The organism is Bradyrhizobium betae (genome assembly GCF_008932115.1).
Taxonomy (GTDB): domain Bacteria; phylum Pseudomonadota; class Alphaproteobacteria; order Rhizobiales; family Xanthobacteraceae; genus Bradyrhizobium; species Bradyrhizobium betae.
Genome location: NZ_CP044543.1, coordinates 4,290,190 through 4,344,876 on the forward strand (window position 1 = coordinate 4,290,190; position 54,687 = coordinate 4,344,876).

Genomic DNA, 54,687 nt, shown 5'->3' on the forward strand with positions numbered 1-54,687 from the left:
GGTGCGCTCGGCGGCATGCTTGGCCGCCGCCATCGTGCCGCGGTCGAACGGCTGCATCTCGAAGGCGCCGAGCGGTCCGTTCCAGACCAGCGTGGCCGCATCGTCGATGGCGGCATGGACCCGCGCGATCGACTGCGGGCCGACGTCGAGGATCATGCCGTCGGCCGGGATCGAATCGAGGCCGTAGGCGTGCGACGGCGCGTTGGCGGCGAAGTGGTAGGCGACGGTGGCATCGACCGGCAGGATGATCGCGCAATTGGCGGCTTCGGCCTTTTCCATGATGCGCAGCGCGGTGGGCGCCAGATCCTTCTCGGCCAGCGATTTGCCGATGCCGACGCCCTGGGCGTGCAGGAAGGTGTTGGCCATGCCGCCGCCGATCACGAGCGCGTCGACCTTGGTGACGAGGTTCTCCAAAAGGTCGATCTTGGTCGAGACCTTGGCGCCGCCGATGATGGCGATGACCGGTTTGGTCGGCGAGCCCAGCGCCTTCTCCAGCGCGACGAGCTCGGCCTGCATGGTGCGACCGGCATAGGCCGGCAGCTTGTGGCCGAGGCCTTCGGTCGAGGCGTGGGCGCGGTGCGCCGCCGAGAAGGCGTCGTTGACCCAGATGTCGCCGAGTTTTGCCAGCTCCGCGACGAAGGCGGGATCGTTCTTCTCTTCCTCTTTGTGGAAGCGGGTGTTTTCCAGGCAGAGGATGTCGCCGTCCTTCAGCGCCGCCACGGCCTTGGCCGCGGGCTCGCCGATGCAGTCATCGGCGAAGCCGACCGGCTTCTTCACGACCTTCGCCAGCGCCTCGGCGACGGGCTTGAGCGACTCCTTGGCATCGCGTCCCTTCGGCCGGCCGAAATGCGCGAGCAGGATGACCTTGCCGCCCTTGTCCGAGATTTCGGTGATGGTCGGCGCGACGCGCTCGAGCCGGGTCGCGTCGCTGACGCGTCCGTTCTCCATGGGCACGTTGAGATCGACGCGCAGCAGCACGCGCTTGCCCTTCACGTCGACGTCGTCGAGGGTGTGGAATTTGTTGGTCATTGGATGGCCCTTGTCCCGGGCGCACTGCGGCGCGCAGTGCCGCTGTGCAGAACCGAGACCCATGTTGCAGCGAGTCCCGCGGTTAAGTGGGTCCCGGCTCTGCGACGCAGCGTTTTACGCTGCACCGCGTCCGGGACACGAGAGCGAGCTCAGATCACCTTCGAGATCGCAACGGCGGTGTCGGCCATGCGGTTCGAGAAGCCCCACTCGTTGTCGTACCAGGACATCACGCGCACCAGCGTGCCGTTCTGCACCTTGGTCTGGTCCTCGTGGAAGGTCGAGGAGTGCGGGTCGTGGTTGAAGTCGATCGAGACGTTCGGCGCACTGGTGTAGCCGAGGATGCCCTTGAGCTGCTGCTCGGAGGCGCGCTTCATCGCGGCGTTGATTTCCTTGGCATCGGTGGCGCGCTTGGCGATGATCTTGAGATCGATCACCGAGACGTTCGGGGTCGGCACGCGGATCGCGACGCCGTCGAGCTTGCCCTTCAGCTCGGGCAGCACGAGGCCGATCGCTTTGGCCGCACCGGTCGAGGTCGGGATCATCGACATCGCCGCCGCACGGCCGCGATAGAGATCCTTGTGCATGGTGTCGAGCGTCGGCTGGTCGCCGGTATAGGCGTGGATCGTGGTCATGAAGCCGGTCTCGATGCCGACGAGGTCGTTCAGCACCTTGGCGACCGGCGCCAGGCAGTTGGTGGTGCAGGAGCCGTTTGAGATGACCAGGTGATCCCTGGTCAGCGTCTCGTGGTTGACGCCGTAGACGATGGTGGCGTCGGCGCCGTCGGCGGGCGCGGAGACCAGCACGCGCTTGGCGCCGGCCGTCAGATGCGCGGAGGCCTTGTCCTTCGAGGTGAAGATGCCGGTGCACTCCATCGCGATGTCGACGCCGAGATCCTTCCAGGGCAGCTTCGAGGGATCGCGCTCGGCGGTCACCTTGATCTTGCTACCGCCGAGGCTGATGGTGTCGCCATCGACGGTCACGGTGCCGGGGAAACGGCCATGGACGCTGTCGAAGCGGAGCAGATGGGCGTTGGTCTCGACCGGGCCGAGGTCGTTGATACCGACGACCTCGATGTCCTTGCGGCCGGACTCGGCGATAGCCCGCAGGATGTTACGGCCGATGCGGCCAAAACCGTTGATTCCGACGCGGACTGCCATGTTTCGTCTCCTTATGACCGTTCAATGACGGGTTCAATAACGCCTAGTCTTCCCGCACAACGCGCCATACGCGCCTGCGAAGGTTTTTTAGGGGCGGACGCCCGGTTCGGCCGGGCGGTGCTTGATCATATGAGAGATTACGTAGTCCTTTTTTTTGGCAAGCTCAACTCTCAGGAAACGCGTTTCAGCACAGCGTTAACTGCAGCCTCGGCGGTAATCCCGAAGTGCTTGTAGAGGTCCTTCGCCGGCGCGCTGGCGCCGAAGGAATGCATGCCGATAAATTCGCCATCCTGGCCGATCACGGCGTCCCAGCCCCAGCGCACGGCCGCCTCGATCGCGACCTTCACCGGCGCGTTGCCGATGATGGCCGCGCGCTTGGCCTCTGGTTGCGCTAACAACAGCTCGAGCGAGGGCACCGAGACCACCCGCGACGGGATGCCGCGCTCGGCGAGCTGCTTCTGGGCGGCGACCGCGATCTCGACTTCGGAGCCGGAGGCGAACAGCGTCGCCTTGGCTTCGCCTTGGGCTGCCACCAGCTCGTAGGCGCCGGCCGCGCAGGCAACGTCGTTCGGCGCATTGGTGCGCAACTGCGGCAGGTTCTGCCGCGTCAGCGCCAGCACGGTCGGACCGTCGATACGGTTGAGCGCGAGCTCCCAGCACTCGGCGACCTCGATGGAATCGCAGGGGCGGAACACGCGCATGTTCGGGATGGCGCGAAGCGCCGCGAGATGCTCGACCGGCTGGTGGGTCGGGCCGTCCTCGCCAAGACCGATGGAATCGTGCGTCATCACGTAGACGACGCCGGCGCCCATCAGCGCGGCAAGGCGCATCGCGGGACGCGCATAGTCGGTGAACACCAGGAAGGTCGCGCCGTTCGGCGCAAAGCCGCCGTGCAGGAAGATGCCGTTCATGGCCGCGGCCATGCCGTGCTCGCGGATGCCGTAATGGATGAAGCGGCCCTTCGGCGTCTTGGCGGAGAAGGCGGTCGCCGACTTCGCCTTGTTGTTGTTGGAGCCGGTGAGGTCGGCCGAGCCGGCGAGGAATTCCATCGGCATCGCGCCGGCGATGACTTCGATCACGGCTTCGGAGGATTTGCGGGTTGCCGCATTCATCGGCTTTTCCAGCAATTCCTTCTTGTAGGCGCGGACCGCCTTCGCCAGCGAGGCCGGACGCTCATGGCGCAGGCGGCGTTCGAACTCGGCGCGCTTGCGGCTGCCGAGCTCGCCGAGCCGTGCCTCCCATTCCAGGCGGGCCGCAGCACCACGGCTGCCGGCCGCGCGCCAGGCCTTCAGCACGTCATCCGGCACCGAGAACGGCTCGAGCGAAATGCCGAGATTTTCCTTGGCGGCCTTGAGCTCGTCGGCGCCGAGCGCCTCGCCATGCGCCTTCGAGGTGCCGGCCTTGTGCGGCGCGCCGAAGCCGATGGTGGTGCGGCAGGCGATCAGCGTCGGCTTGTTGGATTTCTTGGCGCGGGTGATGGCGGCGGCGATCGCGGCCTGGTCGTGGCCGTCGATCTTTTCGGCGGCCCAGCCGGCGGATTTGAAGCGCTTCACCTGGTCGACGGAATCGGCGATCGAGGTCGGACCGTCGATCGAGATGCCGTTGTCGTCGTAGAGCACGATCAGCTTGTTGAGCTTCCAGTGCCCGGCCATCGCGATCGCTTCCTGCGACACGCCTTCCATCAGGTCGCCGTCGGAGGCGAGCACGTAGGTATGGTGGTCGACGATCTTCTTGCTGAACTCGGCGGCGAGCATCTTCTCGGCGAGCGCCATGCCGACCGCGGTCGAGATGCCCTGGCCGAGCGGACCGGTGGTGGTCTCGATGCCCTTGGTGTGGAAGTTCTCGGGATGGCCCGGCGTCAGCGCGCCGAGCTGGCGGAACTGCTTGATCTGGTCCAGCGTCATCGCGGCGTTGCCGGTCAAGTAGAGCAGCGAATAGAGCAGCATCGAGCCGTGGCCGGCGGACAGCACGAAGCGGTCGCGGTCGGGCCAGTCCGTCGCAGCGGCGTCGAATTTCAGGAATTGCGTGAACAGCACCGTGGCAATGTCGGCAGCGCCCATCGGCAGGCCGGGATGGCCCGACTTCGCCTTCTCGACGGCGTCCATCGAAAGGCCACGGATCGCGTTGGCCATGCGGTTGTGATCGACTTGCGTCATGTCTGAAATCCGTCTGAAATGAGGCGCTTGGCGGCGGTGCGGGCCGCATGGGAGGAGCCTGGCGGCCACGAGAGGTCGGGCTGAAATAGCACCTCGGTTCCGGGAGTCCAAGGCAATCAAACGTCGGTTTGGCCGTAAAAGTTGCTTAGCAGTGCATAGTTTCGCGGCGGCGTTGCGCTCCGCTAGCTTGCCACGTAAATTTCTGCTTCTAACCGCTTGCCGAACCGAGTCTTTTGCCGGACGGCAAGCTCCAAGGTAAACGCCTCCGGATAGGCCACAGGTTCCGCCGCTGACTGCATGAACGATCGCGTGTCCAACAGCTCTGCCATGACGGAGTCCTCCGCCGTCGAGATCGAGATCGCGACCCGCAGGCTCACGGCGGCGCTCGACGCGCTCGAAAGCGCGGTGGAGCGGCGACGTGATGCCGATCGCGACGAGAACGAGCTTGCGGCGCGGATCCAGGCGCTGGGCGCGGATCGCTCGCGGCTGGCCGACGAGCTCGACGGCGCGCTGGTGAAGGCGCGCAAGCTCGAGCGCACCAACCGCGAGATCTCCGACCGGCTGGATTCGGCAATCGTCACGATACGTTCGGTGCTCGATACCGGAGAGGATGGATGAGCCACATCAACGTCACCATCAACGGCCGGCAATACCGCATGGCCTGCGAGGAGGGCCAGGAGGTGCGGCTGCTCAAGCTCGCCGAGAGCCTGGAGACGCGGATTCAGTCGCTGCGCGGAAAATTCGGCGAGATCGGCGACGCGCGCCTCACCGTGATGGCCGCGCTGACTGTCTGCGACGAACTGGTCGATTCCGGCAACCGCATCCGCACCATGGAGCAGGAGCTGACCGAGCTCAGGGATTTCCGCAACGCCGCCGTCGAGCGCGCCCGGTTGACCCAGACAGCCGTGGTGAACGCGCTGAACGCCGCTGCCGAGCGGATCGAGAAGTCGACCCAGGTCCTGAACCGGACCGTCGGAGGCGGCATCGCGATCGGGTAGCGTCCATCCTCCCCCTCCAGGGGAGGGTAAGACCCGTGAATGCCGCGCGAAGGCGGCCCCCGCTCGCCGGGCTGGCGATTCGTCAGCATCGTTGTTACATTGCGAAGGCGAGGCTGCGACGCGCGTCAGGAGCCATATATCCCCGGGGCCTTATCGATCCTTTAGGGAACTGTCCCTGGCCGGGCCCGTGGGCCCGGACATATGGTGCCCACCTACTTTCGTAGGGAACTCCGGGATCGAGTGCTTCAACGGCGTACGCGGCTTCGCACTCGGGCTTTCTGGAAATACGTTCTCGTCTAATTGCGTCCACGACAACCGGCGGTCCATTTTACTCTCGGTGTCATGCCCCGCGCAGGCGGGGCATCCAGTACGCCGCGGCGTCGAGGTTCAAGCACGGGCGTCTCTGGAATACTGGATCACCCGCCCCGGTGCGCAAGGGCGCACAAGGCGGGTGATGACGGCAGACAGCTTCTGCCTCGGGACCAACGCGCATGCCGAACTCCAAAGCCGAACTCCGCGCCAAAGCCCTGGCGGCGCGCGACGCGCTGAGCGAGAAGAAGCGCACCACTGCCGCCGCAAAGCTCGCCAAGCGCGGGCTGCCGTTCAAGCTGCTGCCGGGCAGCGTCGTCTCCGGCTATTCGCCGATCCGCAACGAGATCGATCCGATGCCGCTGCTGAAGCGGCTCGCGGAAGAGGGCGCGACGCTGGCGCTGCCTTGCGTCACCGCGCGCGGCCAGTCGCTGGTGTTCCGCATCTTCCATCCGAACGACCGGCTGATGATGGGCCCGCTCGGCATTCCCGAGCCGTCGCCGGCAGCAAGCGAAGTCATCCCCGACATCATGCTGACGCCGCTCGCGGCGTTCGATCGTCTCGGCCATCGCATCGGCTATGGCGCCGGGCATTACGATTTCACCTTCGCCCATTTGCGCAAGACCAAGCAGATCGTCGGCATCGGGCTTGCTTTTGCAGCGCAAGAGATCGAGGCCGTTCCGGCACTGGCCCACGACGTGGCGCTGGATTATGTGCTAACGGAATCGGACGTATTCGATTTCCGGAGTTCTGAAGTTGCGCATTCTCTTCGTGGGTGATGTCGTCGGCCGCGCCGGGCGCGATGCCATCGCCGAATATCTGCCCGGCCTGGTCAAGGACTGGTCGCTCGATCTGGTCGTCGTCAACGGCGAGAATTCCGCCGGCGGCTTCGGCATCACCGAGACGATCTACAACGAATTCATCGAAGCCGGCGCCGACGCGGTGACGCTCGGCAATCATTCCTGGGACCAGCGCGAGGCGCTGGTGTTCATCGAGCGCGCCGAGCGCCTGGTGCGTCCCGCCAACTATCCGCGCGGCACGCCCGGCCGCGGCGCGGCCCTGGTCGAAACCAAGAACGGCAAGCATGCGCTCGTCGTCAACGCTTTGGGCCGCGTCTTCATGACCCCGTTCGACGATCCCTTCGCCGCGCTGGAGCGCGAGCTGGGGGCCTGTCCGCTCGGCGTTGCCGCCGATGCCATCGTCGTCGACTTCCATTGCGAGGCGAGCAGCGAGAAGCAGGGCATCGGCTTCTTCTGCGACGGCCGCGCCAGCCTCGTCGTCGGCACCCACACCCATGTGCCGACCGCCGACCACCAGATCCTGTCAGGCGGCACCGCCTACATGACCGATGCCGGCATGACAGGCGATTACGACTCCATCATCGGCATGCAGAAGGAAGAGCCGCTGCGCAGGTTTACGTCGGGGATTCCGTCGGGCCGTTTCGAGCCGGCGGCGGGCCCGGCGACGCTCAGCGGCGTCGCGGTGGAGACGGACGACGCGACGGGACTCGCGCTGCGGGTTGCGCCCGTGCGCGTGGGCGGCAGGTTGGAGCCGACGACGCCGAAATTCTGGCTGAGCTAGCGCGCCAAGTACAGCAGTCTCGAAACGCTCTTGGGCTTTTTCTTAGGATGATCTTGATCAGGTTTCTTCGGCATGGTCGCAATACCCGGAAAGCACAGGTTCGAAAACACTCACCGACTTCACTCTCGCATCAACACCATATGCGTTACGTTGTCCGCCGTAGCAATCTCTGCCCACTACCTTTGGTTTGGCGAAGCCAAGTTCCCTCCGGGAAAGGGTGGTGATCTCTATTGTCGTCGTGTTCCCGCAGCGCTGCGATATCCAATCTCTGGGGCGCTTGAAATGGCATTAGCGGATCAGGTGCCGCTATCGATAGATATAGAGTTCATTGCCCTTACAGATACTGCGCAGCTAAAGCCCGGCCCTGAAGTTCCAGCGCGAGAAACGAAAGATGGGTTGGCAAGCATCTATATCTCGATTCTCGCGCCAATCTTCGTTCAGTTCTTTGAGAGCTACAACGATTGGCTCTATCAAAAGCACAAGCATCCGGACAACTGGCCTGAAGTATGGCGGTTTGGGCGCATCGTTCGAAACGCCATCGCACATGGTGGAAAGATAGACGTTAGACAAAAAGAGGCGCCCGCCAGTTGGCGGGGGCTGTCGTATTCGGCAGCGGACAACGGAAGAGACATCGTCAGCCGCGTCGGAGATCTCGCTACTGGTGACGTATTCACCCTCATGATCGAGATGAGCGAGGAGCTTGATAATCAGGGTTGCTTAGCCTGAAACACCGCCCGGTAGATTGTAGCAAGCCCTCGTGCATCAATCTCGCCATCACTCCGCCGTCTGCCCCCGCAACTCCGCCACATCCTTCGCCGTCAGCTTCGATCCCTTCGCCCCAAACCGCGCCGTGACGTAGTTCGCTACCGCCGCGATCTCGTCGTCGGTATACGCCTTGCCGAACGCCGGCATCGACAACGCACCGTCCGGCGTATGCCGCTTGGTGCCTGACAGCACGATCTGCGCGACGTTGGTGGCGGCGGGGTCGTTGACGGCCCAGGTGCCGGTCAGCGTTGCCATCGGCGACACCGGGCTCTCGCCGCTCCAGCCGTGGCAGCTGGCGCAGGCGCTGGCGAACACCTGCTTGCCGCGGGCATCGGCCGTCACACCCTCCTTGTGAGAGGCCGGCGCGACCGGCGCCGTGGTGGCGGGCAGGTCGGGCGAGGGCTGCGGCGGCACGCTGCGCAAATACGCAACGATGCTGCTGATGTCCTCGGGGGCGAACTGGCTGAAGCTGTGGTCGACGGCTTCACCCATTGGACCCGAGGCCGAGCCGTGTCCGGGTGCGTGGCCGAGCGACAGATACGAGATCAGATCCTCGTCGCGCCAGTTGCCGAGGCCGGTTGCCTTGTCGGAGGAGATGTTGAAGGCGCGCCAGCCGGCCGTGATGGCACCCGCGAACTTCTTGCGGTTGTCCAGCGCGAAGCCGAGATTGCGCGGGGTGTGGCACTCGCCGCAATGCGCCAGCGCTTCCGCCAGATACGCCCCGCGATTCCATTCCGGGCTCTTCGAAGTATCCGGCGCAAAGCGCGTGTCGGGATTGAACACGGCCGACCAGACGATCATCGCCCAGCGCTGGTTGAACGGGAACGACAGCGTATTCTCTGGCGCCCTGGCGCGCACGGCCGGCAGGCTGAACAGATAGGCCTTCACCGCCAGCGCGTCGTCGTCGGTCATGAAGGTGTAGGACGTGTACGGCATCGCCGGATACAGCCGCGCGCCGTCACGGCGCTTGCCGTGCTGGACCGCGTTCAGGAAATCCTGGTCGCTGTAATTGCCGATGCCGGTGTCCTTGTCCGGCGTGATGTTGGTCGAATAGAGCGTGCCGAACGGCAGCTTGAAGGCGAGCCCGCCGGAATAGTCCTTCTCGCCGGGCTTGGTGTGGCAGACCATGCAGTCCGCCGCCTTGGCGAGATACTCGCCGCGCTCGACGATGTCAGCTTTCTCCAGCTTGGCGGGCACGCCGGTGGGCTTGCCCGCGCGGTAATCGGCCAGCGCCACCTTCGTGCCGCCGGAAAAGTCGAGCGGGCCGGGCCCGCGGATGATCCAGACGCCAAGCGCCACGGCGACGATGGCGATCACGATCAGGCTTCCGAGGATACGCATCTTGCCGCTCATGCCTTTTTCCCCGCAGCCAGCAGTTTCCGATCGATCGGCAGGCGCCGCAGCGCCACGCCGGTTGCAGCGTAGATCGCGTTGCGCAGCGCCGGCGGTCCGGCGGTCGTGCCGGTCTCGCCGATTCCGCCGGGTGCCTCGCCGCTCCTGACGAGGTGAACCTCGATCTTCGGCGTCTGGTTGATCCGCAGCATCCGGTAGTCATTGAAGTTGGATTGCTGGACGCGCCCTTTCTCGATGGTGATCTCGCCATAGAGCGCGGCGGTCAGGCCGAAGATCAGCCCGCCCTCGACCTGGGCCACGATCGTGTCAGGGTTGACGGCGATGCCGGTATCCACCACCGAGGTCGCACGGCGGAGATTGATCTCGCCCTGCTCGTCGACCTCCGCTTCCACGACGGTGGCGATGAAGCTCCCGAACGACGGCTGCAGGCACACCCCGCGTCCGACGCGTGCCGGCAGGGGGTGACCCCAATTGGCTTTCTCAGCCGCGATATTGAGAACGGTGAGGAAGCGCGGCTGATTGGCCAGCATGCCCCGGCGAAACTCGACCGGGTCCTTGCCCGCCTTGCGCGCCAGTTCGTCGATGAAGCATTCGACCGCAAACACGTTGTTGTTCGGACCGACCCCGCGCCAGAACCCCGTTGGTATCGCCGGCGGTTCGGCCCTGACATATTCGACGTGGACATTCGGGATGTCGTAGGGCACGTCGGTGGCGCTGTCGATCGCGTCGATATCGATGCCCTTCTGGAACGCCGGCGGCAGCCAGCGCGCGATGATCGCGGCGCCCGCGATCTTGTATTTCCAGCTGGCGATCTTGCCGCCCGACAAGGTCGCCGCGATCGTGTCGCGATAGACCGGTCGATAGACATCGTGCTGGATGTCCTCCTCGCGGGTCCACACCACCTTGACCGGCCCGTCCACCTGCTTGGCGATGCGAACCGCCGTGACCACCATGTCGGGCTCGAGCTTGCGGCCGAAGCCGCCACCGAGCAGATGCTGGTTGACGGTCACCTTCTCGACCGGAAGTCCGGCCGCCTTCGCCGCCTCCGATTGTACGCGCGCCATGATCTGCGTGCCGGTCCAGATCTCGCAGGAATCGGGCTTGCAATGCACCATGGCGTTCAACGGTTCCATCGTTGCGTGGGCGAGAAACGGCAGCTCGAACGACGCCTCATATTTTTCGCCGGCCGCGAGGCCCTTGGCGATGTCGCCGGTGGACTTGGCGACCACGCCGTCCTTTGCGCTGGCAGCGCGCAGATCGTCCCAGATCGCTTTCGAATTGATCTTCGCGTTCGGTCCCTCGTTCCACGCGATGTCGAGCGCATCCAGGCCCTTCTTCGCCGCCCACATGTGATCGCCGACAACCGCGACGAGATCGTCGAGCACGACGATCTGCCGCACGCCCGGAATTGTCTTCGCAGCGCGGTCATCGACCTTGCCGACCTTGCCGCCGAACACCGGGCACTGCGCCAGCGTCGCGAACTTCATGTTCGGCACGATGGCGTCGATGCCGTAGACGGCCTTGCCGTTGACCTTGTCGGGGGTGTCGAGCCGCTTGAACGGCTGGCCGATGTAAACGAAATCCTTGGGGTCCTTGAGTGCGGGGGTCTTGGGCGGCGTCTGGCTGCTTGCGGCCGCCGCCAGCGCGCCATAGGCGAGCGTCCGGCCGCTGTTCTTGTGCGTCACCACACCCTTGGATGTCGTGCAACTGGCGGGATCGACATTCCATTGCGCGGCCGCGGCCTGCACCAGCATGGCGCGCGCGCTGGCGCCGGCCTCGCGCAGCGGCTTCCAGAACGCCCGCACCGATGTGGAGCCGCCGGTCGCCTGGATGATGAAGATCGGATTGCCGTACAGCTTCTCGTTGGCAGGCGCGTGCAGCAGCTGGACTTTCGACCAGTCGGCGTCGAGCTCTTCCGCCAGGATCATCGAGACCGCGGTGTAGATTCCCTGTCCCATCTCGACTTGCGGCATCACCAGCGTGGTCACGCCTTCTCCGTCGATCCGGATGAACGCGTTGGGCGCGAACTTGCCGTCGGTCTTGTCTTCCGGCTGCACCGGCTCGTTGATTGCGGCGCGCAGCGGCAGGTGAAAGGCGAGCAGGAATCCGGTGGTGAGGCCACCGGTCAGCAGCGTGCGGCGGGAGACATTGTCGATTGCATTCATGGCTGATCTCACGACTGCTTGCCGTTGGCGGCGTGCTTGATGGCCTCGCGGATGCGGACATAGGTGCCGCAGCGGCAGATGTTGCCGGCCATTGCGGCGTCGATGTCGGAATCGTCAGGGTTGGGCGTTGCCGCCAGCAGCGCGGCCGCCGACATGATCTGGCCGGGCTGGCAGTAACCGCACTGGACCACTTCGGCTTCTAACCAGGCCTTCTGCACCTTCGCGCCCGCGGGCGTGGTGCCGATATGCTCGATGGTGGTGATGGCGCGGTTCGCGACCGCACTCACCGGCAGCACGCAGGAGCGCACCGCCTTGCCATCGACATGCACCGTGCAGGCGCCGCATTGCGCGATGCCGCAGCCGAACTTGGTGCCGGTCATTCCGAGGATGTCGCGCAGCACCCACAGCAGCGGCATGTCGGGTGGCGCGTCGAAAGTCTTCTGTTCGCCGTTGACGGTGAGTGTCGTTGCCATATGCATCCCCTTGCTCGACGATCGCTTACGGCGACCGGGTCGGCGAATTCGCGCGACCATAATCATACCGATGCGAAACGATGAAGCATCGAATTTCCTGGCAATGCATATTTGCGCGGCCGCGACGTCAGGCCATGACGTTCACGAATTTGTGCGGCGATCGCTGCGGGAAATTTGGGCTAATTGATATGATAATCGTCATTTTTTGACGCGTTTTCGCCGCGCGCGCCGTCGATCGCCGCAGATGATCGTGCGAATACGCAAAACCATGCGATGACGAAAGTCGTGCGATTGGGAAAGTCAGGCGGCGGCGCGTCCACATTGTTGTGCCCTCTCCCCTTGTGGGAGAGGGCGGCGACGCCGGCAGACACGAGCGCGTTGGGGTGAGGGGTTCTCTCCGCCACACGTCTCTCGCAGTTAAGCTAGCGGATAGATACCCCTCATCCGGCGCTTCGCGCCACCTTCTCCCACAAGGGGAGAAGGAAGTGGAGGAATCGTGGGGTGGGCAAAGGCGCACTTGCGCCGTGCCCACGTCTTTGCATCAAGTAGGCAAAGACGTGGGCACACTTCCGCCTTCGCTCTTCGAGCTACGGCGGACAAGTTGCTTTGCCCACCCTACGGCACTGCGCCGTGAGTATGTCAGGTGACCGCGCCCCGCGCCGCGATCGGCCAAAGCGCCTCCACGCGGGCATCCGGCGTATTGAAGCCGCGCACGCCGACATACCAGTCGTAGAGATTGACGGTCGGGTCGCAATGACCCGGGATGAGCGTCACCTTGTCGCCAATCGCCAGTCGTGACGAAGCGCTGTCGAAGTCGAGCAGGCCGTGCTCGTCAGAGGGCCGATGATAGCGCAGGTCGGGACGGCCCAGCACGACCGGAAATCCGCTGTCGTTCGACAGGGCCTTGTGGCCTGCATCGATGACCGCGCGTTCGCCGGAGCCGGTGCTCATCACGGTCGCGATCACGAACAGCGCATGCTCGAACGGGTTGGCATTGCGCGTCCCATCGGCGACGTTTTTCGCGTAGTCGGCGTCCATGAAAATATAGGAGCCGGCCTGCAATTCGTTCCAGACGCCGCTCGCGCCTTCGAGTTCGAACGTCCCGGTTCCCGCACCTCCAATCGTCCGGCATTGAAAGCCCGCTTCCTTGAGGACGCGAAGTGTCTCCATGGTCGCGTTCGCGGCACCGGTGATGGCGGTGCGCCGCTCCTCCGGCGTGCGCAAGTGCTGGGCGGAGCCGTGGTAGGCCTGTAACCCGCCGAACGACAAGAAGCGTGAACCCGCCACCTGCCGCGCCAGGCCGGCTGCGGCTGGCCCCGGCCTGACGCCGCAGCGATCCGCGCCGACGTCGACCTCGACCAGGACTTCGATTTGCGCGCCGGCCCGTTCCGCGGCGAGCGCCAGTTGCTCAAGGACGATCGAATCGTCGACGCAAACGCTGATGCGCGCGTGGCGCGCGAGGGATGCGAGCCGTTCCAGCTTCCGCGGGCCAACAACCTCATTGCTGACGAGGACGTCACTCACCCCGCCCGCCACCAGGCTTTCGGCCTCGGCAACCTTCTGGCAACACATGCCAACCGCGCCGCGCGCGATCTGCTTGGCCGCGATGATCGGCGACTTATGGGTCTTTGCATGCGGACGCAACCGAACGCCGAGCTTGCCGACCGCTGCCGCCATCGTGTCGAGATTGCGCTCGAAGGCGTCGAGGTCGATGATCAGCGCCGGTGTATCGATCTCGGAAAGCGGCGCGCCGATTTGGGTGGGTGGAAGGGACATCGAAAACCAGCTGATTGTGTTCGGGCTCGCGCCCCGAATGTGCGGCGGCCATTGTTATGGCAATAGCGGCCGCCGCACCAGTGCTGGCGGCTTCGACGCCCAGCAGGCACGGGATCGGGCTCGTAAATCATTTGTCTTGAATGGTGCTGCAAAGATCGACGAGCAACGCGAGAAGGGCTCGGGCCAGGACCCGTCGCTGATGTGCTCCGGGGCAGACGCAGGACTCGCGCGGTGAGCGGTCCCTCTCCGGCAAGTGTGATTTCGGAATATTGGCATTCTATCGCTGTTTTGCCCGACGGGTCAAGGGTTCATCAGGCGCCTTGCGTGCGATGAGGCCCAAGCCATTGATTCCCCGCGCACCGCCTACTGTGCATGGGGTTGTTTTTGAATTTTTGATGTGAGGGCCGTCGCCGCTGCTGTCAGCTCTGCCGGAACCCCATCCGGAACGCGCCCCAGTGCTTGCCGCGGACCATGATCGGCGAAGACAGGTCCTTCATCAGCACGAACTGTCCGCCGCCCATGTCGCGGCGATAGGTCTGCAGCAGGAAAGGCTTGGTGTTGGCCGCGACCTTCTTCACCGCGCGATCGGTGAACAGGCGGCGGTTGCGGCAATTGGCGTTGTTCCAGACCGGGTCCTTGCCCTGTGGCAGGCGGTAGTTCGGATTGTGGGTCGGCAGATAGCCGCTCCTCGCCCAGGCGACGCAGAACACGATGCGCGGATCCGACTTCTGGATCGGGTCCTGGATTGACGGCAGCACGCGGTCGGTGAACGCGACATAGTTGCTGAGATATTGCTTGGGATCGGTGCCCGCGATCTCGCGATAGTTCTCGTCCATGAGCTGATCGAGCGTGATCTCGCCGCGATCGATCGCGGCCTCGAACTCCGCCGAGATGCGCCTGGCGGTGTCGACGACGATTCGGATCAGGGGAGCATCCGACGTCTCCACGCCGCTGTCGGCGATCAATGCGATCAGGCTCTCGGACGTGTCGAGCAGTTTCGTCACCCGCTGGTCGGCGCTCCTGAGATCGTGCGAGGACAGCTCGACACCCCTGGCGAGCTCGTTGAGCTCGCCGATGACGGTGTCGCAATGGCCGAGATTGGAAGTCGCCGCGCGCGTGACGCTGTCGATCTCCGCTTCCACGGAGGCAAAGCCCTGCTGGACCCGCGAGATGATGCCGGAGATCTGTTGGGCCCCTTCGCCGGCGGTCTTGGCGCGCTGCGAAGCGTCGCTGCTCTCGCCGATCAGGCCTTCGATCTGGCCGTCGAGATCGCGCACGGTGTCGGAGATCTGGAGCGTGGCCTGGCGGGTGGCCTCCGCGAGATTCTTCACTTCGCTCGCGACCACCGCGAAGCCGCGGCCGGCACTGCCGGCGCGCGCGGCTTCGATGGTGGCATTCAGGGCGAGCAGATTGGTCTGCTTGGCGATCGCCTCGATCGAGCCGGACACTTTCGCGACCTGCGCCAGCGCCGAGCCGACGGCGCCGAGGCGCGCCTCGATCCGCTCCACGGCCGCGACGAGTTCGGAGATGTGGCTGACCGCGGCATCGACGGCGCCGCGCGACTGCGCGATCTCGCCGACCGCGGCCGATGTGGTCGATTGCACCGCTTGCGACGCATTGGCGATGTCGTGGTTGGCCGCGACCATGGTCTCGGCCGTCTTCTGAAGATGGTGGAACCGCTCCGACTGGTTGGCGACGCGGCTTGCGACTTCCTGGACGTTGCCGGCGATGTCAGCGAGTTCCACGCCGAGGCCGCCGATGCGGTCGGCGAGCTGGTCGATCAGCCGCTCTGCGAGCGTCCGGTTCGATCCAGTGTCCATGACGGCAAGCTGGGCGAGGGACATTTACGGGCTTCCTCCAGTCGGAGCCGTTCGCCGGCTCTCTGCGGCATTCCCATTCCAACTCTATTCCAGAATCTGATTCGCGTCCGGCGTCTTGCCTGAGCGTGCACTACAGTTTGTAGGCCGTCCTGAAACCGCCCCAGTGCCGTCCCTGGACGCGGATCGGAACGTCGATCTCGCGCATCATCACCGTATTCCCGTTCCCCATGTCGCGCGCATAGCTTTGGACCAGGTACGAGCGCAGATTCTGCGCGGCAGCGAGCCCCGCCGGATCGTTGAAGATGCGGCGATTGCGACAGTTGGCGGTGTTCCAGGCGGCGTCGCCCGGCCGCTGCGGAAGCGAATAGATCTTGTTGTGTACCGGCAGGAAGCCGTTGCGGTCGACCATGGCGCAGAACGCCATGCGCGGGTCCTTGGCGAGGAAAGCTTCCTGGAACGGCGGCAGCGCGCGGTCGGCCCAGTCCAGATATCGGGTGCGGTATTGCTGCGGATTGGTGCCGGCGATCTCCGCATAATCGGTGTCGAACAGATCGTCGATCTTGACCTCGCCGCGTGCAACGGCCTGCTCGCAAATCCGGGTCAGTGCGGTGCCCGCTTCCATGGCGCGGGTGACGAACTCGGTGTTCTCCTCGTGGATCGACCAGAGCCGGTCTTCGATCTTCTCAGCTAGCGCGGCATCGGGGCTGACGAAATGCGCGCGCGCGCCGGCCTTGGATTGCTCGGTCACGCGCAGGCGGCAGACGCCGACGTCTTCGAGGCTCCCCTCGATGATTGTCTGAGGCGCAAGCCGGCTCGCATCGGTTCCGCCGATCAGCACGCCGTCCATTGCAATCTCATAGACCGGCATCACGCCGCGCGCGGTTTCGAACTTGAGATGGCAGGGCAGCCGCTCGGTCTTGCGGCGGTCGTCGTGCTCGCTCTGGCGGAGCAGCACCGCGCAGCGCGATTTCAGTTTCTGCGCGAAAGTGGTGACGGCCCTGCCGGCGCTGGCGACGTTCTCGCCATGCGTTTCGGCCGCCTTGGTCGCGGCATCGATCTCGGCTGCGCTCTCGCCGACCGAGATGATGAACTCCGACGCGCTGGCGGCATTTCCGGAGACTTCGCTGGTGGTGGCGTTCTGCTCGGCCACCGCGCCGTTGACGGTCTCGAACACCGGCCGGATCGCCTCGATCGCCTGCGAGATGCGGTGCACCGCATCCGCGGAGCCGGTGGCGTCGCGCTGCAGCGCGTCGATTTTCCGGGTGATCTCTTCCGTCGCGCCCTGGGTCTGCACCGCGAGCGCCTTCACCTCGGTGGCGACCACCGCAAAGCCCCTGCCGGCGGCACCCGCGCGCGCGGCCTCGATGGTCGAGTTGAGCGCGAGCAGCGTCGTTTGCCGGGCGATCTGCGCGATCAGGGCGACGACGTTGCCGATGGCGGCGGAGGATTCGCGCAGGCGGTCGACATTGGCGCGGGCTTCCTGCGCCGCGGCGCTGGCCGCGTCGGCGAGCTTGCCGGCCTCGCGCACCTGCGCGCCGATGCCTTGGGCGGAATGGGTGAATTTGTCGGCGGCAGATGCGAAGGTGGAGGCGGTCGATTGCGCGGCATTGGTGCGCCCGGTGAGGGCGTCGGTGCGGTCGCGAATGGCGGCAAGCGTGTTCGCGGTCGCCTCGGCGCCGCCGGCCACCGAATTGGCGGCGCGCTCGAGCTGGCGGATCATGGCGCCGAGCTCGAGTTCCAGCAATTCCAGGATTTCCCGGGCGGAATCGTCCCCGGCAGCCGGGGCGGGCGCGGAATCGACCGGCGACTGAGCAACCTGCGGGACTGCGGCAGGCGCAGGCACGTCCGGCAGACGCTTCCGAAATAATGCGAACGCCATCAGGTCACTCTTGTCGGGGGACGGGTGGACGCTATTTTCGCAGACCGGAATGAAGTCATAGTTAACGGTGCCTGACTATTGGGCACGGAACGCTACGGTGTTACCTTAAAGTCGTAGAGCCTCTTTCATTCCGATGGGATGGCGGCCTATAAGGCCGCGCTTCCCACACTCACCGTGGCTGACAATTCCTTAACGAGACCCGTATGGCCGGACATTCCCAATTCAAGAACATCATGCACCGCAAGGGGCGGCAGGATGCGCAGAAGTCGAAGCTGTTCGGCAAGCTGGCGCGGGAAATCACCGTCGCGGCCAAGCTGGGGACGCCCGACCCCAACATGAACCCGCGCCTGCGTGCGGCCATCACTGCGGCGCGCCAGGAGAACATGCCGAAGGACAATATCGAGCGTGCCGTCAAGAAGGCGCTCGGTAACGACGGCGAGAACTACGACGAGATCCGCTACGAGGGTTACGGCCCTGGCGGCGTTGCCGTCATCGTCGAGGCGCTGACCGACAACCGCAATCGCGCCGCCTCCGACATCCGCTCCTTCTTCACCAAGTCGGGCGGCAATCTCGGCGAAACCGGCTCGGTCTCCTTCATGTTCGACCGCACCGGCATCATCGAATACGACCGCAGCGTCGCCTCCGACGACGCCGTGCTCGATGCCGCGATCGAGGCAGGCGCCGACGATGTGATCTCAAGCGAAGGCGGCCACGAGATCTACGCCTCGACCGAAGGCTATCGCGACGTCGCCAAGGCGCTGGAAGCCAAGTTCGGCGAGCCACGCAAGGCCGCGCTGATCTGGAAGCCGCAGAACACGGTCGCGGTCGACGACGAGACCGGCGAGAAGCTGCTCAAGCTGATGGATCTGCTCAACGAGCACGACGACGTCCAGCAGGTCTACGCCAATTTCGAGGTGTCGGACGCGCTGATGGCGAAGATGGGCGGGTAGGGGCCTCACTTCCCCTGTTACTTTCGTTCTGTTTCTGTTTCCCCCAACGGCAGCCAGCCGCTATCACTGGCGCATGACTGCGCTCCCGATTCGTGGCCCCGTTCGCATCATCGGCATCGACCCCGGCCTGCGCCGCACCGGCTGGGGCGTGATCGAGGCTGACGGCAATCGCCTGATCTATGTCGCCTGCGGGTCGGTGGAACCGCCGGACGATCTGCCGCTGGCGAGCCGCCTGCTCGCGATCCACGAAGGGCTTGCAGCCGTGCTGTCCGGCCACAGGCCGATGGAGGCCGCGGTCGAGCAGACCTTCGTGAACAAGGACGGCGTTGCGACGCTGAAGCTCGGCCAGGCCCGCGGCGTCGCCATGCTGGCGCCTGCGATGTTCGGCATCAGCGTCGCCGAATACGCGCCGAACCAGGTCAAGAAGACGGTGGTCGGCGCCGGTCACGCCGACAAGCACCAGATCGCGATGATGCTGAAGATCTTGCTGCCCAAGGCCGAGCCGCCGTCCGCGGATGCCGCCGATGCGCTCGCCATCGCCATCACCCACGCCCATCACCGCCAGAGCACGGCGCTGCGGCTGAAGGTGGCGGGGCTATGATCGGCAAGCTGAAGGGCCTGATCGACTCCTACGGCGAGGACTATGTCATCCTCGATGTCGGCGGCGTCGGCTATCAAGTGCATTGCTCGGCCCGCACGTTGCAGCATCTGCCGTCGCCCGGCGAGGCGGCCGTGCTCTCGATCGAGACGTATGTTCGGGAGGATCAGATCAAACTGTTCGGCTTCCGCACCGACCAGGAGCGCGAGTGGTTTCGCCTGCTTCAGACCGTGCAGGGCGTCGGTGCCAAGGTCGCGCTGGCCGTGCTCAGCACGCTGGCGCCTTCCGATCTCGCCAACGCGATCGCGCTGCGCGACAAGGCCGCGGTGGCGCGCACGCCCGGCGTCGGGCCCAAGGTCGCCGAGCGCATCGTCACCGAGTTGAAGGACAAGGCGCCGGCCTTCGCCAGTGTCGATCCAGCCGCCGTGCATCTGGCCGGCGCCGTCGACGACCAGCGCGCGCCGCGGCCCGTCGCGGACGCCATCTCCGCGCTGGTCAATCTCGGCTACGGCCAGCCGCAGGCGGCCGCCGCGATCGCCTCGGCCTCGCGTAGCGCCGGCGAGAATGCCGAGACCGCGCAGCTCATTCGGCTTGGCCTGAAGGAACTGGCGAAATAGGCTATGTTCGTCGCAGACCGATCAGGGACCATATTTCGCCCATGCTGACCAAAAAGGATGAGGAACTGATTGCGGCCGCGACCAACGCGATCAGCCAGCGCTATCGCAACGACTGGCAGGAGGTGGGGGCGGCCATGCGCACCCGTGACGGCCGGATCGTGACCGGCGTCAATATCGATGCCTATATCGGCCGCAACGCGATCTGCGCCGAAGCGATTGCGATCGGGCGCGCGATTACCGAGACCGGTGACCACGGCATCGAGAGCATCGTGGCCGTGCGTCATCCGAAGCCCGGCGAGCCCGGCAACATCGCCGTCGTCTCGCCCTGCGGCACCTGCCGCGAACTGATCCATGATTACGATGCCAAGGCGAAGGTGATCGTGCCTGACGATGGCCGGGCGCCGAAGGTGGTCACGATCGGCGAACTGCTGCCGAACAAGTACCGCAGAGGCAACGAGTGAACACGCCACCCCGCATGGTCTCGCCCGAGCGCCGCTCCGATGACGTCGGCGACACCGCGCTTCGCCCGCAGTCGCTGTCCGACTTCGTCGGCCAGCAGCAGGCGCGCAAGAACCTCTCCATCTTCATCGAGGCGGCGCGCAAGCGCGGCGAGGCGCTGGATCACGTGCTGTTCGTCGGCCCTCCGGGTCTCGGCAAGACCACGCTGGCGCAGATCGTGGCGAAGGAGCTTGGCGTCGGTTTTCGCGCCACGTCGGGCCCGGTGATTGCCAAGGCCGGCGATCTCGCGGCATTGCTCACCAATCTCGAAGAACGCGACGTGCTCTTCATCGACGAGATCCATCGCCTCAGCCCGGCGGTGGAGGAGGTGCTGTATCCCGCGATGGAGGATTTTCAGCTCGACCTCATCATCGGCGAGGGCCCGGCCGCGCGCTCGGTGAAGATCGAGCTGTCGAAATTCACCCTCGTCGGCGCCACCACGCGCGCCGGCCTGCTCACCAATCCCTTGCGCGATCGTTTCGGCATTCCGGTCCGGCTCAACTTCTACACCATCGAGGAACTCGAAAGCATCGTGACCCGCGGCGCGCGCGTGCTCAATGTCGGCATGAGTAGCGATGGCGCCAACGAGATCGCGCGCCGCGCCCGCGGCACTCCGCGCATCGCCGGCCGTCTGCTCCGCCGCGTGCGCGATTTCGCCTCGGCAGCCGATGCCGACAAGATCGACCGCAAGATCGCCGACCATGCGCTCAGCGCGCTCGAGGTCGACGCCGCGGGTCTGGATGCCATGGACCGCCGCTACCTCACGACCATCGCGATGAATTATGGCGGCGGCCCGGTCGGCGTCGAGACGATGGCGGCCGCCTTGTCCGAGCCGCGCGATGCGATCGAGGACATCATCGAGCCTTATCTGATCCAGTGCGGCTATCTGCAGCGCACGCCGCGCGGCCGCCTGCTCACCACGCATGCTTTCCGCCATCTCGGCATCGCCGAGCCGTCGCGCGACGCTGCGGCGCAGTTTGGCCTGTTCGGCACGGACGAGAGCGACGGCGACTGAGACAGGTCGTCATAAACGTCCCGTCATCTCGTGCAGACGATCTGCACGAGCGCACCCCAATTCCGCTCCAATCAAGCCGCATCACGGAGGCGCATCACCAGCGGGCTTCCATGATCACGCGTCGGCATCTCATCCGTTCCATCGGCGCTCTGTCCGCCCTCGGCGTCTCGACCACGGCTTATGCCGTCGGTGTCGAGCCTGTGCTGCGGCTTCGCGTCACCCGCTATCATCCGGCCCCGCGGCAATGGCCGTCGGATTTTCCGCTGAAGATCGCCGTCATCGCCGACATCCATGCCTGCGATCCCTGGATGTCGCTGGAGCGGATCGCGGCCATCGTCGACCGTACCAACGCGCTGAAGGCCGACCTCATCGTGCTGCTCGGCGACTATGTCACCGCTCTTCACCAGGTCACGCGCATCATTCCGCCGCGCGAATGGGCAAGGGTGCTGGCTGGCCTCAAGGCGCCGCTCGGCGTTCATGCCGTCATGGGCAATCACGATTACTGGGACGACAGGACCGTGCAGCAGGCCGGCTACGGGCCGACCATCGCGCATCGCGCGTTGGAGGCGGCCGGCATTCCCGTCTACGAGAACGACGCCGTGCGTCTCACTAAGGACGGCCGCCCGTTCTGGCTCGCCGGTCTTGGCGATCAACTCGCCTTTCTGCCGGCGCGGCGGTTCCGGAATATGGTGCGCTTCGGCGCCGACGACCTCGCCGCGACGCTCGCCAAGGTCACCGACGACGCGCCGATCATCCTGCTCGCGCACGAGCCCAACATCGCGCCGCGCGTGCCCGCGCGCGTCGCGCTGCAACTGTCCGGCCACACTCATGGCGGCCAGATCCGCTTGCTTGGCTGGTCGCCCGCCGTTCCGCCGCAGCACGGCCTCCGGCTCGCTTATGGTCATTTCCGGCTGAAATGCGACGTCATCGTCTCCGGTGGCCTCGGTTGCAGCATCATGCCCGTCCGCGTCGGCGTGCCGCCCGAGATCGTCGAGGTGACGCTGGGGCGAGGACCGGTTGTGGCGTAACCGCGCTTGCGCGATCAGCCGTTTTTGCGCAAAACGGGCCGGTTGCAAAAAGCAAAGAGGCTCGCGACGTGACAGCCCATCTCGACGGCGAGATCCGCGACGGCCGCCATCACATGCAGGTCCGCGTCTACTACGAGGACACGGATTTTTCCGGCATCGTCTATCACGCCAATTATCTGCGCTTCATGGAGCGCGGCCGGACCAATCATCTGCGGCTGATGGGCGCCGAGCAGCAGGCGCTGTTCGAGCAGCCCGCGACCGAGGATGCCGGCTTCGCCTTCGTGGTCCGCTCGATGCACCTGGATTTCCTCAAGCCCGCGCGGATGGACGACGTGCTCGATGTCGTGACCTGGCCGGTCGCGGTGAAGGGCGCCTCGATCATGCTGGCGCAGGAGGTGCGGCGCGGGGAAGATGTGCTGGTGAAAGCCGAGGTGCGCGTCGCCTTCATCAGCGGCGGCCGCGCTCAGCCGATCCCGAAATCGATCCGTACGCTGATGAAGGCCGATTTGATTTCCTGATCGCCCGATAAGTGATCGGCCGACAGGTGATGGCCTCTCGACTCCGGCGGATGCGGCGATAGATTTGCCGCCCCCGACCCAATCGATGAGGCCATCATGTCGCGTCCGCCGCTTCCGCCCTTCACCCGAGAGACTGCCGCGCAGAAGGCCCGTATGGCCGAGGACGCCTGGAATTCGCGCGACCCGGTGCGCGTGTCGCTCGCCTATACCGAGGATAGCCGCTGGCGAAATCGCTCCGAGGTTTTTCAGGGCCGCGAGGCCATCGTGACGTTCCTCACCCGAAAATGGGAAAAGGAGCGGGAGTATCGCCTGATCAAGGACCTCTGGGGGTTCGACGGCAACCGCATCGCGGTGCGCTTCCAATACGAATGGCACGACGCCGGCGGCCAGTGGTATCGCTCCTATGGCAACGAGCAGTGGGAGTTCGACGAGCACGGCCTGATGCGGCGGCGCGAGGCATCGATCAACGACATCGCGATTGCGGAGAAAGATCGGCGGTTTCACTGGGAAGCGCCCGGGCCGCGGCCCGCGGATGTGGCGGGGCTGGGGACGGATCCGTTCTGACATCTCGAGCGGCGGTGCTTCACCCTCTCCCCTTGTGGGAGAGGGTGAAGCACCGCCGCATAGCGGCGAGACGGGTGAGGGGTCTCTCTCCGCGAGTCTAACTCTCGTTTGAATACGCGGACGAATACCCCTCATCCGGCGCTTCGCGCCACCTTCTCCCACTAGGGGAGAAGGGAAGAGTCCGCGTGGCGAGCGCTGCGGACTATGGAGCCGTGCGCTTCGCCAGAAACCGCGTGATCGCCCCACCCAGCTTGGCGCTGTCCAGCGGCTCCACCAGTGACTCCCTTGCCGTCGCAACCACCGCCTCCGGCACCTTGCCGTCGCGCAGCTCGCAGCACACTTGCGCGAACTCCACGTCGAATTCGGGATGCGGCTGGACCGACAGCGTCGTGCCGTTGGCGTAGAGCAGCCCGGCATGCGGCGTGAAGTCGGACGAGAGGATCGTGAGCGCGTCGCTCGGCGGCTCGATCACCTGGTCCTGATGCGAGGCGGCGATCGCGACAGCTTCACCCTCGACGACGCCGTTCTCGGGCAGCACCTGATAGACGTGCCGGCCGATGCCCCAGCCCTTCTCCGACTTGCGCACCGTGCCGCCGAGCGCCTGTGCGATCAATTGATGGCCGAAGCAGACCCCGACCATCGGTGTCTTGTTCGCATAGGCGGAGCGCACGAAATCTTCCAGCGGCGCGATCCAGTCGAGCCCGTCATAGACGCCGGCGGCAGCGCCCGTGATCAGCACGGCCTCGAGCTTGCCCGGATCGGGCAGTGCATCGCCATTCGGGATGCTGACGATTTCGACCGTGGCCGTCGGGTCCTCGGCGCGGACCATGCGTTCGAACATGTCCGGAAACGAGCCGTGCTGCTCGCGGTATTTTGGCGGGACCTGCCCGGTCTCGATGATGGTGATGCGTGCCATGTGCCCCTCCCCGGTCAAAGGCTGCGCGCGCCGGCGCAAGCTCAGTCGATTCCTGCCCCATGTTGCTGGTGCGGCGCTGTGCGTTCCAGCAGAGAGCTTTCCTTGCGAACTTCGTTGAGAAAGGCCTTGGCCAGGCGGGACAGCGGTTCGGCTTCCGACCATAGCATATAGGCGACCGCGTGCGTGGTCGGCGTGAACGGCCGGACTACGATGAGCCCGCATGCTACCGACACCTGCGGCCCCGATCTGCTGAAGGCCTGCGCTACACGCGCGCGCGAACTTGGCGTGCCCATCACCACGCACATGGCGCAGAGCCGCGCCGAGGTCGAGACCATCGGCAAGCGCTATGGTGGCCGAACGCCGGCGCAATATCTAGACTGGCTCGGCCTGCTTGCCCCGGATCTGATGGCGGCGCACTGCATGTTCAGCAGCGACGACGACCTCAAGCTGATGGCCGCGTGCGGGATGACCGTTCTGAATTGCCCGCGCGTGTTCGCGCGTGCCGGCGTCACCGCGGCGTTCAGCCGCTTCGCCGAGCACGGCGTCCGTACCGTGGTCGGCACCGACGGTTACAACATGGACCTGCTCGGCGAGCTCAATGCGGCATCGCTGATCTCCAAGATTACGTCGCAGCGCGCCGACGTCGCCAACTCGCCGGAGCTGATCGAGGCAAACACGGCGGTTGCCGCCGATGTCATCAAGCGGCCGGACCTCGGCCGGATCGCGCCCGGTGCGACGGCTGACCTCACTGTCGTCGATCTCACCCATCCGCATCTGCAGCCGCTGTTCGATCCGCGGCGCGCACTGATCGCGCTCGCCAACCGCGCTAATATCGATCAGGTCATGGTCGATGGCCGCATGCTGATCGATGCCGGGCGCTATCTCGGCGCCGACGAAGCGGCGATCACCGCAGCCGGCACCGCGGCGATCGGCAAGATCTGGGACCTGCCGGAGGCGCAGACCGCGTTCAACGGCTGAGGGCAGGCTCGTCGAATTCGACGAGCGCCTTGCGCATGGTCTCGACCAGATCGAGCGCCACCGGCGAGGGGCTGCGCTGCGCCGGAAAGACCGCGGAGAATTCGAAGTCGATGCGCGGCAGGAATCGGCGCACGGCGACGCCGCGGGTGGAAAATTCCTGCGCGGTGAAGGGATCGCAGATCGCGACGCCCAGCCCCGATGACACCATGCCGCACATGATCTCCGACAGCGCGGTCTCGACCCGCAGCACGCGGCGGACATCGTGACGATGGAAGATCTGGTCGACGAGGTGCCGGCTCGACGATCCCGCCGACAGCGAAATGAAGGTCTCGCCCTCGAAATCGCGCGGCTCCAGAACTTCCTTTTCCGTGAGGCGATGACCTGTCGGCAGCACCGCGACGCGCGCGGGTGCCGGCAGCCTCTGGCTTGGCAGGCCGGAATGCGCGATCGGCACCTCGGCAAAGCCGACGTCGCACTGATTGTTCAGCACCCAGTCGACCACGATCGGGGAGATCACGCCGAAGAAAGCAAGGTTGAGGTTGGGCCGCTCTTTCAAAAAGTGTCCGGTGAGCCGCGGCAAATAGCCGTTCGACAGCGCCGGAAGGGCGGCGATTCGGAGCGAGCCGGTGCGGCGGCCGCGAATCTCTTCGGCTGCCGCGGTGATGCGTTCGAGGCCGACGAAGGAGCGCTCCACTTCAGTATAGAGCGCCATGGCTGCTGCGGTCGGCACGAGGCCGGTGCCGCGCCGCTCGAACAGCTCCATCTTCAACAGCGCCTGGAGGTCGCGCAGCAACCGGCTGACCGCCGGCTGCGTTACGGTCATCAGCGCGGCCGCCTCGGTGACGCTGCCAGTCAGCATGGTTGCGCGGAAGGCCTCCACCTGCCGCGAATTGATCCGGGCCATCCAAATTCCATCCATAACATTTCAGCATACAGAGCTTGCCATTATTCATTGGACGATGGAAGTATAGGTTGCGATCTTTTTCATCAGGACTGGAGACAGCCCGCTTTTTCGGCAGATTGGAGGGGTTCAAACCTCCGGATCGCGCAAGAACCCGCTGAGCAGGGGCCGGAGCCCTGATCGGAGGGGAATTGGCGCGGAAGGAAATGCGGAAGGCGCTTCGGCCAGCGAGACACGTCGGCACGTCACCCCATTCCGGTATTGGAGATCGGACCACATGAAGACTTTTCGCCTTCTGACCGCGGTCAGCATCGCAGCGCTTCTTGCCGCCCCCTCGGTCGCCTCGGCTCAGCAGAAAACGCTCTATGTCGCCGGCTATGGCGGCTCGTTCGAGAAGACCATCCGGGACGAGGTGATCCCGACCTTCGAGAAGGAGAACGGCGTCAAGGTCGAATATGTTGCCGGCAACTCCACCGATACGCTGGCAAAACTCCAGGCGCAGAAGGGCAACCAGCAGATCGACGTCGCCATCGTCGACGACGGTCCGATGTATCAGGCGATCCAGCTCGGCTTCTGCGGCAAGCTCGACGGCTTGCCGGCTGATCTCTACGACACCGCCCGTTTCAAGGATGATCGTGCCGTCGCGATCGGCATCGTCGCCACCGGCCTGATGTACAACACCAAGGTGTTCGCCGAGAAAGGCTGGGCGCCGCCGACCTCGTGGAACGACCTGAAGGACACGAAATACGCCAAGCAGCTCGTCATTCCGCCGATCAACAACACCTATGGCCTCGAAGCGCTGGTGATGCTGTCGAAGATGAACGGCGGCGGCGAGACCAACGTCGATTCCGGCTTCAAGATCTTCAAGGAGCAGATCAATCCGAACGTGCTGGCCTATGAGCCGTCGCCGGGCAAGATGACCGAGCTGTTCCAGTCCGGTCAGGCCGTGATCGCGGTGTGGGGCACCGGCCGCGTGCAGAGCTTCGCCAATACCGGTTTCCCCGTCGACTTCGTCTATCCGAAGGAGGGCGCGGCGACGCTGCTGACGACGGCCTGTCCGATCACCAAGCCGAACGCCTCGCCGCTTGCCGCGAGCTTCATCAAGATGCTGCTTGAGCCGAAGATCCAGCTCGTGCTGCTCAAGGACTACGGTTATGGCCCGGTGCTGAAATCGCTGGTAGTGCCGCCCGAGCTCGGCAAGATGGCGCCGATCGGCGAGCGCGCGTCAAAGCTCTATAATCCGGACTGGACCGTCATCAACGACAAGCGCGAGGAATGGACCAAGCGCTGGAACCGCGAGGTCGAGCGTTGATCTGATCGTTCGTAGCGGAGACAGCGTGATGGCCTATCTCGAGCTCGATCGGGTCGCCAAGGAGTTCGGCGCGCAGACCGTGGTCGACGACTTCAGTCTGTCGGTGGGGAAGGGGGAGTTCATCTCCTTTCTCGGCCCGTCCGGCTGCGGCAAGACCACGACCCTGCAGATGATCGCGGGCTTCCTCGATCCCACGCGCGGCGCGATCCGCCTGGAGGGCAAGGATCTCGCCGCGATCCATCCGGCCAAGCGCGGGCTCGGCATCGTGTTCCAGAGCTACGCGCTGTTTCCGCACATGACTGCGGCGGAGAACGTCGCCTTTGGTCTGGAGATGCGCAAGGTGCCGCGCAGTGAGCGGGCCGAGCGCGTCCGCGCCGCGCTGGCGATGGTCGGGCTCGCCGGCTACGAGGACCGCCATCCCCGCCGCATGTCTGGCGGCCAGCAGCAGCGCGTGGCGCTGGCGCGTGCGCTGGTGATCAAGCCGAGCGTGTTGCTGCTCGACGAGCCGCTGTCCAACCTCGACGCCAAGCTGCGCGAGGAGATGCAGATCGAGCTGCGCCAGATCCAGCGCACCATCGGCACGACCACCATCCTCGTCACCCACGACCAGAACGAGGCGATGTCGCTGTCCGACCGCATCGTGGTGATGAGCCAGGGCAAGATCGAGCAGATCGGCTCGCCGCAGGAGACCTATGAGCGACCGGCCTCGGCCTTCGTCTCGCAGTTCCTGGGCAAGACCAACGATTTTGCCGCGACGATCGATCGGACTGCCGTGCAAGCGCGAGTAACGGCGGGCTCCTGGAGCGCGCCGGCGCCGGCTGGTCTCAGCGGCCCCGTCACCGTCAGCATCCGACCCGAGCGGATCGGCTTTGGCGATACCGGTCTCAGCGCCAGGATCGTCACACGCATCTTCCAGGGCAATCACTGGCTGTTCCAGTGCGACAGCGAATGCGGCCCGGCGATCGTGATCCGGCAGAATGACGGCGAGAAGCAGCCGGCCGAAGGCGAGGCCGTTCGTCTTGCCTGGCGTCCGGAGGACATGAGCGTGCGCGGGGGAGCTTCCGCATGAGCACGCCCGCCGACGAGCGCAACGCACGCGCGCCCTGGGCGCTGACAGCGCCGGCCCTGATGCTGTTCGTCGGCGTGCTGATGATTCCGCTGGCGATGACCGTGATGCTGTCGTTCCACGACTGGGGCCAGTACAAGGGCATCGAGCCGGTCTTCATCCTCAAGAACTGGCACGAGATCGCGACCGATCCCTATTACGCCGAGATGTTCTGGCGGACGTTTCGGATCGCGATCCTGACCACGCTGCTCACCGCGCTGCTCGGCGCACCCGAGGCCTACATTCTCAACCGCATGGACGGCCGCTGGAAAAGTATCTTCCTGCTGGTCATTCTCGGGCCGCTGCTGATCTCCGTGGTGGCGCGCACGCTCGGCTGGGCGCTGCTGTTCGGCGGCAACAACGGTCTCGTCAACAAGCTGCTGATGTCGGCAGGCGTGATCAGTTCGCCGATTCCCTTCATGTTCACCGAGACCGGCATGGTCATCGCGCTCGCGCATGTGATGATGCCGTTCATGGTGCTGTCGGTGTGGGCGGCGCTGCAGCGGCTCGATCCGCAGATCGAGAATGCGGCGATGTCGCTCGGCGCCGGCCCGATCACTACGATCCGCCGCATCATCATGCCGCAGATCATGCCGGGCGTGCTGTCGGGCGCGATCATCGTGTTCTCGCTCTCGGCCAGCGCGTTCGCGACGCCCGCGATCATCGGCGGCCGCCGGCTCAAGGTCGCGGCGACGCTCGCCTACGACGAATTCCTCAACACGCTGAACTGGCCGCTCGGTGCCGCCGTCGCCACGCTCTTGCTGGTGGCGCTGGTCCTGATCGTCGTCGGCAGCAACGCGCTGATCGAACGCCGCTATGCCGAGGTGTTCCGATGAGACAAAACGGCCCGCTCGCGCTGATCTTCCACACGGTCTTCGTCATCGTGATGGTGGCGCCGATCCTGGTGGTCTGCCTCGTCGCCTTCACGCCCGAGGGTTTTCTCTCGCTGCCGACCAACGGCTTCTCGCTGCGCTGGTTCAGGGCGATCGGCAATTACCCTGAGTTCATCCACGCCTTCTGGGTCAGCCTTGGGCTCGGCGCTCTGTCGTCCTTCGTGGCGCTGTTGTTCGCTGTGCCGGCGGCACTCGCGATCGCGCGCTATCGCTTCCGCGGCCGGGATGCGCTCGCCGCGCTATTCCTGTCGCCGCTGATGATCCCGCACGTCGTGCTCGGCATCGCCTTCCTGCGCTTCTTCACCTCGGCCGGCCTCGGCGGCAGTTTTGCCGCCCTGATCATCGCGCATGTCATCATCGTGTTCCCGTTCGCGCTGCGGCTGACGCTGGCGGCCGCGACGGGCATGGACCGCACCGTCGAGATGGCGGCTGTTTCGCTCGGCGCCGGCGGCTGGACGCTGTTTCGCCGCGTGACGCTGCCGCTGATCCTGCCCGGCGTCATCAGCGGCTGGGCGCTCGCCTTCATCCAGTCCTTCGACGATCTCACCATGACCGTCTTCCTTGCGGCACCCGGTACCGAGACGTTGCCGGTGCGCATGTTCCTTTATATCCAGGACAACATCGATCCGCTGGTGACGTCGGTCTCGGCCTGCGTGATCGCTGTTACCATGACCGCCCTCATTCTGCTCGACCGCTTCTACGGGCTCGACCGCGTGCTCGCCGGCAAGGGCGATACGGGACGATAGGAGAATCTATGCGAACGGATTACGACGTCGCCGTCGTCGGCGGCGGACTGCTCGGCTCCGCCATTGCCTGGGGCCTTGGACGGCTCGGCAAGCGCGTCGCCGTGCTCGACGAAGGCGACATCACCAAGCGTGCCTCGCGCGCGAATTTCGCGCTGGTCTGGGTTCAGAGCAAGGGCCTCGGCATGCCAGCCTATACGGTCTGGACCGTGCGGGCGTCGGAAGCCTGGGGCCGGCTCGCGTCGGAGCTGAAGCAGCAGACCGGGCTCGATGTCGCCCTTCAGCAGAATGGCGGCTTTCATCTGACGCTCGGCGAGGACGAATTCGGCCAGCGCACCGAGCTGGTCAAGCGCATGCACAACCAGACCGGTGCGGCCGACTACAAGATGGAGATGCTGTCCGCGTCCGAGGTGAAGAAGTCCCTGCCACTGATCGGACCGGAAGTCTCGGGCGGCAGCTACTGTCCGCTCGACGGCCATGTCAATTCGTTGCGCACGTTCCGCGCCTTCCACACCGGCTTCAGGGCATTCGGCATCGACTATTTTCCGGAGCGTCCGGTCTCGGCGATCAGCAAGAGCGGCGGCGAATTCAGCCTGGCCACGCCGAAGGGCGAGCTGCGCGCCGCCAAGATCGTGCTGGCCGCCGGCAATGCCAACCAGACGCTCGCGCCGATGGTGGGCCTTTACGCGCCGATGGGCCCGACCCGCGGCCAGATCGTGGTGACCGAGCGCACCATGCCGTTCCTGCCGCATCCCCTCACCACGATCCGCCAGACCGACGAGGGCACGGTGATGATCGGCGACAGCAAGGAGGACGAGCTCGACGACCGCACGCTGAAGCATTCGATCAGCGCGGTGATGACCGATCGCGCCCAGCGGATGTTCCCGCATTTGTCGCGGCTCAACGTGGTCAGGAGCTGGGCCGGCATTCGTGTCATGCCGCAGGACGGTTTTCCGATCTACGACCAGTCGGAGACGCATCCCGGCGCTTTCGTCGCCTGTTGCCATTCCGGCGTCACGCTCGCCTCCAACCACGCCTTCGAGATCGCGCGCATGGTTGCGCAGGGCGCGCTCGAGCCCGAACTGGTCGGTGCGTTCTCCGCCAGCCGCTTTGGCGGCGCGGGCGCGGCGAACACCAGCGGCTACTAGAGATATTGAAGGAGCCAAGATGTTCAAACGATCCGAACAGGACAAGCGGCCACAGGTGCAGATCTTCGTCGACGGCGTTGCCGTCGCGGCGCGTCAGGGTGACACCGTCTCCGCCGCGCTGCTCGCCTCCAGTCACGACGTGCGCCGGTCGACTGCTGTCAGCGGTGCGCCGCGGCTGCCCTATTGCATGATGGGCGTCTGTTTCGACTGCCTCGTCACCATCGACGGCGTCGGCAATCGGCAGGGCTGCCTCATCCCCGTCGCCGAGGGCATGCAGATCGAGATCCAGAAGGGCAAGCGGGAGATCGGAAAATGACCATGGCTCCCAAGCGCGAGGACTATGACGTGGTGGTGATCGGCGCCGGGCCCGCGGGCCTCGCCGCCGCTGCGACATCCGCCGGAGCCGGCCTGTCGACGTTGTTGCTCGACGAGAATATCGGCCCCGGCGGCCAGGTGTTCCGTGCGATCTCGTCGACGCCGGTGACGGATCGCAATCAGCTCGGCGCGGACTACTGGGTCGGCGCCGATCTCGTGCAGTCGCTGCGTGCGAGTAATGCCGAGGTCATTCATCGTGCCACGGTCTGGAGCCTCGACCGCAATCTCGATATCGCGGTCTCCGTCGGTGGCGCCTCGGCCTTCGTCAAGACAAAGCGCGTGATCCTCGCGACCGGCGCACTGGAGCGGCCGTTTCCGATTCCCGGCTGGACCCTGCCGGGCGTCATGACCGCGGGCGCGGTGCAGACCATGCTGAAGTCGTCGGCTTTGATTCCCGATGGCCGCACGGTGATCGCGGGGCAGGGGCCTTTGCTCTGGCTGCTCGCCGCGCAGATTTTGCGGCTGGGGGGCCGGATCGACCGCATCCTCGACACCACCGAGCGCGGCAATTACTTCGCTGCGTTGCCGCACGCTTTCGCCTTCCTGACCTCGCCCTATTTCGCCAAGGGCCTGTCGATGATGCGCGAAGTGAAGGCGAAGGTGCAGGTCGTCTCCGGAGTCACCGAGCTTGCCGCATCCGGCGAGGGGCAACTCGCGAGCGTGAGCTATGTCGCGGGCAGCAAGCGCGAGACCCTTCCGGTGGATCTCCTGCTGCTGCATCAGGGCGTCGTGCCCAACGTTAATCTCGCGATGTCGGCCGGTGTCGAGCATCGCTGGGATGATTTGCAACTGTGCTGGTCGCCGGTCCTAGATGGAGGCGGCAATTCATCGGTCGCAGGCATTGCGATCGCAGGCGACGGTGCGGGCATCGGCGGCGCCAACGCCGCGGTGGTCCGTGGCCGCATCGCTGCGCGCGCGGCGGTGGACGCGTTGGCGCCGGCGGCCGCCGCGAAGCTTCCCGCGATGGCGACGCTGCGCGCTGATCTCGCCAAAGCCGAGCGCGGCCGCACCTTCCTCGACACGCTGTTCCGCCCCGCGCCGCAGTTCCGCATTCCCTCGGGCGACACCATCGTCTGCCGCTGCGAGGAGGTGACTGCGAAGGACGTTCTCGATTCGGTTGCGATCGGTGCGACCGGGCCGAACCAGCTCAAGGCCTATCGCCGCACCGGCATGGGCCCGTGCCAGGGCCGACTCTGCGGCCTCACCGTCACCGAGCTGATGGCGCAGGCGCGCGGCAAGACCCCGCAGGAGATCGGCTATTACCGGCTGCGCGCGCCGGTCAAGCCGATCACGCTGGCCGAGCTCGCCGCCGTTCCCAAGAGCGAGGCCGACGTCAAGGCCGTGGTGCGCGGATGACCCAAAACGTGGATGCGATCGTTGTCGGTGGCGGCATCCACGGATGCTCGACCGCGCTGCATCTGTGCCTCGCCGGCCTGAAGCCGGTGCTGATCGAGAAGGACTATGCCGGCCGCCACGCCTCCGGCGTCAATGCCGGCGGCGTCCGCCAGCTTGCGCGGCACATCCCCGAGATTCCGCTCTCGATCCGCTCGATGGGAATCTGGGAAAAGATCGCCGATCTGCTCGACGACGATTGCAGCTTTGAGAGCTACGGCCAGGTGCTGGTCGCCGAGAACGAGGAAGAACTCGCCGTCTGCCGCGCCCGCGTCGCGGAGCTGAACGCGCTCGGTTTTACCCATGAGGAGCTGATCGACGCGGCCGAGCTGCGGCGACTCGTGCCGGCCGTCGCCGAGACCTGCCCCGGCGGCGTGGTCTCGCGCCGCGACGGTGCGGCCAATCCGGCGCAGGCGACGACGGCGTTCCGGCGCAAGGCCGAGCAGCTCGGCACGACCGTGCGCGAGGGCGTGGCCGCCAGCAACATCCGTTACAATCATGGCCTCTGGCATGTCGATGTCGGCGCCGAGAGCTTCGCCGCGCCGGTGCTGGTCAACGCCGCCGGTGCCTGGGCCGGCAAGATCGCGGCCGCGCTCGGCGAGCCGGTTCCGGTCGAGACCGTGGCGCCGATGCTGATGATCACCTCGCGCGTGCCGCACTTCATCGACCCCGTCGTGATCCTGCGCGGGCGAAAGCTGTCCTTCAAGCAATTCAAGAACGGAACCGTGCTGATCGGCGGCGGCCATCTGGCAACGCCTTACCAGGACCGTAACGAGACGGTGCTGGATTGGAAGAGCCTCGCCATCAGCGCGCGCACCGTCTTCGAGCTGTTCCCGGTGATGCGCGATGCGACGATCATGCGCGCCTGGGCCGGCATCGAGGCGAAGATGAAGGACGACATCCCCGTGTTCGGCCCGAGCAGCCGTCACAAGGGCCTCTATCACCAGTTCGGCTTCTCGCTGCACGGCTTTCAGCTCGGCCCCGGCGCCGGCGCTATCATGGCGGAGCTGATCGTCAACGGCGGCACCCAGACCCGCATCGGCGATCTCGGCATCGACCGCTTCCATCCCACGACGCTCTAGCAATACGAGGACATCATGAGCATCACCCGCAGCATTCGCACGCCCATCATGCACCGCGCCGTCGAAGCCAATGGCTTCGTCTTCGTCGGCGGCACCATCGCCGACGACACCTCGGTCTCGATGGGCGACCAGACCCGCAACATCCTCGGCAAGATCGCCGGCTATCTGAAGGAAGCCGGCACCGACAAGAGTCGCGTCGTCAGCACCTCGATCTTCGTCACGGATCTCTCCAAAAAGAAGGAGATGGACGCGGCCTGGACCGAATTTTTCGGCGACAATCTGCCGACCCGCGCGACCGTCGGCGTGGCCGATCTCGGCGGCGGCGCGTTGATCGAGGTCGTGGTCACCGCGCTCAAGGGCTGATGCGGTTCGGCGACGGGCAGAGCCCGTCAACAGCGGCGCGCCGATCCCGGTGCGGCGTCGTCGCTGCAATCATCAAAAACCCGACGCCCTGCCGCCAGCGCGTCGGGTGGAAAGAATAAGTATCGATCGGTGATCGCAACGCCTGTGTTGTGACGCGCGCCGCACCAATTGACCACTCCGGGAAACTACCGCGTCGGAATTGGGCTGCAGGTGGCGCCGATCTGGGCGGCTTTACGCGCTGCCGCCCGGTTCGAGTGCCTCGCCGATCTCCAGCGGATGGGCCATGGTCTCGTGCAGCGCGTCGCGGTCGAGCTCGCCTTCGGAGATGCTGATGACGACGCAAGCGACGCCGTTGCCGATCAGATTGGTCAGCGCGCGGCACTCGCTCATGAACTTGTCGATGCCGACCAGGATCGCGATCGACTGGATCGGGATATCGGGCACGATCGAGAGTGTCGCGGCAAGCGTGATGAATCCGGCACCGGTCACGCCCGAGGCGCCCTTGGAGGTGATCATGGCGATGCCGAGAATGCCGAGCTCCTGCCAGATCGTCAGATGGGTGTTGGTCGCCTGCGCCAGAAACAGCGTCGCCAGCGTCATGTAGATGTTGGTGCCGTCGAGGTTGAAGCTGTAGCCGGTCGGGATGACGAGGCCGACCACCGAGCGTGAGGCGCCGAGATGCTCCATCTTCTGGATCATCTGCGGCAACACCGTCTCCGACGACGAGGTGCCGAGCACGATCAAGAGCTCATCCTTGATGTAGGCGATGAAGCGCAGGATCGAGAAGCCGGCGAGCCGGGCGATCGCGCCGAGCACGATCACCACGAACAGGATGCTGGTGAGATAGAACGTGCCGATCAGGGCGGCGAGGTTGAGCAGCGAGCCGAGGCCGTAGGCGCCGACGGTGAAGGCCATCGCGCCGAACGCGCCGATCGGCGCGACGCGCACGATGATGCGGATGATGCCGAAGAACATCTTTGCGGCCTTGTCGATCGCCTCCGCGATCGGCTCGCCGGCCTTGCCGAGGAATGCGATGGCAAAGCCGGAGAGGATCGAGACCAGCAAGACCTGCAAGAGGTCGCCGCGCGCGATCGCGCCCACATAGCTGTCGGGAATGATCGCCATCAAATGGGCGACGATGCCGTCTTCGTGGGCCTTGCTGACATAGGTCGCCACCGACTTCGGGTCGATCGTGGCGGGGTCGATGTTGAAGCCGTTGCCGGGCTGGAGAATCTCGCCGACCAACAGGCCGATCGCGAGCGCCACCGTCGACACCGTCTCGAAATAGATCAGCGACTTCAGGCCGACCCGGCCGACTCTCTTGAGGTCGCCCATCGAGGAGATGCCGTGCACCACGGTGCAGAAGATGACGGGCGCGATCATCATCTTGATCAGCGCGATGAAGCCGTCGCCGAGCGGCTTCAGCGCCTTGCCGAGATCGGGATAGAAATAGCCGATGAGCACCCCGAGTGCGATCGCGATCAGCACCTGGACGTAGAGGATCGTGTACCAGGGTTGATGCCGGCGATGGATCGCTGGCTGGATCGCGACTTGTGTCATATCGTAGGCCCCGGAACGCATTGATTTTGCAGGAATTGACCTTGCATGATTTGCATCATGTGATGGCCGCCACTGAAGCGACAATCACATTTTTGTCGGAACGCACGAAGATCGGTCGCTGCACCGCAACTGGTCCCGCATCCGCCGCTACAACTGGCATCGGCTGCCGATCATGCCGGTCAGGTGATGGAACAAAAATCCCGTTGCATTGATGATATGCCGCGACGTCAGGATGAGACGTCAAGATGATCTGGAGCCGAGCATGCCGCAAACCGATCGTTTACCCCAGTTTCCCTCGCGCCTCATCGGCCAATATGCGCTGGTGACAGGCGCATCGCAGGGCATCGGCCGCGCGGTCGCGATTCGCCTCGCCCAGGAAGGCGCGACGGTTGCCATCAACTATTTCGATCATACCGAGCGGGCGGAGGAAACGCTTGCGCTTGCAAGGACCGCATCGAACGATCGAGGCCACGGCAGGCTGGATCATTTCGTCGTCCAGGCGGACGTCGCCACTGAGAACGAAATCACCGCGATGTTCGAGACGATCCTGGCGCGCTGGAAGCGGCTCGACTGCCTCGTCAACAATGCCGGCTTTCAGGTGGAATCACCGAGCGAGGCGCTCGACGTCGAAACCTATCGCCGCATCATCGACGTCAATCTGAACGGCGCCGTGCTCTGCGCGCAGAAGGCGCTTGCGCATTTCGTCGCGCGCGGCGGAGGCGGCAACATCATCAATTGCTCCAGCGTCCACCAGATCATTCCAAAGCCCGGCTATCTCGCCTATTCGATCAGCAAGGGCGGGATGGCCAATCTGACCCGTACGCTGGCGCTGGAGTTTGCAGGCCGGGGCATTCGCGTCAATGCGGTGGGGCCGGGTGCGATCGACACGCCGATCAATGCCGCCTGGACCGGTGATCAGGACAAGCGCGGCGTCGTCAGCGGTCACATTCCGCTCGGCCGCGTCGGAACGCCGGAAGAGATCGCCGCCGTGTTCGCCTTCCTGGCGTCGGACGATGCCAGCTACATCACCGGGCAGACCATCTACGCCTGCGGAGGCCTGACTTTGTTCCCCGAGTTCCGCGACAATTGGGCGAGTTAGACCAGGGCAAGTTCGAGCGGACTGTTTCAGAAATCTCCCGCGACCAGATCGTAAGAGCCCCTGCTGCCGCGAACATATTTCCGGGCCGCAGCGGCATATATCAGGTCGCGGTGGGAATCGAACGTGTTCAGAAAGCCCGACTCGTCGGAATGGGCGCCCGGCTGGATATGCTTCAATGCGCCTCCTCGCGTATTTCTCCGTAAAGAAGACGCCCCAGTAGAACGATGATGCAGCGGCCTCCCCCCCATTCGTGATGAAGGTCGCAATGATTCCCTGAGTGCTGCGACGCCGGCATAGCCTGCAACTGGCAGGCTGGATACGCGGAGACTTCAACGAAAGGACGGCATGTTTAAATTTCTGCAGTATCGCGCCAAAGCAGCCGCGTATGGCGAGCTGGCCAAGAGCTCGCCCGGCAAGGATGACACTCGCAAATTCGAGAAACTGCAGGATAGCCTTGCATCGCGCGCGGACAACGAACAGGTCCTCGCGGACCAATACGTGGATGCAGTCAACGCCGGAGAGACGGAACGATTGCGCGGCGCAGCCCTCGCGGCGGAGGAGGAGCGTGTGTTGCGGTGTCTCGGCGCGGCCGTCATCATGCAGTGGAATTCTCTGCCGACGACGCTTCAGCGGGAGATATTCGATACCGCCGGATCGGTCGGAACATTGTTGGAGACAGCAGCGCTTCGTGGGCAGCTCGCCCGGTTCCTGCACAAGCACAAGCATGACGTCGGTTCCCACAAGGCCTGACGGGCCGTCGGGAAGCCTCGCGATGCAATCCAGCAACAGTCGCGAGAAACCGAGTCGCCGGGGCGATACGCTCGGACGAGCTCAACCGTACGGTTGATGCTCGCTCACGTCTCCTGCCCCACATTCGCGGCGGCCGTATCCGGCTAACGGTCGGGACAGACCCGACCTCTGGACCTGAGAGCGCAAATGCCTCCTGCGATCGCTAGAGCGATGTTCCCTTTGACCAAATCCGTCGAGCGAAACGTTGCGGGCGGACGCGGCGCCGTGTCGATCCAGTGGTAGGAAGAACGCGGTCGCCATGACGCTTCGTTGGGTGAGTGCAGGCCTTGGGCTTTTGGTTCTCGGGCTGCTGATCCTGGGCGCGGTGACGACGTCTGCGCAACAGACGCCGCCGCAGCCACACCAGGCGGCGCCGTCGCCACAGCAGGTCGCAGCGAAGCCCGCCAATATCGATCGCAACGGCGTGCTCATGCTGATACGGTCGACGCTGCTCGCGCTCGACCACGCCAACAAGACTGGCAATTACACCGTGCTGCGCGACCTCGGCGCGCCCGGATTCCAGGTCAACACCGCCGCAAAGCTCGCGGAGATCTTCGCCACGCAGCGCGGCGACAAGCTCGATATCTCCGGTGTTGCCGTCATCGATCCGCAATTGTCGTTGTTGCCGCAGATCGAGCCGAACGGTCTTTTGCACATGGCGGGATTTTTCCCATCGGTACCGTCGCAGGTGAATTTCGAACTGTTGTTCGCGCCGGTCGAAGGGCAATGGCGCGTGATCGGCGTGTCGTTGTCGGTCGGTCAGTCTTCGCCGGTTGCACCCCCAGCGCCCGAGGTTCCGCCGGGCAAGGCGGTCGTCTCGCAGAAGCAGGCCGCTCCACCGAAGCCGCCCCTGCCATCGAAATAGCCCATGCCGATGCCGTGAGGGTCTCGCGCCGCCGCGGCGGGTGTGATCTGGAAAAATCCGCCGGCGCAGACTACATCTGCGCCATGACAAACCCTCCGGTGGCAAGCCCTTCGCTCCAGGATTTCGTCGGCCGGCACAAGCGTCTGTTCGTGCTGACCGGTGCCGGGTGCAGCACCAATTCGGGTATTCCTGACTATCGCGACAGTGCCGGCAATTGGAAGCGAACCCAGCCGGTCAACTTCCAGGCCTTCATGGCGGAAGAGCAGACGCGCCAGCGCTACTGGGCGCGCAGCCTGATCGGATGGCGGCGGTTCGGCCAGGCCCGCCCGAACGATGCGCATCATGCGCTGGCTCGCCTCGAGGCCAGCGGTCGGTGCGAGATGCTGCTGACCCAGAACGTCGACCGGCTGCATCAGTCCGCGGGCCATAAGCAGGTGATCGACCTGCACGGTCGGCTCGATCTGGTCCGTTGCATGGGTTGCGGCGCCAAGACGCCGCGCGAGGAATTCCAGCATACGCTTGGCCGTGCCAACGCGGCGTGGCTGACGCTCGATGCCGCGGATGCGCCGGACGGCGACGCTGATCTCGAGCACGCGGATTTTTCGTCGTTCAACGTGCCGGCCTGCGAGGTCTGCGGCGGCATCCTCAAGCCCGATGTGGTGTTCTTCGGCGAGAACGTTCCGCGCGACGTGGTCGCCGCCGCGCAGGATCATCTGTCGCAGGCTGACGCCATGCTGATCGTCGGCTCGTCGCTGATGGTTTATTCCGGCTTCCGCTTCGTGCAGGCGGCGGCGCGCCGGCAAATCCCGATCGCCGCGGTCAACCTCGGACGCACCCGTGCCGACGAACTCCTGACGCTCAAGGTCGAGGACCGCTGCGAAGCCGCGCTCGCCTTCCTGCTCTGAGCTTGGCGCACCGAACTCCTGCTATCGCATAGGTGCCACGCGCTTCACCATCGGCGCCGTCGCTGGTATGAAAATTGCTGCGGTTTTCGCGCAATTGGACGATCAGCCGGAGAATTTTGGTATGCTTGAAGGAGCCGAGGTGCGGCTTGCCGTCGATATCGGTGGCACGTTCACCGATATCGTGCTGGACATGGGTCAGGATCGCAAGACACGCAAGGTGCTGACCACGCCGCAGCGGCCGGAGCAGGCGGTGCTGGACGGGATGCGTCTCATTCTCGCTGACGCGCATGCACATATCAGCGACATCGACGTCTTCATTCACGGCACGACGCTCGCGACCAACGCCATCATCGAGCGGCGCGGCGCGAAAACGGCGCTGATCGCGACCGAGGGCTTCCGCGACGTGCTCGATATCGGCACCGAGAGCCGCTACGATCAGTATGATCTCACCATCGACAAGCCGAAGCCGCTGGCGCCGCGCAGCCTTCGTTTCACCGTGCCCGAACGTATCGATGCCCACGGCGCCGTTCGTCTCCCGCTGGACCAAGCATCCGTGCGTGCACTCGCGCCGAAATTGCGCGAACTGAAGGTCGAGAGCGTCGCGATCGCTTTCCTGCACTCCTATGCCAATCCCGAGCATGAGCGCCGCACGGCCGCGATCATCAGCGAGGAGATGCCTGGCATCTCCGTAACTGTGTCTTCGGCTGTTTGTCCGGAAATTCGCGAGTATGAGCGCACATCGACTGCGGTCGCGAACGCCTATGTGCAACCGTTGATCGATGGCTATCTCGCCCGCATGGCGGATGCCTTGCAGGTGGAGCAATACCGCGGCGCCATCTATCTCGTCACCTCCGGCGGTGGCGTCACGTCGATCGAGACGGCGCGGCGCTTTCCGGTACGACTCGTCGAATCCGGTCCGGCCGGCGGTGCCATTTTCGCGGCGCAGATCGCAGCGAGGCTCGGCGAGAGCAAGGTGCTTTCGTTCGACATGGGCGGCACCACCGCAAAGATCTGCCTGATCGAAAAATACCAGCCGGAAACCTCGCGCGTGTTCGAGGTCGATCGCGCCGCACGCTTCCTGAAAGGTTCGGGCCTGCCGGTCCGCATTCCCGTGATCGAAATGGTCGAGATCGGCGCCGGCGGCGGCTCGATCGCGCATGTCGACGCGATGAAGCGCGTCACGGTCGGCCCCGAGAGTGCCTCGTCGGAGCCGGGACCCGCCTGCTATGGCCGCGGCGGCCAGCGCCCGGCCGTTACGGATGCGGACGTCGCGCTCGGCATGATCGATCCCGATGCGTTTGCCGGTGGCACCATCAAGCTGGACCCGGAGCTTTCCAAGCAGGCGCTGCTGCGCGCCGTCGGCGAGCCGCTGGGCCTGTCGGCGGAAACCGCGGCCTATGCGGTGCACGAGGTCGTCTGCGAGAACATGGCCAGCGCCGCGCGCGTGCACGCGGTCGAGCGCGGTGAGATCGTCGGCCAGCACACGCTGATCGCGTTCGGCGGCGCCGCTCCGCTGCACGCGGCGCGCGTTGCCGAGAAGATCGGCGTCTCCCGCGTGATCGTGCCTTCGAATGCCGGCGTCGGTTCGGCCGTCGGATTCCTGGCGGCTCCGATCGCCTATGAGCTGGTGCGCAGCCGCCACGTCCGTCTCGACGATTTCGACACAGCGGCGGTGTCGGACCTGCTTCAGGAGATGGTGACCGAAGCCCGCGCGCTGGTCGAGCCGGGTGCGGCCGGTGCGCCCGTGCGCGAGCGGCGCGCCGCCTTCATGCGCTATGTCGGCCAGGGCCACGAGATCACGATCGAGCTGCCGAACCGCCCGCTGAATTCGGCCGATCTTGCCGGCCTGCGCCAGAAGTTCGAGGCGGACTATTCGGCGATGTTCGAACGGTCGATTCCGGGCGCGGCGATCGAGGTCTTGAGCTGGTCGGTGCTCGCGACCACCGATGCGCGCAATCCCGCCGTGGTTGCTTCCGTCGCGCGCACGCCCGCCGGCAAGGCCTCCGGCAGCCGCAAATTCTTCGACGGCCGCGCGGGAGAGGTGATCGAGATCCCGCTCTATCGCCGCGAGGACATGGCGCCGGGCGCCACGATTGCGGGTCCCGCCGTGATCGCCGAGGACGAAACCTCCACGTTCGTCTCCAACAGTTTCGACGCCCATATCGACGGCGCCGGCAGCATCGTCATGGAACGGAAGGCAGCCTGATCATGAGCAAGGCAAATGGCGCGAGCCTGATCGATCTCCAGATCATGTGGCACCGGCTGATCGCCGTGGTCGAGGAGCAGGCGCAGGTGCTGCTCCGCACCGCCTTCAGCCCGATCGTGCGCGAATGCGGCGACCTCTCGGCCGGCGTGTTCGACCTCAAGGGGCGAATGCTGGCGCAGGCGGTGACGGGCACGCCCGGCCACGTCAACTCGATGGCGGAATCGGTCAAGCACTTCATCGCGCAATTCCCGATCGAGACGATGAAGGCAGGCGATGCCTACATCACCAACGATCCCTGGATGGGCACCGGCCATCTCAACGACTTCGTCGTCACCACGCCCTGCTTCAAGGACGGCAAGCCGGTCGCGCTGTTCTCCTGCACCAGCCATCTGATGGACATCGGCGGCATCGGATTCGGTCCTGACGCCACCGACGTGTTCATGGAGGGGCTCTACATCCCCATGCTGAAGCTGATCGACCAGGGCGTCGTCAACGAGACGCTGATGGCGATGATCCGCACCAACACGCGGCTGCCGATCGACACCGAGGGCGATACCTATTCGCTCGCCGGCTGCAACGACGTCGGCTGCGAGCGCCTGGTCGAGATGATGACCGAGTTCGAGATCGACACGCTCGACGTGCTCGGCGACTACATCTGCGAACGCTCGCGCGAGGCCGTGCTCGCCGAGATCGCAAAGCTGCCGAAGGGGACCTGGCGCAACAGCATGGTCGTCGACGGCTACGACGCGCCGGTCACGCTGGCGGCGACGCTGACGATTTCGGACACCGGCATTCACGTCGATTTCGACGGCACCTCCGCCGCCTCGAAGTTCGGCATCAACGTGCCGCTGTCCTACACCACGGCCTACACCGTGTTCGGCCTCGGCTGCGTCGTTGCCTCGCAGATCCCGAACAATGCCGGTTCGCTCTCGCCACTGACGGTGTCGGCTCCCCCGGGTGCGATCCTCAACGCGCCGAAGCCGGCACCTGTTGCCTCGCGTCACATCATCGGCCAGATGCTGCCCGACGTCGTGTTCGGCTGCCTGCGCCAGATCATTCCCGAGCGCGTGCCGGCCGAAGGCACTTCGTGCCTGTGGAATCTCAACGTGCGCGGACAGACGCGCTCCGGTGCCGGCGGCAATTACGGATTCTCGATGGCGGTGACGTCCAACGGCGGCACCGGCGCGCGCTTTGCGAAGGACGGCCTGTCGGCCACGGCCTATCCGAGCGGCGTCCGCGGCACGCCGGTCGAGATCGCGGAAACCCAGACGCCGCTGATTTTCTGGCGCAAGGAGCTGCGCCCGGATTCCGGCGGAGCAGGGCGCACCCGCGGCGGTCTCGGCCAGATCATCGAGGTCGGCAGCGGCGTCGATGCGCCGTTCGACATTCTGGCGGCGTTCGATCGCATCGATCATCCGCCGCGCGGCCGCGACGGCGGCAAGAATGGCGAGGCCGGCTATGTCGGCCTGAAATCCGGCAAGAAGCTGCGCGGCAAAGGCTTTCAGCAAGTGCCGCCGGACGACCGCCTCGTCGTGCTGACGCCCGGCGGCGCCGGCATCGGTGCGCCCGCCGAGCGCGATCGCGCGGCGGTCAATGACGACATCGAAAGCGGTCTCGTGTCTGCCGACAATGCGGTTGCAGTCTATGGGTATGCGCGCTGACGCGTCAGTGCGCTTGGTAAACGGAGAAGAAGCAGAGCGGGGGCTCTGTCGCCATCACCGTGAAGGCGGGTGGCCAGCTCGGCTTCAAGGGCCCCGAGCATCTGCGTGCCGTGCGCGACGGCCTGGTGCCGCTCGCCGACGTCCTCAACATCCAGCAGGTGGCGATGAGCCCTTCATGGGCGTCGAGAGCATCCCGTTCCTGTGCGGCTCGATGGATGAATTGAAGGTGCTGCACAAATATGTGCGGCCTGAATACGAGAAGGTTGCTGCGCGCAACAACCAGAAAATCCTCTACATCGTGCCGTGGCCGACGCAGTATCTCCACCTCAAGCTCAAGACCGCTGATGTCGACGGCTTGAAGAACATCAAGATCCGCGTCCCCGACAAGGGCGCCGTCGACATGTTGGCCGCGATCGGCATGGCGCCGATCATGATTCCCTGGGGCGAGACGATTCCGGCCTTGGCGTCCGGCGCGGTCTCCGGCGTCTCGACCTCCGCGGTGTCGGGCGTCGACGGCAAGTTCTGGGAATTCCTGAAATACGTCTACCCGACCAACCACGTCTGGTCGTCGCAGATGCTCACCGTCAATCTCGATTCCTGGAAGGCGCTTAGCGCCGACCAGCAGAAGCTCGTCGCAGATACGGCGGCGAAGATGGAGCCGGCTTTCTGGGCGAACTCGCTCAAGGCCGACGTCGATAGCCTCAACCGCCTGAAGGAGGGTGGCATGGAGGTGGTGCCGGTCTCGCAGGCGATGATCACGGACATCCGGGCCAAGACCGCGCCGCAGCTCGAAGCCTTCCTCAAGCGCGTGCCTGCAGCCGACAAGCCGGTGCGAGCCTATCTCGCCGAAATGAAGCGTTGAGATCGGTCATGGTCGACGTTTCGCCGGCGGCTCCGCAAAGTCTCAACGCAGCGGCGCCGCGCCGTTGCGCATCCTGCTCGACGGCATCGACCGTCTCGGTCGGCTCGACGGCTGGATCGGCGGCGGCTGCCTCCTGACTCTGACGCTTCTGATGCTGTGCGAGGTCGCAACCCGCTTCCTCTCGAACTTCCTGTCGTTCTTTCCCCCGACGATCTCGATCGCCTGGGAATATTCCTCCTACCTGATGGCGGCGTCTTTCACCTTCGGGGCCGCCATGACACTGCGCGTCGGCGGTCACATCCGCGTTGTCTTGCTTCTGAAGAACGTTCCCCCGCCGTTTCAGCGCGCGATCGAGATACTCTCGGCGGCGGCCGGCTTCGCTTTCATGGCCTTCCTGACCTCGTCGATGGCAAAATTCGCATGGAGCGCCTTCGTGCGTGGCCAGGTCTCGACCTCGAGCGATACGCCGCTGTGGTTTCCGCAGGCGGTGGTGACTTTCGGCATGCTGCTTCTCACGCTGCAGTTCCTGGCGCGCGCGATCCAGATCGTGAAGGGCGCGGGCTTCGACGAGATCTGGTTCGGCATCTTCCTGGTGCTTGCGGTCGAGATGGCGCAGATCACCCCGCCGGTCGGCTTCAACCTGTTCGTGATCCAGGGCCTGACCGACGACGGCCTCGGCTACATCGCCCGTGTCACGATGCCCTATCTGATCATCATGGTCGGCTTCGTGCTGCTGCTGACGCTCTGGCCCGGCATCGTCACGATTCTTCCGCGCGTGCTATACGGGTAGAGGCGCGCCCCGGCGTCGCGGCCGGGACGGCGCTTCGCTCCTTCAGGCTTATGCCGCCGCCTTCTTCCGTGCCTGCTCGGCCTTGTACAGCTCGAATTCCTCGGCGATTGCCTTCGCCACCGAGGGCCGCTGGCGCAGACGTTCGTAATAGGCCTTCACGTTCGGCCATTTGGCGAGTTCGATCGGCGGTGTCGCCATGGTCCAGTTGATGACCGTGACGAGATAGGCATCGGCGACGCTGAAATGGTCGAGCAGGAAGTCGCGGCCTTTCAGGTAGGTGTCGAGATAGTCGAGCCGCGACAGGTTCTTCTCCAGCGCGTAGGCTTTGGTTTCCTGCGGCGCCTTGCGATCGAGCAGCGGGAGGAAGAGACCTTTGTGCAGCTCGGTGCCGACGAAGCACAGCCATTGATGCAGCCGCGTGCGATCGATGCCCGCCGGGGCGCCAAGGCCGGATTGCGGAAAACGATCCGCGACATATTGCAGGATCGCCGCGTTCTCGGTCAGCACCACGCCCTCGTCGGTGCGCAGTGTCGGCACGAGGCCGAGCGGGTTCACGGTGCGGAAATCGGTGCCGTCGTTCAGCACCGTCTTGGTCGGCGGATCGACTTCGAGATAGGTCGCGTCGGCGCCGGCTTCATACAGCGCGACGCGCGTCGCCATCGAACAGGCGAGCGGCGAGAAATAAAGATCCATCTTGGGCCTCCTGGGGCAATTCCTCGGTGTGACTTTTCGAGTGTCGCTCAACCTGGCCAGATTGATTTTTGTACTGTCTTGCATAATATATGGTCGGTCAAGGATTAATTTGCGAAATGGTACAAAAATCAAAGCCGCCAGCAGTCGCCAATCCGCCTAAACGCCGCGGTCGTCCCCGCGCCTATGAGCCCGACATCGCGCTCGGCAAGGCGCTCGACCTGTTTCGCAAGCAGGGCTTTGCCGCGACCTCGCTCGACGATCTCAGCGAAGCCACCGGCATGAACCGGCCGAGCCTGTATGGCGCCTTCGGCGACAAGCGCGAGCTCTACATCAAGAGCTATCAGCGCTACCGCGAGGAAGCGCGCGCGGCGATGGTGGAGATCTTTCGCCAGGAGATGCCGGTGCGCCAGCGGCTGGAGCGCATCTTTGCCTCCGCGCTGAACATCTATCTCTCCGGCGAAGCCGGCCCGCGCGGCTGCTTCACGGTGGTGACGGCGGCGTCCGAAGCGGTGGGTGATCCCGAGATCCGCGCGATGGTGCTCGATGGCCTCTCGGAGCTCGACAAGGCGTTTACGAACTGCTTCCGCCGCGCCAGGGAGAAAGGCGAGTTGCCGCAGAGCGCCGATCCCGCCGTGCTGGCGCAGATCGCATCCGCAACCGTGCACTCGATCGCCATCCGCTCGCGCGCGCGCGTCTCGCGCAAGGATCTGGAAGCGATCGTGAAGGGCGCGATCGACGTGATGGTGGGGGCCAAGCCCTAGCTGTCGTCCCGGGGCGCGCGTAGCGCGAGCCCGGGGCCCATAACCCCAGGGAGACGTTTGGCGAAGACTCGGAGTTATCAGTTGGCCCGACACGTCTCCCCGGGGTTATGGATCCCCGCGTGCGCGGGGACGACAACGGGGGTGTGGGATGCGTGCGTGCCTCTCTCAGCGTTCCGAGCCCTAATACCCTCTCGCTCGATCCACCACATTCTCAAGCGCGCCGCCCGCCTCGAACCGCGCGATCTGCTCGGCGACATAGGCCGAGATCGCATCCGCGTCGGTGTCGGCGGCGTTGTGCGGCGTCAGCACCACCTTCGGGTGGGTCCAGAACCGGCTGTCCGCCGGCTGCGGCTCCTGCACGAAGACGTCGAGCGAGGCCGCGCCCAGCGTGCCGTCGTCGAGACAGGCGAGAATGTCGGCCTCGTTCTGCAGACCGCCGCGGCCGGCATTGATCAGCACGGGCGCGCCGAGCGGGCTGTTGCGGTTGAGCTTTGCGAAGACGTCGCGGTTGAGGATGCCGTGCGTATCCGGCGTCAGCGGCAACAGCGAGACCAGGATGTCGGTGGTGCGCAGGAACGCATCCATTCCGGCCGTACCATGGAAGCACTCGACGCCCGCGATGGTGCGCGGGCTGCGACTCCAGCCGGTGACGCGGAAGCCGAGCCGGCGCAGCACGTCGGCGGCATCGGCCCCAAGGGTGCCGAGCCCCATGACGCCAACCGTCACCGCGCTCGCCGGCCACTGATATTTCGGCTCCCAGCGCTTGGCGCGCTGCGAGTCCCGCAGGTAGAGCTCCTGGCGATGGTGCATCAGCACGTGCAGCACGACATATTCGGTCATGCGGTTGGTCAGATCAGGCACCGCGACGCGCACCAGCGGCACATCGGGCAGGCTCTTGTCCGCCATCAGCGCGTCGACGCCGGCGCCGAGGTTGAAGATCGCCCGCAGATTGGGGAAAGAGCCGAGGTCGCCCGGCACCGGCTTCCACACCGCGGCATAGTGCACCTCGGCCGGATCGAGCCCGGTATCCGGCAGCAGCACCACGCGGCGGCCGCCGCAGACCGCGTCGAACCGGGCCTTCCAGCGCTCCGGCAGCCAGTTCTGCTGCGTGCTGTTGATCAGGACGGCCAGTGTGCCCACGGTCATTCGAAGTGCCTCATAAGGTTCCGCTTTCGGTGCCCCTCCTTGGCACGATCTGACGGATTTTTCTCGCAAATTTTTTCCGCAGCCCTGTCGGGGCGCGGCATATTGGATCGTCTTCAAAACAAGCGTTCAGGGAAGGTGCTGCCCATGCTTTATGCGATCCTTTGCTATCATGACGAGGACTTCGTCGGCTCCTGGAGCAAGGACCAGGACGAGGCCGTGATGAAGAAGCTCGCGGTGGTGCAGGACAAGCTGACGCAGCAGGGCCGGCTTGGCCCGGTGGCGCGGCTGCTGCCGACCACGGCGGCAGCGACGCTGCGCAAGGAAGACCCGCCGCTGGTGCTCGACGGCCCCTATGCCGAAACCAAGGAACAGTTGCTCGGCTTCTACATCGTCGACTGCAAGAATCTCGACGAGGCGCTCGACGTGGCGCGCGACCTGGGCGCGGTCAATCCCGGCGGCGCTTATGAAGTGCGTCCTGTGGGCGTGTTCAGGCCGGGAGGACTTTCGGCGTGAGCGAGGCCGATACCGCCTGGATCGAGACCGCGCTGACCTCGGCGCGACCCCAGGCGGTGGGCGCGCTGCTCCGCTATTTCCGCGATCTCGATACCGCCGAAGAAGCCTTTCAGAATGCCTGCCTGCGCGCGCTCAAGACCTGGCCGCAGAACGGCCCGCCGCGCGATCCCGCGGCCTGGCTGATCATGGTCGGCCGCAACGTCGCGATCGACGAGGTGCGCCGCGCCCGCAAGCAGGCGCCGCTGCCGGAGGACGATCAGGCGATCTCCGATCTCGACGATGCCGAAGGCGCACTTGCCGAGCGGCTCGACGGCTCGCATTATCGCGACGACATTCTGCGGCTGATGTTCATCTGCTGCCATCCGCAGCTGCCGGCGACGCAGCAGATCGCGCTGGCGCTGCGCATCGTCTCGGGCCTGACTGTCAAGCAGATCGCGCGCGCCTTCCTGGTCTCGGAGGCCGCGATGGAGCAGCGCATCACCCGCGCCAAGGCGAAGGTCGCGGAGGCCGGGACGCCGTTCGAGACGCCGGGCGCGGTCGAGCGCTCCGAGCGGCTCGCCGGCGTCGCCGCGATGATCTATCTGATATTCAACGAGGGCTACTCGGCGAGTGGCGACACCGCCGAGATCAGGAAGCCATTGTGCGAGGAGGCGATCCGTCTGGCGCGGCTGCTGTTGCGGCTGTTCCAGAGCGAGCCGGAGATCATGGGGCTCACGGCGCTGATCCTGTTGCAGCATGCGCGCAGCGCCGCGCGTTTCGCCGCGGACGGCTCGCTCATCCTTTTGGAAGACCAGAATCGTTCGCTGTGGAACGGCACCATGATCGCGGAAGGGCTGGCGCTGATCGACAAGGCGATGCGACATCGCCGCAGCGGACCCTACCAGATCCAGGCCGCGATCGCCGCGCTGCATGCGCGTGCGCCGACGCCGGAGGAAACCGACTGGGCGCAGATCGACCTGCTCTATGGCGCGCTCGAAGTGGTGCAGCCTTCGCCGGTGGTGACGCTCAACCGCGCGGTCGCGGTCTCCAAGGTGCGCGGGCCGCAAGCAGCCCTCGACCTGATCGAGCCGCTGGCGCCGAAGCTCGCCAACTACTTCCATTTCTACGGCGTGCGCGGCGCCTTCCTGATGCAGCTCGGCCGCAACGACGAAGCCCGCATCGCCTTCGACCGCGCCATCGCGCTCGCCAACACCTCGGCGGAGGCCGCCCACATCCGCATGCATATTGACCGGCTGATCCGGGACAATCAGCCCAAGGGGGCCGACGGGAACCCAAAGCAGGGGACGAAGGCGAAATAGGGTGCAACGTCATTCCGGGACGATGCGAAGCATCGAACCCGGAATCTCGAGATTCCCCGGTGCGCAATTGCGCACCTGAGGTCTGGTCCTTCGGACCATCCCGGAATGACGGGGAAAAAAATTTGTCCCGCCGATTGTCGGCCCCGACCTCTCCCCTTCGTCCTTAGCCCGTATCCAGGGAGTGCTTCATGCTGAAAGCCATTGCCATCATCGCCATCGTGCTCGCGGTCGGGATCGCGGCCGTCCTCGCCTTAGCCTTCACCAAGCCCGACACATTCCGTGTCGAGCGGAGCCTCAAAGTGAAGGCGCCGGCCGATGCCATCTATCCGCAGGTCGCCGATTTCCATCGCTGGACGGGCTGGTCGCCCTACGAGAACCGGGATCCCGCCATGAAGCGCACCTACGGTGGAGCCGCAGCAGGAAAGGGAGCGACCTACGCCTGGGATGGCAACAACAATGTCGGTGCCGGCCACATGGAGATTCTGGAGGCGAGCGCGCCGTCGAAGCTGCGCATCAAGCTCGATTTCGAGCGTCCGTTCGAAGGCCATAACACCGCCGAGTTCACCTTTGTGCCGCAGGGCGATGCCACGTTGGTCACATGGGCGATGCACGGTCCGGCCCCGTTCATGTCCAAGGTGATGCAGGTGTTCATCAACATGGACAACATGATTGGCAAGGACTTCGAGGCCGGCCTCGCCAGCCTGAAGAAGCTCACCGAGAAGTAGCGCCCCCTGCCAAAAGCAACAAGAAGGAGAGAGACGATGCTCAATCCCTATCTGTTTTATCAAGACACCTGCGAGGCGGCGTTCAACTATTACGCCAAGGTTCTCGGGGGCAAGATCGAGATGCTGCTGCGGGTCTCGGACGCGCCGCAGGACATGCCGGCAACACCCGGACGTGAGAACACGATCATGCATGCGCGGATGTCGCTGCCCGGCGGCAGCGTGCTGATGGCGTCGGACGCACCGCCCGAGCACGTCGAAAAGGTCCAGGGCTTTTCGATCTCGCTGACGGTCGCTGACGTCACGGAAGCCGAACGCAAGTTCAACGCGCTCGCCGACGGTGGCACCCTCACCATGCCCTTCAGCAAGACGTTCTGGTCCAAGGGCTTTGGCATGTGCGTCGACAAGTTCGGCATTCCCTGGATGGTGAACTGCCCGGCCGATGGAATGTGACGGGCACGCCGGCCTGATGCCTCAGGCGACGATCCCTCCCACGTGTTGCAGGCAGGGGGCGCGCATGAGGCGTCACCTTCTGGGCGACCGGCCCCGTGCCTCTCAGCGGATCGATCCGGTCACGTCCTCGCCGGACGGCGGCGACGGAACGCAGCGCGGGCAGATCACGAGCTTGGTGCCGAGCTGCCTGTCGTTCTCCGCTTCGATCTCGTCATGGACCGCCCACCATGCATCGGAGTACGGGCGCAAGGTGCCGAGCACTCTCTCGCGCTCCTGATTGGGATCGCCCTGCGCGGGCGCGGGGTTCGCGGCGCGCCGCTTGGTGATGGAGGTGCGGCTCGGGGCCCGGTTCGGGTTCTGGCCGAAGCCGTCCCATGCGATCGGACGATGCTCCTGCGCCGGCGCCGCCGCGCATCCCATGAGCACAGTACAAAAAGTGAGCAAGACGAAGGCGTGTCGCATCATGCCGGACCCCTGGTGCGGTACGCGACTCGCAAACTCCGCGCGGGAAGGTTTGCATCGCGCCAGTTAAATGGAACTTAAGGGAAACGGTGTGGCCGGCATGGCCGAATATGAAAGGCTGCTCTCGCATCACTTTGCGAACGCAGTGAGGCCGCTTCGTGAAATGATGCGGACCGCATCGCACAACAACTGGCGCAATATTAGGCTGTGAACTCCCCGTCAGAATCGCTAATCATTCCTTCATAAATTCTACAAACTGGGGCGGACGTGATTTGGAAGGGGAGCGACCGATGGCGGCGGCGCTGCAGATCAATTTTGCACTATGGGGTATGCTCATCTGCGCGAGCATGGAATTGGCGCAGATGATCCAGAGGCTCTACTAGCCTTGGCGAGCGAGTGACCGGCGGAAATCATCTCGCAGGCGCGCGTGGCCTTCCGGCTTGGGTGGCCTGCTAGCTCATGAGCAATGCGATGAGCGTGAAGCTGACGCTTGCGATCACAACCATCGAAAGAATGTAGTTGCGCGGCCGCGCTGCCTGCGGCCTCCGCTGCCGCGGTGGATCTTCGAGCCGCCAGGCGGTTTCCAGCGGCGCCAGCGTAGCCTCCGCGCCCGAGCCGGTATACTTCACATAAAGCTCGAGCAGCCGCAACTCGGACGGCAGGTCCATCAGGCCCTCGCGGTCGCGGCGCGACAACAGTTCGAACTCGACGGTTTCTTCGGAGCTCAGTTGGCCAAGGACGATGCGTCCCTGGTCCGACAGGCGGTAACGAAAATCGATGGGCTGCATGGTGCGCGAGCCGTTTGAAAAGGTGTCATCTTGAAAAAGCGGAACCATTTTAATTTGTGACCACTGCTGAGATGTGACACTGCCGCGGCTCAGTCTGGCCGGCACGATCATAGGTCCGTCGGGAATAGCCGAAAACCGCGTAAATTGTGCAGTCATTGCAACGCGGTTGAGCGGAATCAGCGCTCAGGAGCGCGGGAATTTGCAGAACTGCCTATTCGTCGGACAGTAGCGGATGCAAGCCGGTCAGGTCCGGGGCGGTCCGCCTGGTCCTCACCGGCAGCGTGAGTAGATCGCGGTGAGGTCGCGTCCCTTCAACAGAAGCAACCGCGACGAGAGTCCGCCGCGGCGGCTGATCCAGTCGCGCACCGGGCCGGGATAGGCTTGGAGCACCGCGTCGGATGCTTCCGGTTCGGCATAGAAGCGGCCGCGCCGATCGACCGAACGCGCCGCATGAAAGCCGAGCACGGCGCGTTTCGTCACACAGATGCGCTCACCCGGCACGACGCTCAGCACCAGCGTGCAGGCAGACAGGCAGGGTCCGTCGATCACCACGCGCTCGCCGCTCTCGCGCACCTTCTCGAACAGATCGAGGAACGGCCCGACCTGGCCGCCCGGCGATCGGATGATGCGGATTTCAGCCGCGGCGGGACCGGTGGCGAGCAGTGCGGTGGCGAGCACGAGGGCTTTGAGGAAGGTGACGCGTCGCATGAACTCTCCGCACATTCGGTGCCGTAGGGTGGTTGGCGAAGCGTAACCCACCATCTTTCTCGCCGCACGAGAAGAGGTGGGTTATGCCCAGCGGCCCGCGCTTCGCACGGCCGCAGGTTTAACCCACCGTACGAAGTTCTACCCGTTCCGCCGTTGGCCGCGCATCGTCGGCAGGCCGATGCCGGCCGCATCGAAGCCGCCATCGACGGCCAAAATTTGGCCGGTGATGTAGCTCGCGCTTCCCGAGCACAGGAAATAGATCGCTTCCGCGAGCTCTTCTTCCAGGCCGTAGCGGTTGAGCGGAATGGCGTCGTGATAGTCGGCGCGGATTTCCGTGGTGTGCACCTGCTTGGCCATCGCGGTGTCGACTGGCCCCGGCGCCACCGCGTTGACGCGGATGTTGAGGGAAGCGAGCTCGACCGCGAGCTGTTTCGTCAGGTGCGCTAGGCCCGCCTTGCTGGTGCCGTAGGCCGAGCGCAGCGTCGAGGCGCGTACCGCCGAGATCGAGGTGATGTTGACGATGGCGCCGCCGTGGCCATCCCGCATCAGCGGCACCGCCGCCTTGGTGCAGAGGAACGGGCCGGTGAGGTTGACCTCGAGCACGCGGCGCCAGTCGGCCTCCGACGTCTCCATCAGCGGCGCGAACACGGCAATGCCGGCATTGTTGACGAGCGCATCCAACCGGCCGAATTTCTGCTCGACCGCTGTCATCGCGGCATCGACGGCGGCCGCGTCCGAGACGTCGCAGGTCAGCGCCAGCGTCGCCTCGCTTTGGCCGATTTCGGCGACGGCACGGCCGAGCAACTCGCCCTCGATGTCGAGCAGCGCCACGCGCCAGCCCTCGGCGAGAAACTTCTTCGCCGTCGAAAGCCCGATGCCGCGCGCGGCCCCGGTGACGAGAGCGACTTTTTGCGGAGAAGCAGGCATGGGCTGATCTGTCCTTCTGTCGGAAACGGGCGCGCGTGAGCACGCGCTGCTTTTACCTCGCTTTGGTGCCGGGACAAATGGCTTATGCCGATGGCGCTGACTGCTCGCAATGACGCTGTAGAGACAGCGAGCAATACTCCATCACCGTCACCCTGAGGTGCGAGCGCAACGAGCCTCGAAGGGCGACGGCCCAGCTGCATCCAGGCCGATTCATCCTTCGAGGCTCACACTGCTTTGCAGTGTGAGCGCCTCAGGATGACGGAGATAGAGAAGAGATAGACGGCGTCTACGCCAGCTCCGCCGATGCGCGCTGCATGTTGGCCGACATGTCGGCCGTCACCGCGCTCTGCTCCTCGACTGCCGCGGCGGTGGTGGCGATGAACTCGTTGACGCCGGCGATCGCGACCTTGATCGCGGTCAGCGAACTGGCGACGTCGCCGGAGATGGTGTTCAGCGCGTCGATTTCGGACGTGATCGTGTCGGTCGCCTGCTTGGCCTGGCTCGCGAGGTTCTTCACCTCGGAGGCGACCACCGCAAAGCCGCGGCCGGCTTCGCCCGCGCGTGCCGATTCGATGGTGGCGTTGAGCGCGAGCAGGTTGATCTGGCTGGTGATGCCGGAGATCATCTCGACGATGCCGCTCATGGCCTGCGCGGCCGCGTTCAGCTTCTGCGCCTGGCCGTCGGCGGCGTCGACCCGGCTGGTCGCGACCTTGGAGTTCTCGCGCGATTTCGCCATGGTTTCGGAGATCTCGCGGATCGAGGCGCTCATCTCTTCGCTGCCGGCCGCGACCGCCTCGATCAGCCCGCGGGCATTGTCGGCCTTCTTGCGGCCGATGACCTGCGCGGTGACGTCGGTGGCGTATTTCACCACCTTGTAGGGCTTGCCGTTGAGGTCGAAGATCGGGTTGTAGGACGCCTGGATCCAGATCTCGCGGCCGCCCTTGGCGATGCGCTTGTACTCGGCGGCCTGGAATTCGCCGCGATTGAGCGTCTCCCAGAACTGGCGGTAGGCCGCCGAGTTC

At 65.1% G+C, this 54,687-nt stretch carries 56 protein-coding genes, 1 other RNA gene and 4 pseudogenes (2 of these 61 cut by a window edge); 39 read left to right on the forward strand and 22 right to left on the reverse strand.

All coding sequences use genetic code 11. The features are described 5' to 3' along the window. The 4 genes from F8237_RS20385 to F8237_RS35945 all read right to left on the reverse strand — a co-directional run. Positions 1-1,029: the 5' portion of a phosphoglycerate kinase gene (locus F8237_RS20385; RefSeq protein WP_151647347.1), read on the reverse strand. 168 nt of this gene lie to the left of the window's left edge; 1,029 of the gene's 1,197 nt are visible here — the first part of the coding sequence; the start codon lies at positions 1,027-1,029; the stop codon falls past the left edge of the window. A 149-nt stretch (positions 1,030-1,178) separates the two neighbouring features. Continuing rightward, positions 1,179-2,186: a type I glyceraldehyde-3-phosphate dehydrogenase gene (gene gap / locus F8237_RS20390; RefSeq protein ID WP_151647349.1), complete on the reverse strand. Its 1,008-nt coding sequence runs from the start codon at positions 2,184-2,186 to the stop codon at positions 1,179-1,181. Between the two features lie 170 nt (positions 2,187-2,356). Further along, positions 2,357-4,342, reverse strand: a complete 1,986-nt coding sequence (gene tkt, locus F8237_RS20395) for a transketolase (RefSeq protein ID WP_151647351.1) — start codon at positions 4,340-4,342, stop codon at positions 2,357-2,359. A gap of 182 nt (positions 4,343-4,524) precedes the next feature. Then, positions 4,525-4,671 (reverse strand): hypothetical protein, encoded by a 147-nt coding sequence (locus tag F8237_RS35945; protein ID WP_154696366.1) that lies wholly within the window; start codon positions 4,669-4,671, stop codon positions 4,525-4,527. Between F8237_RS35945 and F8237_RS20400 the strand changes: the two genes are divergently transcribed. The 6 genes from F8237_RS20400 to F8237_RS20425 all read left to right on the forward strand — a co-directional run bounded on the left by F8237_RS20400 (position 4,640) and on the right by F8237_RS20425 (position 7,956). Then, entirely contained in the window at positions 4,640-4,960 is a 321-nt protein-coding gene (locus F8237_RS20400) for a DUF4164 domain-containing protein (protein WP_014439722.1), read from the forward strand. The two genes, F8237_RS35945 and F8237_RS20400, sit on opposite strands and share 32 nt — an antisense overlap. After that, the gene (locus tag F8237_RS20405; RefSeq protein ID WP_014439723.1) at positions 4,957-5,340 is read left to right on the forward strand and encodes a cell division protein ZapA; all 384 of its coding nucleotides are present in this window, start codon (positions 4,957-4,959) and stop codon (positions 5,338-5,340) included. The genes F8237_RS20400 and F8237_RS20405 overlap by 4 nt, the downstream gene beginning before the upstream one ends. A 107-nt stretch (positions 5,341-5,447) precedes the next feature. Beyond that, positions 5,448-5,608, forward strand: a non-coding RNA gene (gene ssrS, locus F8237_RS20410) — 6S RNA. A 223-nt stretch (positions 5,609-5,831) separates the two neighbouring features. Next, positions 5,832-6,428: a 5-formyltetrahydrofolate cyclo-ligase gene (locus F8237_RS20415; RefSeq protein ID WP_151647353.1), complete on the forward strand. Its 597-nt coding sequence runs from the start codon at positions 5,832-5,834 to the stop codon at positions 6,426-6,428. Beyond that, entirely contained in the window at positions 6,406-7,230 is an 825-nt protein-coding gene (locus F8237_RS20420) for a TIGR00282 family metallophosphoesterase (RefSeq protein ID WP_162006144.1), read from the forward strand. The genes F8237_RS20415 and F8237_RS20420 overlap by 23 nt, the downstream gene beginning before the upstream one ends. Positions 7,231-7,512: 282 nt before the next feature. Beyond that, complete coding sequence (locus tag F8237_RS20425) at positions 7,513-7,956, forward strand: hypothetical protein (protein WP_151647355.1); 444 nt, start codon at positions 7,513-7,515, stop codon at positions 7,954-7,956. Positions 7,957-8,004: 48 nt separating this feature from the next. On the opposite strand, the gene F8237_RS20430 is transcribed toward F8237_RS20425, so the two are convergent. From F8237_RS20430 to F8237_RS20445, 4 genes are all read right to left on the reverse strand, one after another. Then, the gene (locus F8237_RS20430; protein ID WP_151647357.1) at positions 8,005-9,348 is read right to left on the reverse strand and encodes a c-type cytochrome; all 1,344 of its coding nucleotides are present in this window, start codon (positions 9,346-9,348) and stop codon (positions 8,005-8,007) included. Further along, complete coding sequence (locus F8237_RS20435) at positions 9,345-11,513, reverse strand: xanthine dehydrogenase family protein molybdopterin-binding subunit (protein WP_162006145.1); 2,169 nt, start codon at positions 11,511-11,513, stop codon at positions 9,345-9,347. Before F8237_RS20435 ends, F8237_RS20430 begins: the two co-directional genes overlap by 4 nt. 8 nt (positions 11,514-11,521) lie before the next feature. After that, positions 11,522-11,986 (reverse strand): (2Fe-2S)-binding protein, encoded by a 465-nt coding sequence (locus F8237_RS20440; protein WP_201280137.1) that lies wholly within the window; start codon positions 11,984-11,986, stop codon positions 11,522-11,524. Positions 11,987-12,625: 639 nt separating this feature from the next. Next, complete coding sequence (locus tag F8237_RS20445) at positions 12,626-13,762, reverse strand: DSD1 family PLP-dependent enzyme (protein ID WP_151647363.1); 1,137 nt, start codon at positions 13,760-13,762, stop codon at positions 12,626-12,628. On the opposite strand from F8237_RS20445, the gene F8237_RS36400 reads away from it, so the two are divergent. Next, positions 13,698-13,997, forward strand: coding sequence for a hypothetical protein (locus tag F8237_RS36400; protein WP_167527448.1), 300 nt, complete (start codon positions 13,698-13,700; stop codon positions 13,995-13,997). The two genes, F8237_RS20445 and F8237_RS36400, sit on opposite strands and share 65 nt — an antisense overlap. A gap of 184 nt (positions 13,998-14,181) precedes the next feature. On the opposite strand, the gene F8237_RS20450 is transcribed toward F8237_RS36400, so the two are convergent. After that, positions 14,182-15,606 carry a methyl-accepting chemotaxis protein gene (locus F8237_RS20450; protein WP_151647365.1) on the reverse strand — a complete coding sequence of 475 codons (1,425 nt, stop codon included), beginning with the start codon at positions 15,604-15,606 and terminating at the stop codon, positions 14,182-14,184. 106 nt (positions 15,607-15,712) lie between these two features. Beyond that, a complete protein-coding gene (locus tag F8237_RS20455; RefSeq protein ID WP_151647367.1) occupies positions 15,713-17,461 on the reverse strand; it encodes a methyl-accepting chemotaxis protein in 1,749 nt (582 codons plus the stop codon). A gap of 203 nt (positions 17,462-17,664) precedes the next feature. Here F8237_RS20455 and F8237_RS20460 point away from each other — a divergent pair, with 203 nt between their 5' ends. The 8 genes from F8237_RS20460 (at position 17,665) to F8237_RS20495 (ending at position 23,249) form a co-directional block, all read left to right on the forward strand. Then, complete coding sequence (locus tag F8237_RS20460) at positions 17,665-18,411, forward strand: YebC/PmpR family DNA-binding transcriptional regulator (RefSeq protein ID WP_151647369.1); 747 nt, start codon at positions 17,665-17,667, stop codon at positions 18,409-18,411. 73 nt (positions 18,412-18,484) lie between these two features. Further along, on the forward strand, positions 18,485-19,012 hold the full coding sequence (gene ruvC, locus F8237_RS20465) for a crossover junction endodeoxyribonuclease RuvC (protein WP_151647371.1): 528 nt from the start codon (positions 18,485-18,487) through the stop codon (positions 19,010-19,012). Then, on the forward strand, positions 19,009-19,626 hold the full coding sequence (ruvA, locus tag F8237_RS20470; protein WP_151647373.1) for a Holliday junction branch migration protein RuvA: 618 nt from the start codon (positions 19,009-19,011) through the stop codon (positions 19,624-19,626). The genes ruvC and ruvA overlap by 4 nt, the downstream gene beginning before the upstream one ends. A 41-nt stretch (positions 19,627-19,667) precedes the next feature. Further along, a complete protein-coding gene (locus F8237_RS20475) occupies positions 19,668-20,087 on the forward strand; it encodes a cytidine deaminase (protein ID WP_014439735.1) in 420 nt (139 codons plus the stop codon). Next, positions 20,084-21,139 carry a Holliday junction branch migration DNA helicase RuvB gene (gene ruvB, locus F8237_RS20480; RefSeq protein WP_162006146.1) on the forward strand — a complete coding sequence of 352 codons (1,056 nt, stop codon included), beginning with the start codon at positions 20,084-20,086 and terminating at the stop codon, positions 21,137-21,139. The genes F8237_RS20475 and ruvB overlap by 4 nt, the downstream gene beginning before the upstream one ends. 110 nt (positions 21,140-21,249) lie before the next feature. Next, complete coding sequence (locus tag F8237_RS20485; protein ID WP_151647375.1) at positions 21,250-22,167, forward strand: metallophosphoesterase; 918 nt, start codon at positions 21,250-21,252, stop codon at positions 22,165-22,167. Positions 22,168-22,280: 113 nt separating this feature from the next. Further along, positions 22,281-22,685: a tol-pal system-associated acyl-CoA thioesterase gene (gene ybgC / locus F8237_RS20490; RefSeq protein WP_244550181.1), complete on the forward strand. Its 405-nt coding sequence runs from the start codon at positions 22,281-22,283 to the stop codon at positions 22,683-22,685. Positions 22,686-22,781: 96 nt separating this feature from the next. Beyond that, positions 22,782-23,249 carry a nuclear transport factor 2 family protein gene (locus tag F8237_RS20495; protein WP_151647377.1) on the forward strand — a complete coding sequence of 156 codons (468 nt, stop codon included), beginning with the start codon at positions 22,782-22,784 and terminating at the stop codon, positions 23,247-23,249. A 202-nt stretch (positions 23,250-23,451) separates the two neighbouring features. Here F8237_RS20495 and F8237_RS20500 read toward each other — a convergent pair whose 3' ends face one another. Together F8237_RS20500 and F8237_RS36930 are read right to left on the reverse strand one after the other, a co-directional pair. Next, positions 23,452-24,165, reverse strand: a complete 714-nt coding sequence (locus F8237_RS20500; protein ID WP_151647379.1) for a type 1 glutamine amidotransferase — start codon at positions 24,163-24,165, stop codon at positions 23,452-23,454. A gap of 41 nt (positions 24,166-24,206) precedes the next feature. Then, a pseudogene (locus F8237_RS36930) lies at positions 24,207-24,374 on the reverse strand (LysR family transcriptional regulator); the annotation flags it as partial. A gap of 1 nt (position 24,375) precedes the next feature. On the opposite strand from F8237_RS36930, the pseudogene F8237_RS20510 reads away from it, so the two are divergent. Continuing rightward, positions 24,376-25,143 (forward strand): annotated as a pseudogene (locus F8237_RS20510) (amidohydrolase family protein); the annotation flags it as partial. Here F8237_RS20510 and F8237_RS20515 read toward each other — a convergent pair. Continuing rightward, complete coding sequence (locus F8237_RS20515) at positions 25,133-26,047, reverse strand: LysR substrate-binding domain-containing protein (RefSeq protein ID WP_151647381.1); 915 nt, start codon at positions 26,045-26,047, stop codon at positions 25,133-25,135. The pseudogene F8237_RS20510 and the gene F8237_RS20515 overlap by 11 nt on opposite strands. 274 nt (positions 26,048-26,321) lie before the next feature. On the opposite strand from F8237_RS20515, the gene F8237_RS20520 reads away from it, so the two are divergent. Genes F8237_RS20520 through F8237_RS20560 form a run of 9 tightly spaced genes read left to right on the forward strand, consistent with a single transcriptional unit; the run spans position 26,322 to position 34,457 of the window. Continuing rightward, on the forward strand, positions 26,322-27,356 hold the full coding sequence (locus F8237_RS20520) for an ABC transporter substrate-binding protein (RefSeq protein WP_151647383.1): 1,035 nt from the start codon (positions 26,322-26,324) through the stop codon (positions 27,354-27,356). 28 nt (positions 27,357-27,384) lie between these two features. Next, positions 27,385-28,425 carry an ABC transporter ATP-binding protein gene (locus F8237_RS20525; RefSeq protein ID WP_151647385.1) on the forward strand — a complete coding sequence of 347 codons (1,041 nt, stop codon included), beginning with the start codon at positions 27,385-27,387 and terminating at the stop codon, positions 28,423-28,425. Then, positions 28,422-29,297 (forward strand): ABC transporter permease, encoded by an 876-nt coding sequence (locus F8237_RS20530; protein ID WP_151647387.1) that lies wholly within the window; start codon positions 28,422-28,424, stop codon positions 29,295-29,297. Before F8237_RS20525 ends, F8237_RS20530 begins: the two co-directional genes overlap by 4 nt. Then, on the forward strand, positions 29,294-30,100 hold the full coding sequence (locus F8237_RS20535; RefSeq protein WP_151647389.1) for an ABC transporter permease: 807 nt from the start codon (positions 29,294-29,296) through the stop codon (positions 30,098-30,100). Before F8237_RS20530 ends, F8237_RS20535 begins: the two co-directional genes overlap by 4 nt. Before the next feature lie 8 nt (positions 30,101-30,108). Beyond that, the gene (locus F8237_RS20540) at positions 30,109-31,245 is read left to right on the forward strand and encodes an NAD(P)/FAD-dependent oxidoreductase (protein WP_151647391.1); all 1,137 of its coding nucleotides are present in this window, start codon (positions 30,109-30,111) and stop codon (positions 31,243-31,245) included. 19 nt (positions 31,246-31,264) lie between these two features. Beyond that, positions 31,265-31,561 (forward strand): (2Fe-2S)-binding protein, encoded by a 297-nt coding sequence (locus F8237_RS20545; RefSeq protein WP_151647393.1) that lies wholly within the window; start codon positions 31,265-31,267, stop codon positions 31,559-31,561. Next, on the forward strand, positions 31,558-32,976 hold the full coding sequence (locus F8237_RS20550) for an FAD/NAD(P)-dependent oxidoreductase (RefSeq protein WP_151647395.1): 1,419 nt from the start codon (positions 31,558-31,560) through the stop codon (positions 32,974-32,976). The genes F8237_RS20545 and F8237_RS20550 overlap by 4 nt, the downstream gene beginning before the upstream one ends. Further along, positions 32,973-34,094 carry an NAD(P)/FAD-dependent oxidoreductase gene (locus F8237_RS20555; protein ID WP_151647397.1) on the forward strand — a complete coding sequence of 374 codons (1,122 nt, stop codon included), beginning with the start codon at positions 32,973-32,975 and terminating at the stop codon, positions 34,092-34,094. Before F8237_RS20550 ends, F8237_RS20555 begins: the two co-directional genes overlap by 4 nt. A 15-nt stretch (positions 34,095-34,109) precedes the next feature. Beyond that, entirely contained in the window at positions 34,110-34,457 is a 348-nt protein-coding gene (locus F8237_RS20560; RefSeq protein WP_085401813.1) for a RidA family protein, read from the forward strand. A gap of 231 nt (positions 34,458-34,688) precedes the next feature. Here F8237_RS20560 and F8237_RS20565 read toward each other — a convergent pair whose 3' ends face one another. Beyond that, on the reverse strand, positions 34,689-36,017 hold the full coding sequence (locus F8237_RS20565; protein WP_151647399.1) for a dicarboxylate/amino acid:cation symporter: 1,329 nt from the start codon (positions 36,015-36,017) through the stop codon (positions 34,689-34,691). Positions 36,018-36,279: 262 nt separating this feature from the next. On the opposite strand from F8237_RS20565, the gene F8237_RS20570 reads away from it, so the two are divergent. Beyond that, positions 36,280-37,116, forward strand: coding sequence for an SDR family oxidoreductase (locus F8237_RS20570; protein ID WP_151647401.1), 837 nt, complete (start codon positions 36,280-36,282; stop codon positions 37,114-37,116). A 26-nt stretch (positions 37,117-37,142) separates the two neighbouring features. On the opposite strand, the gene F8237_RS20575 is transcribed toward F8237_RS20570, so the two are convergent. Further along, entirely contained in the window at positions 37,143-37,364 is a 222-nt protein-coding gene (locus F8237_RS20575) for a DUF1488 family protein (protein WP_244626154.1), read from the reverse strand. Between the two features lie 97 nt (positions 37,365-37,461). Here F8237_RS20575 and F8237_RS20580 point away from each other — a divergent pair, with 97 nt between their 5' ends. The 8 genes and pseudogenes from F8237_RS20580 to F8237_RS36670 all read left to right on the forward strand — a co-directional run bounded on the left by F8237_RS20580 (position 37,462) and on the right by F8237_RS36670 (position 45,194). Further along, entirely contained in the window at positions 37,462-37,866 is a 405-nt protein-coding gene (locus F8237_RS20580) for a hypothetical protein (RefSeq protein WP_151647403.1), read from the forward strand. 298 nt (positions 37,867-38,164) lie between these two features. Beyond that, complete coding sequence (locus F8237_RS20585; protein ID WP_151647404.1) at positions 38,165-38,770, forward strand: hypothetical protein; 606 nt, start codon at positions 38,165-38,167, stop codon at positions 38,768-38,770. A gap of 83 nt (positions 38,771-38,853) precedes the next feature. Then, positions 38,854-39,675 (forward strand): NAD-dependent protein deacetylase, encoded by an 822-nt coding sequence (locus tag F8237_RS20590; RefSeq protein ID WP_151647406.1) that lies wholly within the window; start codon positions 38,854-38,856, stop codon positions 39,673-39,675. 121 nt (positions 39,676-39,796) lie between these two features. Next, positions 39,797-41,881 carry a hydantoinase/oxoprolinase family protein gene (locus tag F8237_RS20595; RefSeq protein ID WP_151647408.1) on the forward strand — a complete coding sequence of 695 codons (2,085 nt, stop codon included), beginning with the start codon at positions 39,797-39,799 and terminating at the stop codon, positions 41,879-41,881. Positions 41,882-41,883: 2 nt separating this feature from the next. Continuing rightward, a complete protein-coding gene (locus F8237_RS20600) occupies positions 41,884-43,542 on the forward strand; it encodes a hydantoinase B/oxoprolinase family protein (RefSeq protein ID WP_151647410.1) in 1,659 nt (552 codons plus the stop codon). 26 nt (positions 43,543-43,568) lie between these two features. After that, positions 43,569-44,404 (forward strand): annotated as a pseudogene (locus F8237_RS20605) (TRAP transporter substrate-binding protein); the annotation flags it as partial. Positions 44,405-44,412: 8 nt separating this feature from the next. Then, positions 44,413-44,975 (forward strand): annotated as a pseudogene (locus F8237_RS36665) (TRAP transporter small permease subunit); the annotation flags it as partial. A gap of 21 nt (positions 44,976-44,996) precedes the next feature. Beyond that, a complete protein-coding gene (locus tag F8237_RS36670; RefSeq protein ID WP_374761611.1) occupies positions 44,997-45,194 on the forward strand; it encodes a TRAP transporter large permease subunit in 198 nt (65 codons plus the stop codon). A gap of 48 nt (positions 45,195-45,242) precedes the next feature. On the opposite strand, the gene F8237_RS20615 is transcribed toward F8237_RS36670, so the two are convergent. Continuing rightward, the gene (locus tag F8237_RS20615; RefSeq protein ID WP_151647414.1) at positions 45,243-45,887 is read right to left on the reverse strand and encodes a glutathione binding-like protein; all 645 of its coding nucleotides are present in this window, start codon (positions 45,885-45,887) and stop codon (positions 45,243-45,245) included. Positions 45,888-46,003: 116 nt separating this feature from the next. Between F8237_RS20615 and F8237_RS20620 the strand changes: the two genes are divergently transcribed. Continuing rightward, a complete protein-coding gene (locus tag F8237_RS20620) occupies positions 46,004-46,648 on the forward strand; it encodes a TetR/AcrR family transcriptional regulator (protein WP_151647415.1) in 645 nt (214 codons plus the stop codon). 180 nt (positions 46,649-46,828) lie between these two features. Here F8237_RS20620 and F8237_RS20625 read toward each other — a convergent pair whose 3' ends face one another. Next, positions 46,829-47,794 (reverse strand): 2-hydroxyacid dehydrogenase, encoded by a 966-nt coding sequence (locus F8237_RS20625; protein WP_151647417.1) that lies wholly within the window; start codon positions 47,792-47,794, stop codon positions 46,829-46,831. 144 nt (positions 47,795-47,938) lie between these two features. On the opposite strand from F8237_RS20625, the gene F8237_RS20630 reads away from it, so the two are divergent. The 4 genes from F8237_RS20630 to F8237_RS20650 all read left to right on the forward strand — a co-directional run bounded on the left by F8237_RS20630 (position 47,939) and on the right by F8237_RS20650 (position 50,780). After that, entirely contained in the window at positions 47,939-48,307 is a 369-nt protein-coding gene (locus F8237_RS20630) for a YciI family protein (protein WP_151647419.1), read from the forward strand. Beyond that, positions 48,304-49,605, forward strand: coding sequence for an RNA polymerase sigma factor (locus F8237_RS20635; RefSeq protein WP_151647421.1), 1,302 nt, complete (start codon positions 48,304-48,306; stop codon positions 49,603-49,605). Before F8237_RS20630 ends, F8237_RS20635 begins: the two co-directional genes overlap by 4 nt. A 188-nt stretch (positions 49,606-49,793) precedes the next feature. Further along, the gene (locus F8237_RS20645; protein ID WP_151647423.1) at positions 49,794-50,330 is read left to right on the forward strand and encodes an SRPBCC family protein; all 537 of its coding nucleotides are present in this window, start codon (positions 49,794-49,796) and stop codon (positions 50,328-50,330) included. A 36-nt stretch (positions 50,331-50,366) separates the two neighbouring features. Further along, on the forward strand, positions 50,367-50,780 hold the full coding sequence (locus F8237_RS20650; RefSeq protein ID WP_151647425.1) for a VOC family protein: 414 nt from the start codon (positions 50,367-50,369) through the stop codon (positions 50,778-50,780). A 102-nt stretch (positions 50,781-50,882) separates the two neighbouring features. On the opposite strand, the gene F8237_RS20655 is transcribed toward F8237_RS20650, so the two are convergent. The 5 genes from F8237_RS20655 to F8237_RS20675 form a co-directional block, all read right to left on the reverse strand. After that, on the reverse strand, positions 50,883-51,245 hold the full coding sequence (locus F8237_RS20655) for a hypothetical protein (protein WP_151647427.1): 363 nt from the start codon (positions 51,243-51,245) through the stop codon (positions 50,883-50,885). 449 nt (positions 51,246-51,694) lie between these two features. After that, positions 51,695-52,141 carry a hypothetical protein gene (locus F8237_RS20660; protein WP_244625934.1) on the reverse strand — a complete coding sequence of 149 codons (447 nt, stop codon included), beginning with the start codon at positions 52,139-52,141 and terminating at the stop codon, positions 51,695-51,697. Positions 52,142-52,300: 159 nt separating this feature from the next. Continuing rightward, positions 52,301-52,738 carry a hypothetical protein gene (locus F8237_RS20665; RefSeq protein WP_151647429.1) on the reverse strand — a complete coding sequence of 146 codons (438 nt, stop codon included), beginning with the start codon at positions 52,736-52,738 and terminating at the stop codon, positions 52,301-52,303. Positions 52,739-52,876: 138 nt separating this feature from the next. Beyond that, positions 52,877-53,665 carry an SDR family NAD(P)-dependent oxidoreductase gene (locus F8237_RS20670; protein WP_151647431.1) on the reverse strand — a complete coding sequence of 263 codons (789 nt, stop codon included), beginning with the start codon at positions 53,663-53,665 and terminating at the stop codon, positions 52,877-52,879. Positions 53,666-53,951: 286 nt separating this feature from the next. After that, a protein-coding gene (locus F8237_RS20675) for a methyl-accepting chemotaxis protein (RefSeq protein WP_151647433.1) crosses the window boundary here: on the reverse strand, positions 53,952-54,687 show its end. 929 nt of this gene lie beyond the right edge of the window; the window shows 736 of its 1,665 coding nt (coding positions 930-1,665); its start codon lies off the right edge, out of view; it ends in the stop codon at positions 53,952-53,954.

Bases quoted from the DNA above. Each gene is read 5' to 3' on its own strand.
- gap (WP_151647349.1), bottom strand. From the start codon at position 2,186: ATGGCAGTCCGCGTCGGAATCAACGGTTTTGGCCGCATCGGCCGTAAC.
- tkt (WP_151647351.1), bottom strand. From the start codon at position 4,342: ATGACGCAAGTCGATCACAACCGCATGGCCAACGCGATCCGTGGCCTT.
- F8237_RS20400 (WP_014439722.1), top strand. From the start codon at position 4,640: ATGAACGATCGCGTGTCCAACAGCTCTGCCATGACGGAGTCCTCCGCC.
- F8237_RS35945 (WP_154696366.1), bottom strand. From the start codon at position 4,671: ATGGCAGAGCTGTTGGACACGCGATCGTTCATGCAGTCAGCGGCGGAA.
- F8237_RS20405 (WP_014439723.1), top strand. From the start codon at position 4,957: ATGAGCCACATCAACGTCACCATCAACGGCCGGCAATACCGCATGGCC.
- F8237_RS20415 (WP_151647353.1), top strand. From the start codon at position 5,832: ATGCCGAACTCCAAAGCCGAACTCCGCGCCAAAGCCCTGGCGGCGCGC.
- F8237_RS20425 (WP_151647355.1), top strand. From the start codon at position 7,513: ATGGCATTAGCGGATCAGGTGCCGCTATCGATAGATATAGAGTTCATT.
- F8237_RS20430 (WP_151647357.1), bottom strand. From the start codon at position 9,348: ATGAGCGGCAAGATGCGTATCCTCGGAAGCCTGATCGTGATCGCCATC.
- F8237_RS20435 (WP_162006145.1), bottom strand. From the start codon at position 11,513: ATGAATGCAATCGACAATGTCTCCCGCCGCACGCTGCTGACCGGTGGC.
- F8237_RS20440 (WP_201280137.1), bottom strand. From the start codon at position 11,986: ATGGCAACGACACTCACCGTCAACGGCGAACAGAAGACTTTCGACGCG.
- F8237_RS36400 (WP_167527448.1), top strand. From the start codon at position 13,698: ATGATCAGCGCCGGTGTATCGATCTCGGAAAGCGGCGCGCCGATTTGG.
- F8237_RS20445 (WP_151647363.1), bottom strand. From the start codon at position 13,762: ATGTCCCTTCCACCCACCCAAATCGGCGCGCCGCTTTCCGAGATCGAT.
- F8237_RS20450 (WP_151647365.1), bottom strand. From the start codon at position 15,606: ATGTCCCTCGCCCAGCTTGCCGTCATGGACACTGGATCGAACCGGACG.
- F8237_RS20455 (WP_151647367.1), bottom strand. From the start codon at position 17,461: ATGGCGTTCGCATTATTTCGGAAGCGTCTGCCGGACGTGCCTGCGCCT.
- F8237_RS20460 (WP_151647369.1), top strand. From the start codon at position 17,665: ATGGCCGGACATTCCCAATTCAAGAACATCATGCACCGCAAGGGGCGG.
- ruvC (WP_151647371.1), top strand. From the start codon at position 18,485: ATGACTGCGCTCCCGATTCGTGGCCCCGTTCGCATCATCGGCATCGAC.
- ruvA (WP_151647373.1), top strand. From the start codon at position 19,009: ATGATCGGCAAGCTGAAGGGCCTGATCGACTCCTACGGCGAGGACTAT.
- F8237_RS20475 (WP_014439735.1), top strand. From the start codon at position 19,668: ATGCTGACCAAAAAGGATGAGGAACTGATTGCGGCCGCGACCAACGCG.
- F8237_RS20485 (WP_151647375.1), top strand. From the start codon at position 21,250: ATGATCACGCGTCGGCATCTCATCCGTTCCATCGGCGCTCTGTCCGCC.
- ybgC (WP_244550181.1), top strand. From the start codon at position 22,281: ATGCAGGTCCGCGTCTACTACGAGGACACGGATTTTTCCGGCATCGTC.
- F8237_RS20495 (WP_151647377.1), top strand. From the start codon at position 22,782: ATGTCGCGTCCGCCGCTTCCGCCCTTCACCCGAGAGACTGCCGCGCAG.
- F8237_RS20500 (WP_151647379.1), bottom strand. From the start codon at position 24,165: ATGGCACGCATCACCATCATCGAGACCGGGCAGGTCCCGCCAAAATAC.
- F8237_RS20515 (WP_151647381.1), bottom strand. From the start codon at position 26,047: ATGGCCCGGATCAATTCGCGGCAGGTGGAGGCCTTCCGCGCAACCATG.
- F8237_RS20520 (WP_151647383.1), top strand. From the start codon at position 26,322: ATGAAGACTTTTCGCCTTCTGACCGCGGTCAGCATCGCAGCGCTTCTT.
- F8237_RS20525 (WP_151647385.1), top strand. From the start codon at position 27,385: ATGGCCTATCTCGAGCTCGATCGGGTCGCCAAGGAGTTCGGCGCGCAG.
- F8237_RS20530 (WP_151647387.1), top strand. From the start codon at position 28,422: ATGAGCACGCCCGCCGACGAGCGCAACGCACGCGCGCCCTGGGCGCTG.
- F8237_RS20535 (WP_151647389.1), top strand. From the start codon at position 29,294: ATGAGACAAAACGGCCCGCTCGCGCTGATCTTCCACACGGTCTTCGTC.
- F8237_RS20540 (WP_151647391.1), top strand. From the start codon at position 30,109: ATGCGAACGGATTACGACGTCGCCGTCGTCGGCGGCGGACTGCTCGGC.
- F8237_RS20545 (WP_151647393.1), top strand. From the start codon at position 31,265: ATGTTCAAACGATCCGAACAGGACAAGCGGCCACAGGTGCAGATCTTC.
- F8237_RS20550 (WP_151647395.1), top strand. From the start codon at position 31,558: ATGACCATGGCTCCCAAGCGCGAGGACTATGACGTGGTGGTGATCGGC.
- F8237_RS20555 (WP_151647397.1), top strand. From the start codon at position 32,973: ATGACCCAAAACGTGGATGCGATCGTTGTCGGTGGCGGCATCCACGGA.
- F8237_RS20560 (WP_085401813.1), top strand. From the start codon at position 34,110: ATGAGCATCACCCGCAGCATTCGCACGCCCATCATGCACCGCGCCGTC.
- F8237_RS20565 (WP_151647399.1), bottom strand. From the start codon at position 36,017: ATGACACAAGTCGCGATCCAGCCAGCGATCCATCGCCGGCATCAACCC.
- F8237_RS20570 (WP_151647401.1), top strand. From the start codon at position 36,280: ATGCCGCAAACCGATCGTTTACCCCAGTTTCCCTCGCGCCTCATCGGC.
- F8237_RS20575 (WP_244626154.1), bottom strand. From the start codon at position 37,364: ATGGGGGGGAGGCCGCTGCATCATCGTTCTACTGGGGCGTCTTCTTTA.
- F8237_RS20580 (WP_151647403.1), top strand. From the start codon at position 37,462: ATGTTTAAATTTCTGCAGTATCGCGCCAAAGCAGCCGCGTATGGCGAG.
- F8237_RS20585 (WP_151647404.1), top strand. From the start codon at position 38,165: ATGACGCTTCGTTGGGTGAGTGCAGGCCTTGGGCTTTTGGTTCTCGGG.
- F8237_RS20590 (WP_151647406.1), top strand. From the start codon at position 38,854: ATGACAAACCCTCCGGTGGCAAGCCCTTCGCTCCAGGATTTCGTCGGC.
- F8237_RS20595 (WP_151647408.1), top strand. From the start codon at position 39,797: ATGCTTGAAGGAGCCGAGGTGCGGCTTGCCGTCGATATCGGTGGCACG.
- F8237_RS20600 (WP_151647410.1), top strand. From the start codon at position 41,884: ATGAGCAAGGCAAATGGCGCGAGCCTGATCGATCTCCAGATCATGTGG.
- F8237_RS20615 (WP_151647414.1), bottom strand. From the start codon at position 45,887: ATGGATCTTTATTTCTCGCCGCTCGCCTGTTCGATGGCGACGCGCGTC.
- F8237_RS20620 (WP_151647415.1), top strand. From the start codon at position 46,004: ATGGTACAAAAATCAAAGCCGCCAGCAGTCGCCAATCCGCCTAAACGC.
- F8237_RS20625 (WP_151647417.1), bottom strand. From the start codon at position 47,794: ATGACCGTGGGCACACTGGCCGTCCTGATCAACAGCACGCAGCAGAAC.
- F8237_RS20630 (WP_151647419.1), top strand. From the start codon at position 47,939: ATGCTTTATGCGATCCTTTGCTATCATGACGAGGACTTCGTCGGCTCC.
- F8237_RS20645 (WP_151647423.1), top strand. From the start codon at position 49,794: ATGCTGAAAGCCATTGCCATCATCGCCATCGTGCTCGCGGTCGGGATC.
- F8237_RS20650 (WP_151647425.1), top strand. From the start codon at position 50,367: ATGCTCAATCCCTATCTGTTTTATCAAGACACCTGCGAGGCGGCGTTC.
- F8237_RS20655 (WP_151647427.1), bottom strand. From the start codon at position 51,245: ATGATGCGACACGCCTTCGTCTTGCTCACTTTTTGTACTGTGCTCATG.
- F8237_RS20660 (WP_244625934.1), bottom strand. From the start codon at position 52,141: ATGATCGTGCCGGCCAGACTGAGCCGCGGCAGTGTCACATCTCAGCAG.
- F8237_RS20665 (WP_151647429.1), bottom strand. From the start codon at position 52,738: ATGCGACGCGTCACCTTCCTCAAAGCCCTCGTGCTCGCCACCGCACTG.
- F8237_RS20670 (WP_151647431.1), bottom strand. From the start codon at position 53,665: ATGCCTGCTTCTCCGCAAAAAGTCGCTCTCGTCACCGGGGCCGCGCGC.